This window comes from Corallococcus sp. AB011P (assembly GCF_003611605.1).
GTDB lineage: Bacteria > Myxococcota > Myxococcia > Myxococcales > Myxococcaceae > Corallococcus > Corallococcus coralloides.
In genome coordinates this window covers 1-57671 of the sequence record NZ_RAVX01000008.1, presented here as the reverse complement: position 1 = coordinate 57671, position 57671 = coordinate 1, and the positions used below count along the sequence as shown (strand labels likewise).

Here is a 57671-nt window from a genome sequence, read left to right as displayed (position 1 = left end):
AGCGCGGGGCATGCCCTGACAGCATCCCGCGCCATGGATGAGCGCTTCACCCCGGAGCACGAGGCGTTCCGCCGCACCGTGCGTCAGTTCGTCGAGAAGGAGCTGGCCCCGCACGCGCTGGAGTGGGACCAGGCCGGCGAGTTCCCTCGCGACGTGTTCCGCCGCTGCGGCGAGCTGGGCTTCTTCGGCATCAGCCACGCCCCGGCATATGGCGGCAGCGGGCTGGACTATTGGTACGTGGCCGCCTTCGCGGAGGAGCTGGCGCGAGCGCGCAACGGGGGCGTGGCGATGTCGCTCCTGGTGCAGGGACAGATGGCCACGCCGGTCATCAACGAGCTGGGCACCGACGAGCAGAAGCGCGAGTTCCTGGCCCCCGCGCTCACCGGCGAGCGCATCGCGGCGCTGGCGATGAGCGAACCGGACGCGGGCTCGGACCTGGCCCGGCTGCGCACCACCGCGCGAAGGGACGGCGACGACTACGTCATCCAGGGCGCGAAGACGTGGATCTCCAACGGCGCCCGCGCGGACTTCCTGGTGCTGGCGGTGCGCACGGGCGGGGAGGGCGCGCCGGGCATCTCGCTGGTGACGCTGCCCACGGACGTGAAGGGCTTCTCCGTGTCGAAGAAGCTCCAGAAGGTGGGGCACCGCTCGTCGGACATGGCCATCCTCTACTTCGAGGACTGCCGCATCCCCGCCCGCTACGTGCTGGGCCGGGAGAACGACGGCTTCTTCCACATCATGAACAGCTTCCACGCGGAGCGCCTGGTGACGGCGCTCTACACGGTGGCGGTGATGGACGACCTGCTCCGTGAAGCCATCCGCTACGGCCGCGAGCGTCAGGCGTTTGGAAAGCGGCTCTTGGACTTCCAGGTGTGGCGCCACACCTTCGTGGACCACGCCACCCGCGTGGAGGCGGCGAGGCAGCTCACCTATCAGGCGGTGCAGCTCTTCAATCGCAAACGCAAGCAGAAGCCGGTGAAGGAGATCGCGATGGCCAAGCTCCTCACCACGGACCTGGCCCAGCGCGTGGCCTATGACTGCCAGCAGTTCTACGGCGGCATGGGCTACGTGGAGGAGTCACACGTCGCGCGGGCCTGGCGCGACGTGCGCATGCTCACCATTGGCGGCGGCACGTCCGAGGTGATGAAGGAGATCATCGCCGGGACGATGGCGCTGTAGCCTCAGGCGGCCTGCTTCTCCTGGGTGCCTTCCAGCCAGCGGGCCGCATCCGCGCCGTTGCCCTTCCACTCCGTCGGAGTGCCGTCCACCGTGCGCCGCGCCACTTCCAGCTCCCAGCCCACCTTCACGGGGCCGACCTTGAAGCCGGGCGCCATGGAGACGCCCCGCTGCGTATAGGACGTCTCCTTGTACTCCACGGTCGCGTCCTGACCGGCCGTGTTGAACGCCCCCGGTACGTCGCCTTCCAGGAGCTTGCCGAACGCGCCGTTCTTCACGAGCGTGCCAGGGTTGCCCTCGATGCTGACCTCGTAGGACGTGCCCTTGCCGTTGCCCTGGACCAGGCCAGCGCCCTCCACCGTCAGCGTGACCTTGCTGCGCGAGTTCGCCGCCATGTCCTTGAGCGCGGGGCCGAGCGCGGCCTTTGGATCCTTGAGGACTTCGTCTGTCTTTGACCCGGCGGGCAGCGGGATGCGCGTCTCCACCTCCAGCTTGCCGCTGCCCTTGAGCGACGTGCCCACCTTCACGCCGCCCTTGATGGGCAGCTTCATCCGGTCCGGTCCGACGATGGACTTGTCCACCTCCAGGTTCCGGTTCGGGCCGCCACCCACCTCCACCTGGACGGCGTCCTTGATGACGACCTCGGGCGGCTTGCCCTCCGGGAACTCGATGCGGACCGTGCGGTCCGAGCGCGCCTTGCCCCCCACGTCGAGGTTGTTCACCAGCGGCCCGCCCGGGACGGGGATGTCCGCGGCGAACTGCGCGGCGCCCGTGCCCCGCAGCTCCACGGCGGCCATCTTGCTCCGCAGCCACTCGATGTCCTCCTTGGGAGGCATGTCGGCCGCGCCCGCGATGTTGGCCTGCATGCCTGTCTTCATGCGGTCCATGATGCGATTGGCCCGGGCCACCTCGGCGGGCGTCTCGAACTTGAACTCCACCTTGCCGCCACCGCCGGCGAGCAGCTTCGCGTCGAGCTTGCTGTTCTCGAAGCCCACGCCGCCCAGGATCTCCGAGTCGATGCTCAGCCGGTAGTTGGGCCCCGGCTCGCGCGCGCCCGTGGTCGGGTTGGTGCGCATGCCCTCTTCACAGCTGACTTCAATCTGCGCGCGCGTCTGGAGGCGGCCCATCTTGTAGCCGCCGTCGAAGCCGCCGGACGTGGAGAACTTGTCGCCCGGCTTCATGGACTCGATGTCCACCTGCGAGCCCGTCACGTCGGTGCCGGCTCCGAGCACCTTGAGGGCCCCGTCCACCTTGGACTCCAGCCAGGTGAAGCCGGGCACGTTGTCGCGAGCGCTCTGCAGCAACTGCTCCATCGCGCCCTGCGGCTGCGCGGTGCCACCCACGCCGCCCGCCGCCAGGCCTTCCGGCTGCACCTGTCCCGCGACGCCGCCCTCGAGTCCCAGGGCTCCAGGACCATCACTCCCGGGCCCGCCGGCCACGGGACCCGCCTGCGTGCCACCGCTGACGCCGCCCGCGGCGATGCCTCCCGGACCTCCGGCCGGAGCCGCATGGCCTCCAGCTCCGGCCGGAGCCGCGTCTCCACCCACCCTGGCCGGACCCGCGCGCCCACCGCGAACCTCGAACCCGTCTCCGGGACGCCCGACTGCGGGCCGCTGCGCCGGACGGTTCGCGGGGCCCTGCGACGGGGCCTCCGGAAGCCGGCGGGGGGCGATGGGAGCGGGGGAGGGCTGCATGCGGGACAGGAAGGTCATGACCGGGGCTCCAGGGCGGGTGGGAGCCCGCCGTTCCCCTTCAAGCCACCGCGAGCGGAATTGTTTTGCATTTCCGCCCGGCGTTTTCCGGAAACCCCCTGGAATGACAGGGCCTTGCAGGGGCCCTGGCGGTCCTATTTCCCCAGGATGCCGCCGAGCATTCCGCCCAGCCCACCGCCGCCCTGGGGGCCGCCGCCACCGGAGCCGCCCGCGAGCATGGGCATCACGGCGAGGATCTTCCCCACCAGGCCCGGGTCCAGGCGGGACTTGAGGAAGTTGAGGAGCAGGGGGGCGACCAGGGTGGCCTTGCTCGTGTCCAGGTTGAAGCGCTGGAGGATGGCCACCACGCCGGCGATCTCTCCCGCGTGAGCCGCCGCGCCGCCCAGGGCGCCCATGAGGCCGCCACCGCCACCACCGCCACCACCGAGCATTCCGCCCAGGGCGCCCATGAGGCCGCCGCCGTCGCCCGCCGGGGATTGCGCCTGCTGCTGCCAGCCCTGCATCTCCGGGATGGCCTGGTCCATCTGCCGGGCCGCGTCCGGGCCGACCTTCTCCTGCACCGTGCCCTGCACCAGCTTCAGGAGCGAACCCGCGAGCCCCTGTGCCTGCGTGCCATCCACTCCAAGCTGCTGCGAGAGCTGTCCAATGAGGTCCATGCGCCGCGCTCCTTCACGTGAGTCCCAAGTGGGGGGCGGCGGTTGTAGCGGGCCGGGCCGGGGCGCTGGCCGGAAAACCGGCGCGAGCGTTGGTCGGCGGACGCCCGGAGGGGGCCCTACAGTCGGGTGAAGGACCAGCTCAGCGCGCGGCCGCCCTCGTAGGGCATGACGCCGTGGAAGGGGCGCGGGTCCTCGTCGAACACGAGCGGCAGGAAGTGCCGGTCTCCGTCCCACAGCGACAGGGACAGGATGGAGGACACGGGCACCCAGGACAGGGAGCCCTCGGGGTTCCTCTCCAGGGGTGTGCCCTCGAAGGCGTCGATGCGGAAGATGAACCCCAGCCAGTCCTCGCCGTGCTTGCCGAAGCCGGGCCAGGACAGGGTGCCGCGCAGGACCATGCGTGTGCACTCGATGCCGGCCTCCTCGCGAATCTCGCGGCGCATGCACGCGGCGATGTCCTCGTCGCGCTCCATCTTGCCGCCCAGGCCGTTGTACTTGCCGTAATGGGCATCCTCCGGGCGAGCGTTCCGGTGGATGAGCAGCACCTGCTGGCCGTCCGGCGACATCACGTAGCCCAGCGTGGCGACGATGGGAGTGTAGGGCATGGGCCCGGTTCGTCGCCTGATTCGGGCAGGGCGTCAAGCGGCGCGCGCCGTCTCAATAGTTCCAGGCGGTGCAGTCGGTCGTCGTGCGCGTGACGAACTCCGCCAGCGTGCGCAGGTTCCGCACGAACGTGCTCGTGTCGAGGTAGTCACCCGGCGTGGCACCACTGCGCGGGCCGCCCGGGCTGTACGGGGTGATCCACCGCTCGTTGTTCACGGCCGCGTCGACCGCCTGGGCCGTGTCGGCGCGCAGCTGCTGGCACGAGCGCTTCATCACGGTCGTGTCGGTCGCCAGCCGGTCGTACTCCGCGCGGATGGCTGCGAGCTGCGACGGAACCTCCCAGCCGTAGTTCTGGTACGTCGGCGGCGCGGTCGAGAACCGCACCGGGTAGCCGCCAGCCTTCACCGTGTAGAAGCCGATGTTCGACGGTGCGGTGTCGTCGAGCTCGATGTAGCGGGAGAGAAGGGTGTCATTGGCGTAATCGACGCTCTCCAGATACGCGAGCGCGGTGCCGACGGCCGCGCGGTTCGCCGGGACGCCCGGGTCGAGCTGGTAGAGGCGCAAGAGCGCCCACATGACGTCCTGGCTCTCCTGGCCGGCAATCGCTGGCGCCTCCCAGCTGCGCGCCCAGCGCGGCTGCATCTGGAGGTCATATTGCTGCGCCCAGGCGGGCTGGGGCTGCGGCATCTGCGCACGGCGGAGGAAGTCACCAAACGCGGTGCGCATGGACTGATACGTCGCGGCCTGCGAGGGATAGAGCTCCTTCGCCCAAGACAGCATCTCCACGAAGGACGTCGCCAGGTTGTCGTTCAGCGTCGGGTCGTCCCAGTACTCGTTCGTGTACGAATTCGCGTAGCAATTCGCCAGGCCGCACGAGGTGCCAATCGACGGCGGGTAGCTCGCGAAGAGCGCGGGCCGCGCGGAGACAGGGCCGGCGAACCCCTGGGGAAAGCCGCCGTTCGTGGGGAACTGCGAGGTCTCCACCCGCGCGCGGGCGTACGCGGAGGAGCCGGAGATGTCCGTGTTCGCGAACCCGAGGAGCTGGTCGGTGCGCATCATCGCGATGAGCGCGTTCTGCGTGACCTGGTCGTCGTAGACCGTCATCGTACAGCCGCCACAGCCGCAGCTCGCCGTGGTGTTGAGGTAGCAGGCCCTGAGGAGCGGCGTCGGCTTGAAGTCCGCGTAGAGGCGCCAGCCCCCGGACTTCACCTGCCCGTGGCGCAGCGCCATCGCCGCGTCCAGTGCATAGGTCTTGAGCGCCGGAGTCGCCGGGTCCGCGAGGGCGGCTTCGACAAACGCGATGGTGACGTCCGACGTCCCGGGTGACTGGATCATGATCTGATCCTCGTCGAGCTGGATGTCGCCCCAGCGCTCGCTCAGGTTGGTGGCGTTGTGGTGCCACGCATAGCCGCCGTGGCGCGCGACGTTGTCATGGAAGTACTTCGCCGCGTTCCGCATGCGGCCCAGCGCCTTCTGCCGGAGCGGCGTCGTGGCCGCCTGTTCGGACTCACCGAGTTCGACTCCCGGTGAAACACAAGCCAACGCGGAGAGGACAGGGAGGAGTGCGAGCGCGAGGTGCCTTTTCATGGGTGTGACTCGTAGCACACCCGGCTCGCACTCCTGGAGAGGGCCGAGCCTAGAAGCAGGTACAGGCCGCCTTGTAACACTTGCCCAGGCGGAAGCCCTTCGCCACACAGCTGGCGTTGCACTCCTCGGCGTAGCACTCCACCTGCGACGCTTCCGCGGTCGCGGGCGTGGACAGCGCCAGCGTGGCGCCAAAGGAAACGAACGCACCCGCGCCCATCGCGAACAGCACCCGGCCCGCCTTCTTCAACGACGTCAACATGTGTGTCTCCCGGTGAGGATGTTTCGGCTCGAAGCATACCTCAACCGGAAATCCGCTTCAGTGCCGTAATCCCAGTGAGACATCCCTCCTGTTGAGAATGCGCAAGGAGGAGGGTGACAATGGGGACGTGCGGCTCCTGCTCCTCCTTCCATTCCTGCTCCAGGCCGGTTGTGCCACCGTCGACCTGCTGCGCGGACCGCATCGCTACACGCAGGAGGAGATGGCGCTCATCCGGACGGATGCGGCGGCGCGCTTCAGCTGTCCTGAACAGCAGCTCCGCGTCGTCCCCGAGCGAACCTCGGATTCAGTCTGCGACGGCACGCCTCCCAAGTTCTATGAGGTCGTGCGGGCCGAGGGCTGTGGACAGTGGCTCCACTACGGAGATGCCGAGGGCGGTCTGCTGCCCGTGGAGCGCGAAGTGGGAGATGCCTCCCTGAGCTCTCCCTGGCTCAACGACGGCGTCTACCTGCCCGCGTTCCCTTCACATGCGCATACGCCGGAAGAAGTGCTGCGCGTCCGTGAGCACGTGGTCACCCAACTCGATTGTCCCGTGGAAGCGCTCACCGTCAGCCGCCGCCTGATTGCCAGGGACCACGTGGGGACGGACGGCCGGGGGTTCTCTCCCGGTCCAATCGAAGAGATCCTGGTCACGGGGTGTGGGAAGTACGGTCGCTACGTCGTGCACCGGGGGACGATCGTCTCACTGGAAGTCGAGCGCCTTCCGTCAAAGCGCCTTGACCCATTGTCTGTGTGGGTGGACAAGTTGCTGACTTCGCCCGTCGTCCCCTAGCTGAGCTGCACGCTCAGGGGGCGCGGCCCTTCGGGGTGGTCCCCGGGGTGAGCTTCCACAGGCGGCCGTTCGAATCGTCCGTGAGCAGGTAGAGCGCACCGTCGGGCCCCTGGACCACCTCGCGGATCCGCGCGTTGCGCTCCGTGAGCAGGCGCTCCTCGCCGACCACGCGGTCGTCCTTCAGGACCAGCCGCACCAGCGCCTGGCTGGACAGGCCACCGATGAAGAAGTTCCCCTTCCACTCCGGAAAGAGCGCCCCCGAATAGATGGTGAGCCCCGAAGGCGAGATGACCGGATCCCAATAATAGACAGGCTGCTCCATGCCCGCGGCCTGCGTCGTCTTGTGGATGGGCTCGCCCGAGTATTCCTCGCCATAGCCAATCGTGGGCCAGCCGTAGTCCTTGCCAGCCTCCGGGCGGTTGAGCTCATCACCTCCGCGCGGCCCCATCTCGACAATCCAGAGCCGCTGCTGGGCGTCCATGGCCGCGGAGAGGATGTTGCGGTGCCCGGAGGACCAGATCTCCGGCCGGGCGTCCTTCCTGCCCACGAAGGGATTGTCCTGGGGGATGGAGCCATCCGGGTTGATGCGAACGACCTTTCCGAAGTCGCTCTTGAGGTCCTGCGCCTGGACGCGGCCGGGAAGGATGGAGCGCTCGCCGAGCGTGACGAAGAGCTTCCCGTCCGGCGTGAAGACGAGCCGTCCGCCCGCGTGCAGCGTGGACTCGAGCGTGGGCTGCATGCGGAAGATGACCTGGAGCCCCTCGATGCGCGGCTTCGGGCCGTCCACCAGCTTCGCGCGCGCCACCGCGAGCCCGTTGCCGCCCTGCCTCGGCTCGTAATAGGTCCAGTAGATGAGCCCGCTCTTCGCGTAGTCGGGCCCCACCTCCACGTCGAGCAGCCCGCCCTGTCCCCGGCCGTCCACCTTGGGGAGGCCCGCCACCGGGGGTGACTTCTTGCCCGCGGCGGTGACGATGTAGAGCGAACCCGTGGGCTTCTCCGTGACGAGGAAGCGGCCATCCGGCAGGAACGCGATGGCCCACGGCTTGTTGAAGCCCGAGGCGATCTCCGTCACCACGATGGGCGTGCGCGTCTTCACCGCCGGGGCGCGCGTCTGCTGCGGGAACGCGGGCTTGAACTCCGGGACGTTCGGGGGCGCGGTCTCCACGGGTGCTCCCGAAGGGATGTCTCCCTGTCGCGGCACGGACTGCTGGCTTTCACCCCCGCGCCCCGGGGCGAGGTTGCCTTCCTGTCGCGTGGGCGGCTGGGGCGTCTGGGCCCGGGCTTCGGGGACGGCGCCCAGCAGGAGGGAGGCGAGGAACGGGGTCACGAGTCCATGGCGCATGGGGTGACTCTCCGTCGGGACGGGCGGGACGTCACCCGTCGACGGACATGCGTTGAGCCTCTTCGTTACCTGGGTGAACAGTCGCGGCGCCGCCCACCGTGAAGTCGATCACCCGGTCCCACATCGCCTGGAATTGCGGCTCCTGGAAGTGGGAGCCCGACTTCAGCCAGCTGATGTGCTCCGGGGGCTGGTCGAAGTGGCCCATGACGTCCATGTGGTCCGCCGTCGCGACGTGGAGGACCTGTCCCCAGACCTGGGAGCGGCTCGGGACGACGCCATCGCTCCGGGACTCGAACCTCCTGCCGAGGACATCCTGGAGGGCCTGGGTCTGGTCCACCGTGAGCTCGGGAAGCTGGAGCTCCCGGGGCAGGGGCGCGCTCTTCGCATACAGGAAGGCGAAGAGTCCGTGCAGCAGCGCGTCCGGGGTGAGCAGCAGGTGGAGGGCCAGCCTGGGCGGCGGCGCGCCCGTGACGACGCAGCCGTAGCGCACGTCCTCCCGGTCCGCCGTGTCCGCGTTGAAGGCCCGCATGCTGACCGGCATGAGGTCCTGGATGAGCGCCTGGTTCTCGCCCACCTGGCTGAAGAACCGGATGAGGTCTTCGCGTTCGCTCTCGGAGAGGTCCGCCGTCAGCCGGACGATTTGATTGAAGAGGTTGGGCGGGAGCTTCGCCTCTTCGCTCCTCAGGACGAGCCAGTAGCACGCCTGCAGCGCGGCGGTCCGCAAGGGCATGGCCTTGCGGTGCAGGGTGAGGAAGGTGAAGAGCCACAGGTAGCGCAGCAGCGTCTTCCCCACGCCGCCCTGGTGGGAGAAGCTGGCCAGCGGGGTGCCGTGATGCGGTGTAGCGATGGTCACGACCGAGCGCACGCGCTTCACGAAGTCCGGAGCCCCCCGCGCCATTCGCGGTGAGACGACACTGCGCGCATCCAGCCCGCCCGTGGAGTGCCCGACCAGGTGAAGCTGCGCGTCGTCCTCGTTCGCGGTCCGTGCCATTTCCCGGAACACGTCCTGGGCACGCACCGCCAGCCCGGCGGTGGGGGCGGAGGCGATGGCGTGCACCCGCGCATCGATGCCTCGCTCCTTGAATCGCTGCTCGAGCAAACGGGGGACGTTCTGGAAGTAGGCGATGCGCTCCGTTTCCTTGTCACCCATCTGCGTAAAGCCAAAGAAGCCGGGGACCAGATAGACGCGGTGCCGGTGGGTCATGGGGCAATCCTAACGCGAGGACCGCCCCAGACGCCGGGGAGGGGTCAATGTGAAGTCCCGAACCCCTGTCCCGGAATGTCTGTCCGGACTACTGGGTGATGATGTCCGTGTACTCGCTGCCGCTGATGGAGTTGCGCCACTTGGAGGAGAAGCCCAGCGCGTGCTGCGGATTCACCACGTGCGGCGCGGCCACGCGCGCCACGTCCAGGCGGACAATCTCATTCTTGAACAGGTCCAGCACCATGCCGAACTGCGCCGCGGTCAGGTAGACGCGCTTGAGCATCTTGTCCGCCTTCTCCTGGCGGACGATCTCGTTGTTCTCGCTCTTGAGCGACTGGTAGAAGCCGCTCCAGGTGGAAGCGTCCATCGGGAACTGCCCATCCCGCCGCATCATGCAGCCCTCGTCCGAACGCGTGCCACAGTCGCGGTGAGAGGGCTCGGCGGCCATCGGCATCTCCGGCCGGGAGTCCATCCGGGGCTCCCGCCGGGTCTCCGTCGTTCGGGTCTCGCGGTGCTCGCTGTGACTCTCCGACTCCGTCATTCCACCCGTCATCCGCACGTCCATCCGGGCTCCGCCGCCGCGCACCTTCACGGTGGTCGTCTCCTCACCATCCACGTTCGTCGTGGTCTTCATCTTGATGCGCGCGGAGGGCATGTCCTGATCTTCGATGTCCACCTGCATGTTGAACTCCGCGTCCTGCGCGAAGCTGGCGGACGAAACGAACAGGGACGAAACGAGCGCGGCACGGACGATGCGATTCATTGTGAAGACCTGGTGGGAAACGGGTTCGGTGCGGTCGGTACGCTCAAGCGTTCCCGCCGCCGTGCCATCTCCACGCACCGTCCGCGCATTTATTCACCTGAAACGCACGGCGCGGCTGAGCAGGCCTGGACTCATTGTTTGAGAAAAGCAGAGCCCCGGCGATCCACGCTGAACGCGGGATCGCCGAGGCTCGGTGTTGCCTTGGCTCAGTGCTGCCTTACTGGACGGCGCGGAGCGCGGGCGGCTCGTCCGTCAGCGACATCAGGAGCCGGTCGCCCTCGGTCTCGTCGATGGGCACGAAGCGGCCGAGGTCGTCGCGGTAGGCGTGGACCTGCGCCGCCCCGATGTCGAACCACCAGCCGTGCAGCCGCAGCGTCCCCGCCGCGAGCCTGTCGCGCACGATGGGGTAGGTCTTCAGGTGCTCCAACTGCTCGAGGACGTTCAGCTGGGAGAGGCGATCCGCGTCCGGCAGCCCCTCGCCCACCTGGGTGTTCCTCTCACGCAGCGCCTGGAGCGAGGGCGTTCCGTGCGCGAGCCACTTCTCGAGGTTCGGTGCGCCGTCCACGGTGCCACCGGCCAGGATGGCCTTCATCGCGCCGCAGCTCGAGTGTCCGCAGACCACGACGTCCTCGATGGGCAGGAAGCCCAGGGAGAACTCGATGGCCGCCGCCTCCCCGCGGTCCGCCGAGGGCTGTCCGCCCGGCTTGGCCGGCGGAACGAGGTTGCCCACGTTGCGCACGGTGAAGAGGTCGCCGGGGTCCGTGGAGACGAGAAGGTTCGGCACCACGCGGCTGTCCGAGCAGCTGATGAAGAGGCAGTCAGGGGACTGACCCTTCGCGAGCCGCGCGAAGGTCGCCCGGTACGAGGGCAGGGTGTGGCGCTGGAAATCGAGCAGGCCTCGGATGAGCTTCTTCACTGCACACCTCCGGGAGAAAGAGTCGAAACGTGATGAACGGGGGAGGAAGAGGATGAGGCGGCAGGCCCCGTGGCGGGCGCCACACGCGCGCTGCGCCGGGTCCAGACGTCCTCGAGCGGCTCCATTCTCACGGTGCCACCCGTCTTGCGATGCGTGTCAGCCCAGCTCTCGAGTGCTTCGAAGCCGGAGTGGTCGAGCGTGTTCACGGCCACGTCCACCTCAACCTTGGAGCCCGACGGAATCTTCGCGAGCGCCGTCGAAAGCTTCGGCACCCCGACGAACGTCAGCGCGCCGCTGATGCAGACCTGGTGGACGCCCTTGTCGGCGTGGATCTCCACGCGCACCTGGCCCAGCTGCCACAGGAGCCGGAGGATGGCCGCGCCGAGTCCCAGACCGATGCCCGCGAGCAGGTTGATGCCCACCACACCGGCCACGGTGATGAGATAGACGGGCAGCTCACCCCGGTGCCGCAGCTCCCGGATGTGGGCGAGGTTCACGAGCTTCAGGCCCACGTGCACGAGCAGGCCCGCGAGCACCGTCAGGGGCACGTAGGCCGCGAGGCTCCCCAGCAGGGTGATGAAGGCCAGCATCCACACCGCGTGCAGGATCGCCGACCAGCGCGTCTTCGCGCCGGCGTTGATGTTCGCCGCGCTGCGCACGATGACGCCGGTGATGGGCAGACCGCCGAGCAGACCGGAGAAGGTGTTCGCCACACCCTGCGCGAGCAGCTCGCGATCCAGGTTCGCCCGCGGGCCCGTGTGGAGCTTGTCGGTTGCCACCGCGCTCAAGAGCGACTCGGCGCTCGCCACGAGCGCGAGGGAGAACACGGCCACGGCGAAGGCGCCCCACATGGAGCCTTCCGGAAGGGACGGCAGCTTGATGGCGGACAGCGCATCCGCCGCCAGTTGCACCCGGGCCACGTCCGCGTTCATCACCGCCGCGATCACGGTCCCACCCACGACCGCCACCAGCGGCCCCGGGACCTTCTTCAGCCGGCCGTTCGGCAGGAACCCCCACGCGATGAGGATTCCCAGCGTCAGCAGGCCCAGCAGCGTGGCCGCGCCATGGAGGTTGAGGATCTGCCCGGGCAGCTCCCGGATGTTGCTCCAGGCATTGCTCTGCGGAGAGCCACCCAGAACGATGTGGACCTGCCCCAGCACGATGAGAATGCCGATACCCGCGAGCATGCCGTGGATCACTGCCGGCGAGATGGCCAGCGCCGAACGCGCGACCTTCAGCCCGCCGAGCGCCACCTGCACGAGTCCCGCGGCGGCCACCGCCGCGCACGTCACGGCGAAGCCCAGCTGCTGGATGAAACCAAAGACCATCACCGCGAGGCCCGCCGCGGGGCCGCTCACCAGAAGCGGCACGCCACCCAGGAAGCCCACCACCAGGCCTCCCACGACGCCGGCAATGAGGCCCGCCATGATGGGCGCTCCAGAGGCGAGCGCGATGCCCATACAGAGGGGCAGGGCCACCAGGAACACCACCAGCGAAGCTGGCAAATCCGAAGCGAGAATCGCCTTCACCGAAGGCCTCGCCTCTGCTGCCTTTACATCCGAAGTCATTGCTTGAGCTCCCCTGTCAGCTGTCACGCCACACCAGGGCTTGGCGTGACAGGGGGGAGCTACGCAATCGTTGTGCCAGTCAGTTCCGGGCGCTTCCCGTCGAGGGCGGGCCGCCTCCGGACGGGGCGATGAAAGAATCTTGAAGCCCGCGGCCCGGGTGATGAACGAATTTTAAAGTCCTTCACTCCGAGGGCGGGTTCTCCTCCAGGCGGCGGAGGAAGGTCGGATAGGACAGGCCCAGTGCGCGGGCCGCCTCCATGCGCCTGCCCCCAAGCTGCTCGAGCACGTGCCGGACGTAGAGTCGCTCCACTTCATCGAGCGGCCGGGGTGGGCCTGACACGGAGAAGGCGTTGGGGTCGACCGGGGCCGGCGCGCCGCCTCCCTTGGCGAGCGACTGCAGCTCGAGCGCGGGCCCGCCCTCGAGCACGAGCGCCCGTTCGAGCACGTTGCGCAGCTCCCGGACATTGCCGGGGAAGGGATAGCTGACCAGGCGCTCCTCCGCGGCGGGGGAGAAGGGGACCGGGCGCCGGCCGAGTTCCGAGCAGAGCTCCAGCACGAGCGTCCGCGCGAGCGGCAGCACGTCCTCGCGACGCTCACGCAAGGGGGGCACGTCCACCCGGAACACGCCGAGCCGGAAGAGGAGGTCCTCGCGAAAGCGCCCGGCGGTGACCTCCGCTTCGAGGTCCTTGTTGGTGGCGGCGACAATCCGGGCGGTGCTCGTGAGCTCCGTCATGCCACCGAGTCGCCGGAAGGCCCCCTTGTCGAGAAAGGTGAGCAGCTTGGCCTGGAGCGCGAGCGGCAGCTCACCCACCTCGTCGAGGAAGAGCAGCCCATCGCTCGCGAGCTCCACGAGCCCGCGCCTGGCCGTCTTCGCATCCGTGAAGGCGCCGCGCTCGTGTCCGAAGAGCTCGCTCTCCATCATCGTGTCCGGGAGCGCGGCGCAGTTGATCTGCACGAAGGCCCCCTGCTTCTGGCGCAGGGCGTGGAGATGGCGGGCGAGCACCGCCTTCCCCGTTCCGGTCTCCCCGAGCAGCAGGACGGGACTTCGCGGAGTGGTGGCGATCCGCTCCAGCATCTGGAGGGTTCGCTGCATCGCCGGAGAGCGGGACTCCGCCATCCGATGCCGGCCTTCGAGGACGCTCTCGGCCTGGCGCAGCCGTTCCTGGAGCTGGAGGTCGCTGGCCGCGCGGCGCGCGCGCATCACCAGGTCGTCAATCTCGACCGGCTTGCTCAGGTAGTCGCGAGCACCCGCCCGGATGGCCTCGACAGCGCTCTCGATATCGCCGTGCGCGGTCACCATCAGCACGACGGTCGCCGGAAGCTGGGCACGCAGCTCGGGCAGGAAGACAAGCCCATCTCCGTCCGGCAGCCTTCGGTCCAGCACGACGAGGTCAGGCGCCTCGGCGGCGAGCGCGACGCGGGTCTCATGCAGCGAGCGCGCGACCCGGACGCGAAAGCCCTCCTGGCTCAGCATGGAGGCCGCGAGCGAGGAGAAGGTCCGGTCGTCATCAACGAGCAGCAGGGAGGTGCTCATGAGGCCATTTTCTCAAGTGGAAGACGAACCGTGAAGCGGCTGCCGCCGGGCACGCGGGTATAGGAGACGCTTCCTCCATCATGCGCGCGGATGGCCGTGCGCACCATCGGAAGCCCGAGCCCGATCCCCTTCGACCGGCCCACCGCGAAGGGCTCCCAGAGCCTGGGCTCGAAGGCCAGGGGCACTCCGCCTGCGTTGTCCTCCACGACGAGCACCACCTCCATGCCTTCGCGGAGGAGCTGGACCTCGACGCGAGGCGTGGGCTGCTGGCCTGTATCATGAGCCACGGCGCCGGCTTCGACGGCGTTGCGGATGAGATTGTCGACAGCGGAGACCAGCAGCGTCGGGTCCCCCTTCACGAAGAGCCCCTCCTGCAGTGTTGTCTCGATGATGACATCCGCTGCTTCCGGCAGGAGCTTCACGGCTTGGAGCGCGTCCTGGACGAGCAGGTGCATCTCGCAGCTGCGCCGCTGCGTGGACTGGGGGGAGGCAAAGCTCAGCAATGAGCGGGCGAGGTGGCCGAGCCGGTCCGCCTGGGAACGCAGCGCCTGGACGGGCAAGGTCGTCTCCCCTCCCTTCGCGCGAATCATGCTGAGCGCGGCCTGCATGCTGTTGAGCGCGTTCTTCACCTCGTGGGCGATGAGCGAGGAGGCCGTGCCGAGCGCCGCCATCGTCTCCTGGCGCCGCAGCTGTTCTTCGGCTGCCATCAGCGAACGGTAGGAGCGACGCAGGAGCACCGTGAAGAGGAGGAGCACGCCGCCGAGCAGCGCGGTGTGGAAGCCGAGCTGGCCGAGGTAGCGGCGCTTGAGCAGCTCGCGGTCCCGCGCCTCGTCCTCGAGCACGGCGAGCAGCATCTCGGTTCCGGGAACGAGCGCCGCCGCGCCGAGCAGCCGCGTGCCTCCGAGCGTGATGGCTCCGGGAGCATCCACCAGCGGGCGGAGGCGTGTGGCGAGCTCCGGCTGGCGCAGCAGGGGCGGGGGTGTTGCCGGCAGGAGGAGCCGGCCGCGCTCGCCGAGCAGGGCGACCATGGACTCGTTCGCCCCGCGATGGGGCGGTAGCAGCTCGCTCGCCGTCGCGAGCTCGCCCACGAGGAGGCCCACGACACGCTCGTCGCGCACGATGGGGACCGCGACCGCGACGAGCCCTCCACCTTCCTCGTCCAGCAGTCCGACCGAAGCGGCCCGCTTTTCCATCATCCGCCGGAACCACGGGCGCGAGGTGAGCGGTGTGCGCCCGAGCGGCATGTTCACCGGGTCGCTCCAGATGCGCTGGCCGCTCGATGACAGCAGCGCGACTCCGGCCGAGAAGAGGGACGTGTGTCCGAAGGCATTCTCGAGGAGCGCCACCTCGGGCCCTCCCGCTCCATCCTCGGGCCTGAGCGACGGGTGCTCCGCGAGCCGTTGCAGCTCCGCGCGCAGCAGTCCGAGGTGCGCGCCCAGTGCCTGGGCCTGGAGGCCCGCGCGGTCCGACAGGTGGACGAGGAGCTCGCCCTCCGCCGCCTTCACGTCCGCCTGGTAGGTCACGAAGGGACTCACGAAGGCGGCGCACCAGAGGAGCATCAGACCGACCACCGCGGACCGGCCCGCTTTTCTCTGCGTGCGAAGAAGCTCGCCCGGTGGGGGCACGAGAGAGGTCAGGGAGGGATGGGCCGGGGGCGGCGACATGCGCCCATCATCAACACATTTCGGCCCGCACGGCAGTCGCTCGTGAAGGCCGCGTGGAAAAGCTCCTCGCTGACACACGTCCGCGAGTCTCGCCCTCCCTCCAGGAGGGCGAGACCCGGTTGTTCGGGACTACTGCACGAGCACCTGGATGACCTGCTCCGAGGTGTTGCCGGCGGCGTCCGTGGCCTGAAGGAGCACGGCGTTGTAGCCGGGGCTCGAGAAGGCCACCGTGTGCGCGGCGATGTTCGTCCCGGCGCCGACGTCCGTCGTGTGGATCCAGTTGGCGGTCACCCGCACCGGGGTCAGGTCCGTGACCTCCGTGAGGATGTCCACCACCCATGGCTGGGGGACATCGAGCGCGGGGGAGAGGACCCGGAGGACTGGCGCGGTGCGGTCCACCGTCACCTCCATGCTCCGGGTCGCGGTGCCGCCACTGGTATCAATGACGGTGAGGGTGATGGTGTGCTCGCCCTCGGGCAGCTCCAGCCAGTTCACGACGTGGCCGCCGCTGAGGTCCGGCGTGAGGCGCACAGGGGCGCCACCGTCGATGGTGAGCAGGACCGCGCTGATGGCCGAGCCACTGGAGCCGGGCGTGGCCCAACCACACGCCTTGATCAACGCCGCCGACGTGTAGCGCGGCATGTTGCACATGGTGAGGTCAGGGGGAGCCGAGTCGTGGGTCACCACGTGGATGGCGGTGGTGCAGGAAGCGCTGAGGCCCGCTGCGTCCGTGGCGGTGTACGTCACCGCCGTGGTCCCCAGGGGATGGGTTCCAGCGGGAGGGCCGCTGATCGTCGCGCCACATGCGTCTGAACCGGTGGCCTCCCCGGGAATGACGAAGGCTCCCTCCGGGCCCGTGGCTTCCACGATGCGCTCGGCCGGACAGGTGATGACGGGGGCCGTGGTGTCGACGACGGTGACGGTGGCAGTGCAGGAGTCGCTCGACTGCCCGTCGGAAACCGTCAACGAGACGGAGTGGCTGCCCGGGCCGAACGGACCCGAGGGGGATTGGGTGAGGATGAGGGGCGAGGGCTGCTGGTCCGGATCATGGCTTCCGTCATCCACGCTCGCCTGGACGCTACAGGTGACGGCGCTGGCGCTGACGCTGACGTCCTTGCAGACAGCGACAGGCGGGACGTTGGTGGAGCAGGCCATGCTGACGGGCGCGCTGCCGCTGTTGTTGGTCTCCACGCACTCGGTTTCCCGGCCGACGCCCGTGCCATCGTTGTCCGCCACGGCCCAGATCTCCGCGGTCCCGCCAGGGGCGGAGGCGAGCAAGAGGGTTGCGACCGCGCCATGGCCCGCGGTGAGCACGGAGGAGAGGGTGGCCACGCCCAGCAGCGTGCCTCCCGCGGCGGGATTGCCCTGGTAGAAGGCTACGGGCAGCCCGGCGGAGACGGCGGCATCCCCCTGATTGTAGACCTGCGCGTTGAGACTGAGGGCTCCAGTCGCCCGGTCGCACCCGGCGCTGACCTCCGTCACCGTCACATCCGCGGCGGCAAAGGGATTGGTGGAGCCGCTGCCCTGGCTGTTGGAGCGGAAGGTATTGAGCCCAGGGGTCCGCCAGTTATCGATGGGGTGCGCGGGGACGGTGCCATCGTCGTTGATGTGGGTGACGGAGTACGCGTGCTGGTTCCAGATACGGCGGGTGTTCACCCAACCATCCGCGCGGTCGCGGAACACGCGGATGCCCGTGGCACCAGGGAAATGATAGTTGTTCGAGGCGACGACGATCTCCGCGTTGTCGTCACCGTCCACGTCGACAATGAGCGGGTTCTCGTAGGTCGTCCCGGAGGCATGCGCCACGCTGAAACGCACCGCGCCTGTCGCACCGTCGTAGATGCGCAGGCGGACCTCGTCGGCGTAGACCACCTCCGCCTTCCCATCCCCTTCGAAGTCGAACGTGGACGACCCCGTCACGTTCGAGCTCCCGTCCTGGACGGGGCTGGACCACTTGACGGTGCCATTCGTTTCGAAGACGGAGTACCGCGAGGCGCCGGCCACGCCGATCTCCGGCAGGCCGTCTGCGTCGAAGTCGGCGATGTTGGGCGCGCCACCGTTGCCGCCGCCGGGTATGACCTGGGTCCAGAGCAGGGTGCAGTCGTCATCCATCAGTGAGACTCGACCGGCGGACACCACCACGACCTCTCCGTGGGGATCACTGTCGAAGTTGGCCACGCCGGCCAGTCCATGCCCGATGCTCGTGTTCCTGCACTTGAGCGTGCCGTCATGGCGGTAGATGGCCCGGCCATTGACCACCTCCCGCAAGCCGTCACCGTCAATGTCCGCCGCGAACGAGATGGGGCCGGTGGACTGGCCGCCCATGCCATCAATCCCAGACCACTTCAGCACGCCCGTGTTGCTGAAGACTTGATTGCCGTTGATGATCTCCACGGAGCCATCACCGTCCAGGTCCGAGAACGAGACGCCTCCCCAGGCGTTCATCGTTCCCTCCGTCCGGAACTTGAACGCGCCGGTGTTCTCAAAGCAGAGGATGCCGCCGCCGCTCGACGGCATGGCGCACAGCTCCACCAGGCCGTCACCGTCGATGTCCGCGCCGGCCACGCTCGCGGCTCCCCGCACGCGCAGGGACGGGTCCGTCACGGTCCACAGCTCGCTGCCGTCCGCGCCGCTGATGGCACGCAAGACGGCATCCGTCGTGTAGTTGGCGCCCGCGAAGGAGCTGAAGATGACGTCTGGGATGCCATCGCCGTTCACCTCCACGACGATGGGCGTCATCATGACCTGATTGTGCAGTGGCAGGACGGTGCTTCCACTCCAGGCCCACTCCAGTTCCGGCTCGAAGTTGGGATTGAAGGGCGGTTGGACCACGCACTCGCCATCTACCGCCGCGGCGGCCTGGGCCAGTGGGGGCTGTCCTTCCTCCCGGGTCTCGCCACAGGCAGTCATCAAGAACAGAGAGACGGCTGACAGCCGGATGTCAGCCGTCAAGATGAGTGATTTCCTTCGCTGCTTCACGGGGGCCATGCTTCCTCGTTTCACGCTGCACGGGCTGGCAGCGCCAGGAGTTGGCCGGTGTATATTGAGTTCCCTTGAACTCCAGCAACTGGGTCAAAACCGAACGTGGTGGGTCTTTGGATGGCTACGCCACGGTGCTGACATGAATCCCGTTCAGGGACACCGCTTGTATTATATTGTTGGAGGCCGGCGGTGGACGGGCCGGGCGCGGATGTATTCACCGACTTCATGTGTCATTGGCGCACAAGGCGTAGCAATTCCCGTTTGACGCGCACGGCGGACGCTGCCCCCGGGACTGGCTGCGCACGGCCCCGGGGGCAACGCCTGCGTCAAGGCCGCAGCCGGAGGAAGAGTGCGTCGTCCGTGACGGTCGTGCCGTGCCAGGAGAAGGGTTCGAAGAGGAGGCCGTCCACCTGGGTCGTGGCCCACAGGGTCGTGCCCAACAGGAGCTCCCCCGTGGTGAGCGCGATGGGCTGCCCGGTGAGTGGGAAGTAGCGGGACCAGCGGTGGGTGCCGGCCGTCGAGTAGCCCGCGTAGATGGGGCCTCCCCGCAGCGTGCCGCCCCCGAAGCTCACCGGGCCGCTCGACTGTGCCCACAGCACCACCGTGCCGCCGCGGGTGACCGTGAGCCCCCGGGCGCTCTCGCCGTACGGCGAGCCCACGTGCTTCAGCCATACGTCGGTGCCATCCGCCTTCAGCCGCCCCAGGAACAGGTCGTCCGGCGCGCCGCTGTAATCCGTGGGCACCTGGGTGTACGTCGTGCCCGCGAAGGTGAAGGTGCCCGTGAAGGTGCCGCTGAAGTACACGTCGCCGCCGTATGGAACGACCGCCACGGTGGCGCCGTTGGCTCCAGTCCAGGCGCGCGTCCACACCCGCTCGCCCGCTGCGGTGAGCCGCGCCACGAAGGGCGTGGGCCCGCTGCCGCTCGGGGCGAGCTCCGTGCCGCCCAGTGCCGAGCCGCTGAGATAGAGGTTGCCCGCGCTGTCCGCCGCCACCTCCAACTGGGAGGCCACATCCGCGGCCGCGAAGCTCCGCGACCACGCGTGCGAGCCGTCCGCCGCGAGCTTCAGCAGGTACAGGGCGCTGCCATCCTGCGCCTGCGAACCGTCCGAGCGCAGAGGCCCGCCGCCGAAGTCCACTTCACCGAAGAACCGGCCCGCGATGATGGGCGCACCGTCCGGATCCGTGGTGATGCTGGTGGACTCGAGCAGGCCCGACTGGCCGCTGTACGTGGAGGCGAAGGTCCGCACCCACTCCGTGACTCCGTCCGAGGTCAGCCGCGCCACGAAGAGGCGTGCCGCAGTGGTTTGCGGCAGCGGGCCCGTGCCCAGGTCCGGTGCGCCGTAGTAGCGGCCCACCACGAGGACATGGCCCGTCGGAGCCACCGCGAGTCCCGCCGGGAACATCTGGCCGGCATGGCCCACGCTCCAATCCACCCCGCCGTTCTCGAGGTAACGCGTCACCGCGAAGCCCTGGATGCCCGGCAACGGGCCCCCTCCAAAGTTGGGCGGATTGGCGCTGCCATTGGACACGTATGACCCGAGCGCCACCCAGCCCCCGTCAGGGGTCGCCGCCGTGGAGACCACCCGCTCATCGCCCCCGTGGAACATGTGCCAGCTGGCCCCCAGGGTGCCTCCCACGCGGCTGAGCCCCCGGTACGCGCACGTCGAGGCCGTGTACGAAAGGACGAGCTGCGGCCATTGCAGGATCGGGCCCTCCATGGAGGTGAAGGTCATTCCGTCCGTGCTCTGGGGCAAAAGCCCGAAGCCGTAGCGCCCGTCTCCGGAGAGGGCCGCCCCCACGTCGTACTCCACCCAGGTTCCACCGCTGACGCTGCCCTTGTCCGCCAGCGGGGTGGGGGCCACCGCCGGGCGGCCCGTCCAGTCGAAGTCCTCGCCGCTCCAGTTTGTCGTGGCGTGAACGGCCGGCGCGTTCGCCGTCCCTCCTCCCGTCGCGAAGACGCGCAGCCGCGCCCCCGTCAGCGTGCGCCCGCCCGTGGCCACGTCGAAGGACAGGTACGCCTCGCTCTCTGGGGCGCCGTCCGCCGTGAGCGCCTTGCTGCCGGGGTTGCGCCGCGTGGGCTCCGCCTGGGACACCCAGGTGTCGAAGCGGGGGGAGACGACGTCCGTCTCCGGACCCGGGCAATCTTGGATGGTGAGGACCAGGCGCGGGTTGTTGCTGCCCGGCGCGTCATTCGCCTCGATGCCAGTGCCGTCGCTCGTGGTGGAGACGAGCGTGAAGGCATAGTCGTGGAAGTTCGCCTTCACCCACGAGGACACGTCGTACTCAACCCACGTGCCCGCGGAGACCGCGCCCACGTCCGCCAGCTTCTGCGTCAGGACGGCCGGCGCCTTGTTCCAGGTGAGCGTGGAGACGCTCCAGTCGGGACGCACCCCGTAGACGGCCGGGCCGTCCTTGCTGCCATCCACTACGTACACGCGCAGCTTCGCGGAGGTGATGACCCCCTCCACACTTGAAAGGTTGAAGCGAAGGTAGGGCTGGCGCCGTGGCGAGGCGTCCGCGTAGAGCGTCTGCGCCGAGGCGAAGCCGGTATCCGGCTGGGTGGCGTCCGCCATCGTGTCCGCGTACGCCGTCAGGGTGCGCGTGGTGGTGGTCGCCGCGAGCTCGGCGTGGCCCAGGTCGGACGATTCGGCGGGCGCGGCCGGGTCCGGCCCGTCCTCCCTCTCCGCTGGCTCCATCGGCCCGCACCCCACCACCCCCAGTGCCACCACCGCTCCCAGCCACCTGCGTTTCGTCCCCATCGGTCCCGGCCCCCGTCGAGAAACTTCCAACGGGGTCCGACTGCAGGGCTGGTGCCACACTTGATTGCACAGGGGTGCACAGCAGGTCCGGGGCCCGGGCGCCAGGCGTGGCAACGGACCGCCCTGCCCGGGAGCGCCGCTTCCGTCCGTGAGGCGACGCGCTTCCCTCCCAGGGTACGAGGATGCGCTAGCCCTCCGACGAGCTGGTAGGAGTTGTAAGACTCCGAGCGCACCCAGAAGGTGGCGCTGTAGTTGAACGGCTCGGCCGCGAAGTTGGTGACCGCGTACCAGGGCCGGCGTGCCGGGTTCGGGTTCGCGAGCGCGATGCCGCTGCTGGACACCGCGCCCGCCGGCCTCATGGCCGCTCCCTCAGGCGCGACGCGCCACAGAGCCCCGGCGCGCAGGGTGGGGTGAGGGAGAAGCTCGTCTGCGCGAACGCGGACGCGCCCCAGGCTCAATTCCTCCCACACTGGTCACGCATTGGCACCGCAAGTTTCCCACGACAGGGCAATGCCAGTACACTCTTTCGAAGCCGTGACTCTCCGCCGAGGTCATGACTCCATGAATGAGGAGCGTAAAGCCATGCGAACCCACATGAAGAAGTCCGCGCTGCTGTCCTTGCTGTCCGGTCTGCTGCTGGTGGCCTGTGGCGAGGTTCCCGACTCGAGCCCCACGACTGGAGATGCGCCCGTGGGCACCTCCGAGGCCGCGGTGTGCTCGGACGGGAGCTGTACGTGTATCGCGCCGGATTGCGACGCCCTGAACTTCACGAACTGCGGGAATGGCGGCGGCACGACGGCATGCTCCTGGTTCGACGGAAGCACTTGCAGGACCGCTACCTGCAGCTGTTCGAACAGGCGCTGGATCTGCCCTTGAGAGGGCCGCGGCGCGCTCGGCCGGGATGCAGCCGAGCGCGACCCATCACCAACGAGTGAGCGCGCGGCGGCTTCCGCGAGCCCTGAGCGGGTTCTCTCCTCAGCCGGGACCCTCCAGCTTCACGAGCGCGTCGGCCACCGAGCGCGACAGCTCACGCCACTTCTGCATCGAGCGGTGGAAGTGCTCCTCCGGCGGGTCCTCGATGCCGAAGGTGTGGAGCAGCACGGGGCCCTCGTAGCCGGCCCGGCGCAAGGGGAGCAGGTAGCCGGTCCCCACGTCGAGATCGCCCCGGTCGAGCGGCTGGATGACCTCCGACCAGGTGGGGGCGTTTGGAGCGAACTCGCGCGCGGCGCCGTGGATGCTCACGAGGGCGAGCTGGGGGGCGGCGGCGGTGATGACCTCCTCCAGCCGGTCGCGGTTCCCCGCCCTGAGCTCGTGGCAGAGGTGGAGCGAGGTCTTCAAGCGGGGACGGTCGACCGCCGCCATCAGGGCGAGCGACTCCTCGACGTTCTCGATGGACTCGCCGTCGTGCGGGTACAGAACGACGTCCACGCCGTGCGCGGTGGCCAGGTCCACCACGTCACGAACCGAGGCGACCATGGCCGTCTTCGCGTCCCGCGGCCCGCTCAGGATGAGCCAGAGCGCGGTCCGCGTGGGGGCGAGCGCCGCAAGGATCCCGTTCAGCTCCTCGCGGTCCCAGGCCGTGTCGAAGGGCAGGACGAAGAGGACGGCGGGAAGCCGCACCCGCCCCGCCTCCACCGCGGGCTGGCGGGCAAAGCTGTCAAAGACCTCGCGGCCCGGCCAGAACAGCGTCACCCCGGAGTAGCCGAGCGAGTCGAGCAGCTCCACCTGCGCGGCGACCGGCCGCGACTCCAGCGTGAAGTTGAACGCACCGAGCGGAGCCTCAATGGGAGCCGAGCGCCGTGGCTCGGCGCAGCCCACGAAGGCCAGGAGCAGCACGGGCGCGAGCCACTTCATGGACAAAGGTGCGGACATGATGAGCCCGCATTAAGGCCCACGCCGACGTGGAATTCGACCCCCTGCGCCGAGCCGGTGGGCAGTCAGAGGCCCGCCACCGCGTCCTCCTGGCAGTGGCGCTTGTGCAACAGCTCCCCAGCGTCGGCCATTTCCGGGCCGCGAACCGGGGCGGGTTGGGGCAGGATGACCGCGCCCGCGAAGCCGGCCGTCGCTGAAACAGTTCATTCCCCGTTGTTGTTGTTCACGTGGCCGCCCGAGGAGAAAAAGCCATGACCGCACTGCGCCGCATCACCCTCCCCACGCTGCTCGCCCTGGCCTCGGGGCTGAGCGCCTGCAGCCAGGCCTCCGCCGAGGGGGCCAAGGCCCACGTCATCCAAGGCAAGGCGGTGGACACCCAGGGCCGCCCGCTGTCTGGGGCGAAGATCATCCTGGATGTCTACAACCACAACGACTCGCTCAACACGAACCACGCCACCGCCACCTACGACGACACCGACAAGAAGGCGCTCACGGACGGCTCCGGCAAGTACTCGGTGTCGTGCGGCCCCGGGGGCTGGCGCGTCTTCGGGATGGTGGAGCGCAAGTACAACGGAGACACCTTCACCCTGCCGCTGCACCCGGACAATCCCAAGTTCGTCGCGGGCAATGACGGCGGCGTGCGCAACTTCTCCTGGAAGCTGTCGGGCGCCATCCCCAACGAGCAGGGCGGCGGCTTCTACGGCGGCACGCTGAAGGTGGTCACCACCTACGAGTCCAGCTTCCGCGACGACCAGTACCCGAACCTGGAGGTGCAGCTGGAGCCGGTGGGCCCGCTCATCGACGGCAGCGCGGGCAAGAAGCTCAGCCTCAAGCCCGACAAGGACGGGGCGATGAAGGACGTGCCCATCGGCCGCTACAAGGTGCAGGTGCGCCTGGGCGGCAAGCCCGTCACCCTGCGCATCGACGACAACACCAGCCCCTTCAAGGAGGTGGCGGTCGTCGACTTCAAGAGCAAGGCGGACTCCAGCTGGAGCCACTGCACCAACTGCGCCCAGCTGGAGCTGCGCTAAGCCAAGCGAAGTAATTCCGTTCAGGGGGAGGCTGCGGCGGTGGTGAGCAGCATACGCCGGAGGAAGCCCACGCAGGTGGTGCAGCAGACGGCCGGGGAGCGCCGTTTTCTGGCGGGGATGATGCGTCGCGGCGGCAGACGGGCGACTTCCGCTTCGCACACCAGCCCAAGAGCGTCACCAGTGCTCTGTTTCTCGCTCTGCTGCCCGGACCGGTGGAGCACACAAAGCGGACGGGCCGCCGCATCGTGCTGGTGCTCGACAACGGCAGCTGCTTTACCAGCCGCGCTTCGATGGCCGCCTTGAAGCCGCGAAGCCCAACGTGCGCGTCTTCTGTCTGCCGCGCTACACCTCCGAAACCCTCAACTGGATTGAGGGCTTCTGGGCGGAGTTGAAGTCCACCTGCTTCAGCCGCATGCTGACGCCCGACCGCGACTCCTTCTATGGCGCGGCAGTCCACTTGCTGCGCCGTGTCCGTAGCTGCGACAGATTGCCTACCCGAGCTGCTACCCCTGAACGCAATTAGTTGGGATGACCTAGCACAGAGGCATCTGCTGGGCACGGCAGGTGAACGCACTCGTCGTCACTGTGGAAGTCGCAGGGCTTCACAGCCCTGCCAGCTACGCTCCTCCGCACCGCCTGCACGTCGCCCCCAGTTGGCATCAGGTTCGCGTGTCCGTGATGTTCGCCGCCCAGTATCGTGACCGGTGACTGCGCCCCGCAGGAGCCACCGCCTGGGAGTTCGCGAAAGGGACGGAGACTTCGCAACACTACCAAGCCCTCCACCACGACATGGAGGAGGGCCCAGTCGATCTCGGCTCGTCTACTTTTTCTTCGTCGGCGGTACAACTTGCGAATTAGGCTTGGGGGGCGACTTCCCGTCATTCCTCGCTTCCGCACGCTTCTTCACCGAACCAGGTTGGCCTCCGAGTTGACGAACTCCAGGTCCATTTCCCTTGGATGACGTCGGAACACCAGGGGGGAGCGCCTGTTTGACGTCTGGTTTCTTAGTGGCCATGTCGCCGAACGCTTACTTCTTCGTATCAGGCCTGTAACCGCCCAGAGGCCGCCCACCAGGGCTTCCAACTTCATCCTGACTCTTCTTGATGAGTCCCGGAGTCCCCCCAAGAGGCCGCTCTGGCTGCTGCGGCTGCTTCTGCCCACTCTGAGCAGGTGTGCCTGTGCTTTTACCGCTGCCTGATTCAGAACCAGCCATATCCCCTCCGCATTGCCCGCCAGTGCTTAAGGCTTGGCAAAAATCCACTGCATGAATAAATATACATCAGGGCTTGCAGCACCCGCAATCATCAGTGACACCAATACAGTCAAGGCATGAATTGCACGAGCAAGGGACTGCGCCTTGATCTCCACCAATCCTTCATTCTCTTGGTACGCCTTTACATATCCGCCAAAAAGCTCATAGCGAACGGCCGCGTCGGACGCATCATCAAGCCTGTCTCGATAGTGCGGAAACGGATCCGGGAGAATCTTTAAACCCTCCACCCTGAACGCTCGCCAACAGGAGTACGCCATCACCCCATAGGTCAAGATAAAGCACATTCCAACAAGCAGTCGAAGCCGCGGATATATCCCCAGATAACCCAATATTAAGCCACATCCAGATAGCACAAATGTTGAAAAACCAAAGACGGCGCCCGCCCTGGTGTTCAAGGCATCGAATGTACGGTCTTGGTAGTCCAAACGCTTCACAGCTACATCATAGAGCAGTGCCGACTTCATCTCAGGAAGACTGGGCTCTTTCGAGTCAGCCCCGTCTGCGCTTTTTTCGAGTGCTGAACTATCTGCCGCGTTGACAAGACCACTTACAACAGCCTGCATTCCCTCAGTCGATGAATCGCCGCTTGGCTCCGGTTGCTTTTCGGGGTTCCCACTGTCTGTCTGTAGCGGACTCACGACTAGGCCTCGTCATCGAACAGTGCTGTTCAACACTGCATAGGTATAGCGCAACCAAAACCCTCTTGTGAATGCGATGACAGCAAGATTTCCTCGGAACGACGTGTCCGTCCGGAGAGGTGGTTTTGACCCGCCAGATGGGTCATCCGGCAACCACTGCGCAATGGCTCCCGCTGAGTTTCGTGCGAGGAATTCAATTCTTTCACGAGTTCACAAGATCAAGACCAGTGCGAAATGAGTTGATGAGCGGTGGGACATTTGCGCCTCCTCCATTCATGCGCAAGCGGCCCACAGCAAGAGGTGGCGACTCCACGCTTCGGAGCCGCTACCATGCGCTGACGGTAGCGTCCCCCTTGAAGCTCTCACCTGGACTGTCACGACTACTTCGTTGATAGTCCGAGCTAGTAGAAATTCGGCGTGGGCATCATGACTTCTTCCCCGAGTAGCTGGCCGGCGTGGCGAAAGCCGCAAGCCCGCGCAGCACCGGCTTCCTGGATACCTCCAGTTCCCAGTAGTCCTGTGACGTAGCCGCTTAAGGCACGCCGTCGCTCCGTGCGCCCCATTCCTACGGTTATCGACTCCATGTGCTCGGAGAGCTGTCGGTCGAGCTTGTGCAGTTGAGCGGGCGTCATGCTCCATCAATACGGGGCTGCCTCTCCCGATTCATCTGACCGAGTAGGTTTGACAATCCGGGCCAGGGGCTAGTGCTGGATGGCGTTTTCGTTCCACGCGAAGGCGGTGTGCGCTTCGAGGCATTGCCGCCGCCCACGAAAGCAGAGGTGGAGCGCTGTGAAAGCCAAGCGCTGGTTTCGCCGCGACCTGGGACGCCTCTGTCTTCACGTCTCAGCGCCAGTGATACAGGAAGGTCGCTCCAGGAGCGATGGCGGGGGTGTCCTGGTGCTGCAATTGCGTTCCGGCGAGGACACCCAGGTCCACGGACCACCGCGGCCCCATGAACCGCGCGCCCGCCGTCGCGAAGGCGAACGCGTCGGCGATGGCGCGCACCGGTGAGATGGCGATTTCCCCCGCGAAGCCCCAGTGCTCCCCGACGCGCAGGAAGCCTCCCACCATGGGCAGCACCATCACGCTCCCGCTCCTGCCCCGCTCCCAGATGTAGATGGGCTGGACCGTGAGGGAGAGGTTCGCGTCGGCCGTCCCATAGGTGAGGGTTCCGTAGGCGGCGACGGCGTTGTGGAGCCCCCCCGAGCCCGGGAAGTCGCTGTCGTAGGAGCCGCCCTGCGCACCGAACGCCAGATGCAGCTTTTCGGTGAGCGGCGTGCTCACCTTGATGCCCCCCATGAGGCTGAAGGACGTGTCGGTGTACACCAGCTGGAACGGGGCGGCCGTGGCCAGGTGTACGGACACGCGCTCGCTCAGGCCCACCTCCGCGACGGTGAAGAAGAACGCCTGCTGTCCGACGAAGCCCTCTCCCGCATGCAGCGGCAGCGCCGTTGAACCGAGCAGTCCGCGCGTGCGGGTGGGATTCTCGAACCAGCCTCCGGCGGACTCAGCGCCCTGGGAGGATTCCTCGACGGGCTCCCCGGCGCTGGCGGAGGCGCCAGGGAGGGCCAGCGACAACATGAGCAAGCAGATGAAACGTGGTGCCATGATTTCCCCTCGGTGCGCTGCTGGCTCAGCGCCAGTGAAACAGGAACGAGAACCCGGGAAGCACGGAGGGTTTGTCCGTGTCCTTCCATTGCTGCTCGGCGAGGAGCCCCAGGTCCAGGGACCACTGGCGCCCCATGAACCGCGCGCCCGCCGTCGCGAAGCCAAACGTGCCGCTGATGCCATCGACCGGTGAGAGCGCGACCTCCCCCGCGAGGCCCCAGCGTTCTCCCAGCCGGACGAAGCCGCCCAGCATGGGCAGGACCATCAGGCTGCCGGAGTGGTAGGTCCCCCAGGCGAAGAAGGGCCGGACCGTGAGCGACACATGGGCGTCGGGCGTCCCATAGGTGAGGATGCCGTAGACCGAGATGGCGTTGAGCGTGTCCAACAGATATTGGCCGGTGTCGAAGCTGCCGCCCTCGACGCCGAACGCCAGGTGCAGCCGCTCTGACACCGGCTGCGAAACCTTGATGCCCCCGATGAGGCTGAAGGGGACGTCGTCGAAGGCACGGCCCATCGAATAGATGAAACCGGCCGTGGCCACGTTCACGGACACGCGCTCGCTCAGGCCCACCTCCGCGACGGTGGCGAGGAGCGCCTGTTGTCCGACGAAGCCCTCTCCCGCATGCAGCGGCAGCGCCGTTGAACCGAGCAGCCCACGCGTGCGGGTGGGGTTCTCGAACCAACCCGGGACCGATGCCGGAGGAGGCACGGGCGCCGGCTCCCCGGCGCTGGCGGAAGCGCCAGGGAGGGCCAGCGACAACATGAGCAGGCAGATGAAACGTGGCGGCATGGGGTCCCCGTCGTGGTGGCACACCCCATACGCAACCACCATGCCAGGGTGGCTATGCGCAGGATGCGGGGAGGCGGTGCGCCACCGCGGTCAGCGGATGGCTGACAGGCGAGTCATGCCGCCACGGATTCCCAGCGAGGCATCCTCCAGCCTGGGGGCTTCCCAGACACCCAAGAGCAGCGGGTCGGCTCCGGCGGTCTCGTAGTACGCACCCGGGCCTTCGAACGAGTGGATGTGGACCGCCATCCCCGCCGCGCTGACGCAGCCCGTTCTCCCGGTGCGACTCCCCACACCGGGCGGCGATTCCCGTCAGGACAAGGGCACGTCTAGATTGCGCGGCCATGCGCGGGTGCTTTGTCATTCTTTCAATGCTGGGGCTGTTGTCCGGATGCAGCCACTACGGTCTTCCTCCTCCCAACGCGAACCACGGTCACCTGGCCCTGGCGATGGAGGCCTACCTGCGGCACAAGGCCTCCTATTCGTATCTCCTGGATGCGGAGAACCTCGGGGATGCCGTCCCCCGTCAGGAGGCGACCGGTGCTCCCGCCCTGGAGCTGGAGGCCGGACAGGCGGCGCTCGTCCACGCAGAGGTCGTCCAGACCCTGAAGGGCAAGCCCACGGAAGGCGAGGTCCTCCGGGCCCTGGAGGACCTGCGGGCCGCGTGTGACGCGGGCCATGAGCCGGCATGCACGTACCTGGAGAAGGAGTTCCAGGGGCCCCAACGCAGCGACCACCCGTTGAGGTACCCGGAGGTCAAGAGGCTGCCGGGGGGCGTCGAGTTCGCGGTGGTCATCCTCCAATGCCATATCGCCGCGAACGGACAGATGCGGGGCTGCGATGTCATCGAAGACGGTGCGGGTGAGTTCTCACGGAGCTTCATCGAGCAACTGGGCGCGCATCCCTTCCGGCCCGCGACGCTCGCCGGGCACCGGTTTGCCTCGACGTACATGTTCGCCGTCACGTGCAGCAGAGGGGGGAATTACAAATACAAGCTGCCCCTGGAGCAGAAGATGGGATGGGCCCGGCTGAGGGTGTCCCGCTTCCCGGAGAGCCCGGCGGCCTGGACCAACCTGGCCGCGCAACTCGCCCTGCACGAACCCCAGGCTCCGGAGTATCCGGCGGTCATCGAACGGACGTACGCGGTGGCGCCCCGGGCCCGGTGGATCGCCACGGAAAAGGCGTGGCGGCAGGTCCAGGCGGGGCAGTACGCCGCTGCCCTTTCGGCCATCCGCCCCGCGCTGCATGACTCCACGCAACGGGAACACCCCAATCCCTACGTGCTGGAGACCGCCGCCGCCGCGCACTTCGGGCTTCATCAGTGTCCCGAGGCACTGGCCGCGCAACGGCAGGCCGTGGAGGAGCTGCCTGGCGAGTGGCCCGCCCCCGAACGTGAGCGCTTCGAGCACAAGCTCCAGGAGTACGAAGCCACGTGCGGCGCGGCTCCGGCCGTCAGCGCAGGATGAAGCGTGACAGCCAGTCCGCCGCGTCGCGGGTCGCCTCCTGCCAGTCCGCTTCTCGCATCATGTGGCTGGACTCCGGGAACTCGCGGTGGCGCAGCCGCTCCGGGGCCTGGGCGTAGAGGGGCTTCAGCTGCGCGTGGAGCGCCTTCGCGGGGCCGGGAGGCACCACGTCGTCCTTCCCTCCGGTCTGGCTGAAGAGGGCCGTGGGGAAGAAGCGCTGCGGGTGGCGGTGCGGGCTGGCCGGTCTGGGCAGGCCCCACTCCGGTGATCCGAGGAACGGAACGGCGGCGCGCAGCCGCTGCTCCCGCACGAGCGCCGCGTAGGTGATGTAGCCGCCCAGGGAGACACCGCCGATTCCCAGGCGAGCCGGGTCGGCGCCGTGCTCACCCACCAGCGCATCGAGCAGGGCGGGCACCTCGCTCGCGGTGGACTCGACCACGTCGAGGAACTCCTCCATCCAGCGGGGGTTCCCCTCGGCGAAGCGCGCGTCGAAGTCCGGGAAGCGGCGCTCACCGTGCCCCGCTGCGTCCACCCCCACCGCGAAGAGCCCCTGGTCCGCGAAGAGCCGCAGCTCGCGCTCGTGGACCTCCTTGCCCCCGCCCAGTCCGTGGAAGAAGAGGACCACGCCCCGGCGGAGCGCTTCTTGCCTCGACCCCTGGTGGACGCCCAGCACGGGGGCTTGGGCGAGGACGAAGCGAGACGTGTGGAGGCTCATGGCCCGACTCCTTCGTGACGAGGCGTGCGCCCTGGAACGGACGTGCCTCGAATCACAGCGCAGGGCGGGCACTGACTGCGAAGTGCTAAACCCCAGGCCATGCTCCCCGCGAAGATATACCTCATCGACCGCTCACCGCAGTTGGTGCGGGCCTGGACGGAAGCCTTCGACCCGTTCGACTTCGTCGCCGTGCGGGAGGAGGACTTCTTCGCCATCCCGGCGGACGCCATGGTCAGTCCGGCCAACAGCTTCGGCATCATGGACGGCGGACTGGACCTGGCGATCCGCGACACCCTGGGCCTCCAGGTCCAGGAGGCCGTGCAGCGCGCCATCGTGGCGGAGCACCACGGCGAACTGCCCGTCGGCGCCGCGGTGGTCGTCCCCTCCGGTGACACGCGCTGGCCGTTTCTCGTGGCCGCGCCGACCATGCGCATCCCGGAGAGCGTCGCGCAGACGGTACACGCCTATCTCGCGTTCCGCGCCGTCCTGCTCGCCGTGAAGCGCCACAACCAGGCCGTGGGCGCTCCGGTCATCCGCACCCTGGTCTGCCCGGGGCTCGGCACAGGCATTGGCGGGATGGATGTCCGGCGCTGCGCCGTCCAGATGCGGATGGCGTTGATGCACGTCCTCGACCCCGCGCGCATCCCGTCCTTCCGGGACATCCACCTCGTGCACCGCGCGATGCGCTCCGTATAGACATCCGCTCAACGCCAATGCGTGAATCCATGGCTTGAGTCGCTTGAGACACCGTGAGGCCAGACGGACCGCGATTCCTGGGGCTATTGACCGTCTGAGATGGCTTGCTAGAACACGCGCCGTGGGTGTGGGGTGAATGCGTGGCCTCCGGGTCCTCGCCGCCTCCGCCAGAGGGGGAATCATGCATCGTGGCATCGTATGGAGACGCAGGGTCCGCACCCGCGTGAGCATGCTGTTCGATCCATGCAACGGGCTGGCTTGTTTCATTGACGAAAACGTCGCCTGTCTGGATTGAAGGCTTCGCGGGATTACCCCTTCACTCCTACTCATCCATCTATGTCACCTCAAATGCCATTCAAGGCTCCGCCTCCCGCGTGGGGACGGTTCCTGGTCGTCGTGTCCGCGTTGCTCACCCTGGCCGGCTGTCAGAAGGCGGCCGCTCCCTCCGAGCCCCAGCCCGAGGACGTGGGCGCCGCGCGCCTCGTCGTCGCCGTGCACCAGGGGGCGAGCGCCTCCGATGTGCAGCGGGTGGACCTCACGGTGGATGGCCCGGGCCAGCCGGAGCTCACCGTGCAGCTCGCGCCGGACGGTTCGGTGTGGACAGGCCTCTTGAGCCAGCTTCCCGCCGGCACCGGGCGCCGCTTCCGGGCCTTCGCGTATGACACGAACGCGCGGCTCCTCTTCCGAGGCGAGGCGGCGGACGTCACCATCACCGCCAACCAGACGGTCCAGGTGAACATCCTGTTGCAGCAGGTGGACCCGCCTCCCGAGTTCGAGAACGCCGGCCCCGTCATCACCTCGCTGGTGGTGTCGCGCTCGTCCGTGGAGAGGGGCGGCTTCGTGGACATGCGGGCCACCGCCGCCGACCCGAACACCGGGGACGTGCTCACGTACGCGTGGACCGCGACGGCAGGCTCCTTCAGCACCCCCTCGGCGCTGTCCTCGCGTTGGACGGCCCCCATGGAGGAGGGCTCGCAGACGGTGACGCTGACGGTGGCGGATCCACTGGGCGCGTCCACCGCGGTGAGCTTCCCCATCCTCGTGGAGGGCGCGGACACGGGCGGGGCGGAGGTGTCCGGGCAGTTCAACTCCTGGCCGCAGGTTATGTCGCTGACCGGCTTCCCGACGCAGGTGGTCCCCCACCAGTCCATTGGCGTGAGCGCCCAGGGCGTGGACAGCGATGACGCCGCGGCGAACCTTCACTACGCCTGGACCGCGAGCTGCACGGGCACCTGGACGGACGAGGGCACCGCGAACGCGCGCTTCACCCCCACGGCGCTGCCCGCGCAGAGCACCTGTGCCAACTGCCAGCTCACCGTGCGAGTGACGGACGGCCGCGGCGGCCAGGGCCTGGGACATCTGGGCATCTGCGTGGGCGCGCCGGTGTCACCCAACGCGCCGCCGCGCATCACTGACGCGTCCCAGTCCGCCACCACCGTGGGCCCGGGCAGCACGGTGCATTTCACCGTCCGCGCCATGGACCCGGAAGGCACCGCCCTGGGCTTCGCCTGGGAGGCGCCGGTGGGCACCCTGGGCACACCGGTCTCCACCGCCGATGGCAGCGACGTCACCTGGACGGCCCCCGCGTGCATCGACGCGCAGGCGACGCCGGTGGTGCGCGCCCGGGTGACGGACGCGGAAGGCCTGGAGGCGCTGCGGACCTTCTCCCTGACCTGGACGGGCCCCGCGTGCGCCACGGCGCTGCATGGCGCGGTGAACAACCGCTACTTCACCACCGGGAACGCGTCCGTGACGCGGGGACAGAACCTGTCCGGTGTGTTGGTGGAGGCGATGGTGGAGCAGGGCGACGGCACGTTTCTGCTCTACCCCGGTACGAGCGCGGCGGATGGCACGTTCACGATCCCGGGCGTCCCCCAGGGGCCCTACACCCTGCGGGTGGGCGGCGCGTACGTGGTGACGTCCTCGCGCGCTCCGGACCTGGGCGTCGACATCCAGGGGCGTCCGGACCCGGTGGCCGCGAACACGAGCACGTTCCTCTCCGTGGACCTCCAGGGCCTGGCGCCGTGGCAGGGGACTGACTTCATGGAGATCTACTCCCCGGGCACGGCGCTCTACGCCGGTGACACGAGCAGTCTCGTGCAGTCGGGGACGCCGCTCAGCGCGGGGGCCCAGCGGTGGACCCAGACGCTGAAATATTCGGGCATGGATAATGCGGTCCTGGTGGACGCCAGCGCGGGAGACCAGGTGACCTTCCATCAGCTCACCGCGAAGGTCGATTCGTCGTACGGGGCACCAATCACCTACAACGCGGCCACCCGTGCCTTCAAGGCGCCGCTGGTGGTCACCCAGGGGAACACGGCGAGCTTCACGGGCACGATGACCGCGGTGCCGCAGGACATTTCGCTCACGCTGAACCTGCACTCCCCGGACTTCGAAGCGCTGCGCACCGAGGTGCACCCCAGTGCCACCGTGTCCCGGCACAACCTGTACTTCATCGCGGTGCCTGACCGCACGCGAGGAGGCTACGCGCTGGCGCCGGACCTGCTGACCTGCGTGCTGCCGGCGGGAAGCCCACATCGCGTCTATTCGTTCGTCTATGGCGATCCCTATCCGGAGCTCAAGCAAGCGGGGATGGTCTTCACGGCTTTCAACGTGGCGCTGATGGCGCCGGGCGCGACCCAGGCGCTGACCTTGCGTCTCACGGTGGGGTACAACGACGTCATGCCCGCGTTCCTGGTGGGCGCGATCGTGCCCCGGCTGAGTCCGCCGCGCCTGGCGACGCTGGCGGGGCAGGCCGCGTCCGGGAACCTGACGGGCGTGGGGCTGACGCCGCGCCTTGCCTGGACGGAGCCCTCCGTGGGCACCGCGACCCACTACCGTCTCCGCGTCTACGAGGTCTTCGTGAACGCCCAGGGGCGCACGTCGCAGAGCGCGGGCGGGCCGGTGGCACAGCTGGACACGGCGGGCACGTCGCTGCGGCTGCCCCCCGGCGTCCTGGCGGCGGGCAAGTCCTACTACGCCATCATCGAGGCCCGCTCCTCCGGTAACGCCGACTTCCAGGGCCACCCCTTCCGGTCCAGCTACCCGGAGGCGCACGCGATGAGCGTGACGGGGGTCTTCACCCCGTGAGCGTCGCGTCTGGGTGAATCACGCGCGTGGCTCCGCGTGGCAGCGTTTGACCTTGCTGCCGCTGCCACGCGGCCCGGCGCTCCCAGGCGCGTCTCTACCGGCGCAGCCCGGTGAACAGGTCACCACTCTGCTGGATGCTGAGCCGCATGCTCGTGGCGGCCATGTCCAGGGTTCCTCCGAAGGCGGCGGGATACTTCGAGAACTCCCTGGGGAGTCCCGTCGACACGCCCCGGTATTCGAAGCGCATGGGCTCGTCCGACTGGAAGGCGGACTCCAGCACGTGGGGCTTCCCCTGGTAGGTGAAGCGCGCGCGAAGCTGGGGTGCTCCGGTGTCCCCGGGACCTACCGCGTGTCGATGGCGGGATGATGGACGCGGGGGATGAACACCTGCTCACCCCCCACGGACAGGCGCTTGCCGGTGCCCAGCTCCACGGAGCCCGGGAGTCGAAGCACGCCAGGCGAGCCCACACGGTCCAGGGGGATGCTCGCCAGGGAGGCCCAACACGGCGTTCTCACAGGTCATCTCCGGGGAGAGCACCTCTTCGTAGGCCTCGCAGCGCACCAAGGGCGGCAGGTCCATCCGCAGGTCGGCCAGCCTGAAGGTCAGGGTCTCCACCTTGAAGAAGAGGCGGTCGGCTCCACGGGCGGGTCCCCCGCGTCGGGGACGGAGGCGTCCGGCGACGGGGTTCCTCCAATCGTCCCCTTGCAGCCGGCCAGCACCAGCAGCAGCAACAGCACCGGTCTCTTCATGTCCGCGACCATCCGGCGCCCCGCGAAGGGGCCGCGAGTCTCGCCGCGTGTTTCAGCAGGTAAAGACTCGCATGCGCAGGGGATGACGCCCATCGTCATGGAAGGAATTGGCCGCCACTGGATTCCGTCATCGCCGGGGGCTGCGACGCGGGGTTTTCTGGCAGAGTGTGTGCCCTCACTGGGGGCCCGCCATGCAGAGCAGCGTCATCACCGAGGTGTTTCTTCCGATTGCCCTGGGCGTGATCATGCTCGGCCTGGGGCTGAGCCTCACCCTCGCGGACTTCCGCCGAGTGGCGGTGTATCCGCGCGCGGCGCTGGTGGGCCTGGGCTGTCAGACGCTGCTCATGCCTGGGGTCTGTTACGCCATCGCGACCGGCTTCGGGCTGCCTCCCCAGCTCGCGGTGGGGTTGATGCTGCTCTCCGCGACGCCGGGCGGTGCGACCGCGAACCTCTTCAGCCACCTGGCCAAGGGCGATGTCGCGCTGAACGTGAGCCTGACGGCGGTCAACAGCGTGCTGTCGCTGCTCACGCTGCCTCTCATCGTGAACTTCTCCCTGGCGCACTTCATGGGGGAGGAGCGCGCCATTCCGTTGCAGTTCGCCAAGATCGTCCAGGTGTTCGGCATCGTCCTGGTGCCCATCTCGCTGGGAATGTTTGTGCGCGCGAAGCGGCCGGCGCTCGCGAATGGCCTGGACCGGCCCGTGCGCATCATCTCGGCGCTGTTCCTGGTGCTCGTGGTGCTCGCGGCGACGCTCAAGGAGCGGGATCAGCTGGGCACGTACTTCCAGAGCGTGGGGCTCGCGGCGCTCGCCTTCAACCTGGCCAGCATGGCGGTGGGGTTCGTGGTGCCCATGCTGCTGCGTGTCGAGCGCAAGCAGGCGGTGGCGATCGCGATGGAGGTGGGCATCCACAACGGCACGCTCGCCATCGCCATCGCCTCCAGCCCCCGGTTGCTCAATGACGGCGTGATGGCCATTCCCGCGGCCATCTACAGCGTCATCATGTTCTTCACCGCCGGAGTCTTCGGCGCCCTGGTCGCAAGGAGGCAGGCCGCGAGCGCGACCGCGGAGGAGCTCCATCCGCGCAGGGCTCCGTGAAACTCTTCGGCCATGCCCGACGCAATGCCTCGCCGGACCTCCGGGGGCATGCGAGGTCGGGAGGAAGCCAGGTTCATGCAAGGCGCGTCCACCGACCTTCAGACGCGTCTGTCTTTACGTCAACCGCGCGCCCGCCGCGAAGGCGAACGCGTCGGCGATGGCGCCGCACGCCGGACGTGGGCGCCATCCGGGCCTGGACCCGCGGCGTCTGGCCCCCGGTGCCCAGGAGCAGGTCGTGTGAACCTAGGTGTCCTTCAGGTTCCAGTCGATCTTCACGAGCCCGGTCGTCTTGCACTTCACCGTGTGGTCCTCGAGCGACGTGCTCGCGATGGTGAGCGTGACGGTCTCGCCGCTCGCCATGGTGAAGGTGAAGTCGGAGCGGTTGCCCATGCCGGTCGGGCCGCAGCCCGTGACGACGATCTTGTTGGTGTAGACGACGCCATCGTAGCTCTCGATGGAGATCTTCTGCACGTACGAGCCGCCGTCGCCCTTGATGCACTGCGAGAGGTCCGTGCTGCCGTTGATGGACACCAGGGCGGAGCCGGGGAGCATCGGGCCACCCGTGGCCGTGCCAATCGAGGAGCCGCAGGTGGTGGAGCTGAAGGCATTGATGCTGGACATGGTCGTTCTCTCCTGAGCGTGAGGTGGGATTGGGCCGGAGCGGCTTCGTGCCGCTCGCGACGCATCCCCTCAGTACACAGGGCGTGCCAGCACGCGGACGCCTCGGGACACGTGCGCGGCGCCTGGAATGGCCCTCCTTCGACGCGTCGAAAACGCCCGTTCGACGTCGATTCGACGCGTCGAGGTCAGAGGCGGGGGCGCCAGCGCCGGGCTGCCGGCGGAGAGCCGAGCCGCGAACCCCATCTCTGAAGCACGAACACGACGGGCCTGCTCCCCCAGGGGGAACAGGCCCGTTCGCGACAACCACCGGGTTACACCTGCCGCGGGTCGCTCAGTACGTGCAGCGCAGGACCTGGCGGTAGGTGCCGCACTGGCTGAAGTCCGTCGTGCCCGCGGGCTGCGAGTGGTAGCAATTGGAGACGACGGGGTCGCAGGGCAGGCTGGGCCAGACGTCGTAGGCGTCGCCGTCGGTGAGCGCGAACTCCGTCACGCGCGCCACCAGCCGGGCGGTCTTCTGCATCGTCGCGCCGTTGTCGCCGCCAGCGCTGAAGGCGAGCGGGACCGTGTGCGGGTCGATGGCCTGGTGCAGCTTCGTGTACGTCCAGTCGAGCTTGTAGTTGGGCCGGCCGTAGACGGACGGGATGCCGTCGGGCGCCGTGACGGAGAGCCAGTCGGTGTAGCCGGAGACCGAGGCGTGGCCCCGGTAGAGGAGGTTTTCGTTGCCCTGGACGACGTAGCGGGGGGTGACCGCCTCGTCGATCCAGATGCCCGAGTCGCCGCGGAAGTCATAGAAGCGCGGGGCCACCACGATGCGCGCGGTGTACTCGCGCGGCGTGCCCGTGTTCGTGGTGACCTTGACGAAGAGCGGCAGGCCCGAGAGCACCGTGTTGAGCTCGTGGCCCTCGTGGAGGACGATCTCGAACCGGCGCTCGCTGATGACGTTCGCGTCCCCGAAGGCGTCGTCCGGAACGAAGCTGAGGACGTCCGCGAGGTAGCGGTTCGCGGTGGCGCGGATGACGAGCGCGCGGACGCCGTCACGCTGCTCGAAGGTGCCGAGCGTCTCGAAGCTCAGCTCGTTGTTGCCCACCGTGGCGTAGAGGCGGGTCGCCGTCTCCGCGGCGGTGCTGACGCCCAGCTCCTCCGTGGACTCGGATTCGATGGGGGTGTTGTCACAGGCCGCGAGTGCGGTGAAGCAGGTCAATGCAAGGGCACGTAGACGCATGAGGGGGTCTCCAGGTGAGGAGTTGTCTGTATCACACGCCCCTGACACCGCTTCTGGCTGGGATTGTGCCAGCCTTGTCACAAGATGCTCGCCACGGCTCTTCCGCCAGGTGGGGGAATCGGGTCCACTTGGCGCCCCTCCACGAACGGGTGCCTGCTCCATGACGAAGAAGACGGCTGCTTCCGATGTGAACCCGGCGGGCCTCTCCCGCCGCACGCTCCTCGGGGCCGCGGCGGTCGTAACGGGGGCGCTGGCCGCCCGCGATGCGCGCGCCGCCGCGCCGGCCGCCGCCGCGCCCGGGGCCTTCGCGCTCGAGGAGGCGACGGTCGCGGAGCTGCGCGCGGGCCTGGAGTCCGGCAAGCACACCGCGCGCGGGCTGACGGAGGCCTACCTCGCGCGCATCCGTGCGCTCGACCGCACCGGGGACCTTCCGCTGTGTTCGGTCATCGAGCTCAACCCCGACGCGCTCACGCAGGCCGACGCGCTGGACGCCGAGCGCAAGGCGAAGGGCGCGCGCGGGCCGCTGCACGGCATCCCCGTGCTCATCAAGGACAACATCGCCACGGCCGACAAGATGCAGACCACCGCGGGCTCGCTCGCGCTGGTGGGCGCCGTCCCGCCGCGAGACGCGTTCATCGTGGAGCGGCTGCGCGCCGCCGGCGCCGTGCTCCTGGGCAAGACGAACCTCAGCGAGTGGGCCAACTTCCGCTCCACGCACTCGACCAGCGGCTGGAGCGGGCGCGGCGGCCTGTGCCGCAATCCCTATGCGCTCGACCGGACGCCTTCCGGTTCAAGCTCGGGCTCGGGTTCGGCCACCGCGGCCAGCTTCTGCGCCGTATCGGTGGGCACCGAGACGGACGGCTCCATCGTCTCGCCCGCGTCCGCGTGTTCGCTGGTGGGCTTGAAGCCCACGGTGGGGCTCGTCAGCCGCGCGGGCATCATCCCCATCTCGTCGACCCAGGACACCGCGGGCCCCATGACGCGCACCGTGGCGGACGCCGCGGCGCTGCTGAGCGTGCTCGCGGGCGAGGACCCACGCGACGCCGCCACCGCCGCGGGCAAGGGCCGCGCCCACCCGGACTACACGAAGTTCCTCGACCCCCAGGGGCTCAAGGGTGCGCGCATCGGTGTGCCGCGCGAGCGGTTCTTCGGCTACCACCCGGCCACGGACGCGGTCGTGGAGCGCGCGCTCGAAGTGATGAAGGCGCAAGGGGCCGTGCTGGTGGACCCCGTGGTGCTGCCCAACGTGGCGAAGCTCGACGAGCCCGAGCTGGAAGTGATGCTGTATGAGTTCAAGGCGGGCCTGGAGGCGTACCTCGCACAGCTCGGCGAGGGCGCCCCCGTGCGGACGCTGGCGGACCTCATCGCCTTCAACGAGAAGCACCGCGAGCGCGAGATGCCCTACTTCGGCCAGGAGCTGCTGCTCCAGGCGCAGAAGAAGGGCCCGCTCACGGACGCCGCCTACAAGAAGGCGCTCGCGGCGTGCCGCCGGTACTCGCGCGCCGAGGGCCTGGACGCGGTGATGAACAAGCACAAGTTGGATGCGCTCGTGGCGCCGACGCAGGCACCGGCGGGCCCCATCGACCTGGTGCTGGGCGACCACTGGCTGGGCAGCAGCTCCACGCCCGCCGCCGTGTCCGGCTATCCGACCCTCACGGTGCCCGCGGGCGACGTGCACGGGCTGCCGGTGGGGGTGTCCTTCATTGGCCGCGCCTGGAGCGAGCCCGTGTTGCTCAAGCTCGCCTATGCCTACGAGCAGGCTTCGCATGCGCGGCGCAAGCCCGCGTTCGCCCGGAGCGTGGACCTGCGCGGCGCGTAGAGGAGGGGAGGGCGGAGGATTGGATGAAGCCCGGATTTAACTCGGCTTAATTCAACGGCGGGCGGCTGCAGCGTGAATCCGGGTTGAAAGTTCCAACCCAGGGCCCACGCCATGATCCGCCTCTCACCCCGCAGCACGCCGACCCCCGTCCTTCCCCGCCAGGAGCCCACGGCCCCACCGGCGGCGCCGCCCGCCGCCCCGCAGCCGTTGCGCACGCCCGCGCGGCAGCAGAGCCTCTTCGAGCCCCCGAATCGTCGCGAGGCCGCGCTGCGCCAATGGTCCTCGCGGAACGGGGGCATGCCGGCCACAGGGCTTCAAGCCGCGCCCGCGCAGGCGGGTGGCTCCGGCAACACGATGAAGCCGCTGTTCTTTGATGGAACGGCGGGCGGCGTGCAGCAAGCCTCCGAGGCTCGTGCACTCACGGGAGCCGGGGCGTACGCCGTGCTGGAGACGCGCGTGAAGAATGCCCAGGCGGCCCAGGCCCGCCTGGATGACGTGGAGCGGAAGCTGGCGGAGGAGCTGGCCATCATCGGCCCCCTCCTGACGCCCGAGGAGCGGGAGTCCTTCATCCAGTCCTTCCGCACCGAGCACGCGGAGGCCTACGCGGCCCGGGATGCCGCCGTGGGGGCGCTGGCCGACCACCTGGAAGCCGAAGGCGCCAACATCGAGGCCTATCTCAAGGACGTCCAGGGCATCTCGCCGTACATGCTCGGGCTTCATGCCGTGCCCGTGCAGCAGGCCCTGCTGCTGGTGGCCGACTCGCCGCGTGCGGCGACGGCGGTGGCCTACCTGAACGCGTCCGAGAACCAGTTGCTGCAACAGCTCGGCGACCCCGCGGGTCAGTATCTGGAGCAGGACGTCTACGGCCCGGCCATCCACGCCACCCTGACGAGTGCCCTGGCCTCCGGCCAGTCCTCCGGCAAGGCCATCGCGGAGGTGACGACGCTCATCCAGCAGATGCCCGAGGGCGTCCAGGAGCGCATCCTCGGAGCCGACCCCCAGGTGATGCTGGGCCACCTGTCGAGTGTGGCCTCCGGAAACGTGGGGGCCCTCAAGAACCTGGCGGCGGAGGCGGGCAAGCTGGGCACGCCGGGAGCCACCGCCCTGGTCTCCGCGGCGTTGTCCATGGCGATGCTCCAGAGTCCGGAGCTCCTCCAGGATTCGGCCGCCCTCAAGCTCCTCATCCAACCGCTGGGGAACGCCGGCATGTCGGCGTCGGCCGTCAGCATGGCGCTCAAGGGGGTGGGAAGCGTTGTCTCGCGGGTTGGCTTCCAGCCGGACCTCGGTGGAGCCCCGATGCTGTTGGGCAAGCTCGGCACCATCCTGGGCGCGGCGACCGCGGGGCTCCGGGTACTGAACCTCCTCGGTCAGGCGGACCGGAACATGGGCACCTACGTCCAGGCCGGGGCTCAGGCTTTCGGCGGCATCGTCTCCACGGCCTCCGTGCTCGGACTCGTCAGCGGCCCCGTGGGAATCGGCGTGGCCGCCACCACCTTCCTCGTCACGGAGCTCGGCAAGGCCTGGGAGAAGGGCATCCATCGTGAGGAGGCGGCCAAGGCCTGCCTCGAGCGCGCGACCCAGCTGGGAATCCCCGACGCGCAGATGCGAGTGAACCTGGGGTTCAACTACGGCACCCAGGTGCGAGAGCTGTCCAACCTGGGAATTGACTATCAGCGGATGAACGAAATCATCCCGCGCTTCACGGACACGACCCGCCTGGCGCTCCTTGCCCAGGGATTGGAATTGAGCCCGGAGGAGGTCGGCTGCGTCCTGGACCTGGTGGTGCCTCCCGGAATGAACTCCAGCGTCGAGGTGACGGGCTTCAATCTCCTCATGGGCCTCTACCAGCAGGCGCGAGAGGCCAACCCTGGCGGCACTCCGGAGCAGCTCATCGGGTGGATGCGGAACAACGCCCCGCCGCCCCTGCACGCAGGCGCCGGTTATCTCTTCATGGGCTCCATGCTCAACCTGCTCGACTCCACCCAATAGGCGCGCTGGATTGGCACGGCCATGTCCGCACGCGCATGAAGGTAGGGTACACAGCACGACATGCGAGCCGCCCACGAAGGGGACCGACACATGGGGGAAAGAGGGACCGCCCGCTATCGGGTTCGTCGAATCGCGCGACGGCCTGGCCCTGCATTCACGCTCTCGGAGGGGCGTCTCTTGTCTTGGGAGCCTTCGTGAATGCCTCTGGGGTCCTCAAGTGGATCCTCGCGGACTGAACGAGCTGGCTTCGGCCTGAAATCCTTGAGATCCGAGGAGGTCTGCCGGCGGGAGGGGTGACGCATCCCCGACCCGGATTGATTTCATCGGGCGAGCCCAGGCATGAACCGTCCTGGCGCCAGACCACGAGATGCCTTTCCTGGCTCACGTGTCGACGCCAGGGGACAGGTCATGCTGAGCGGGCGGCAGTTGTGTTCATGGGGGCTGCTGGTGCTCGCGGTGGTGGGCGGATGCAGCGAGGTCCCCGCACCCTCCGGACCTTCAGCCCCGGTGCTGGCGCGTTCCTCCCAGAAACTGGAAGGCCCCTTCAACGCCAGGCTCCAGCGAATCAAGGACCTGCGACCCGGGGATGCGAGTTCCGACATCCATTCCCTGGTCGGAGTGAATGACACCCTCTTCTTCTCCGCGACGAGCGACCTCCTGGGCCCCGGGCTCTGGACGAGCAACGGCAGCGCGGAGGGGCCCGTCAGTGTGCTGCAGATGGAGGTTGTTCCCTCCACGCCCTTCGAGCCGGTCCGCCAGGCCGCCATGGACGGGGTCCTCTACTTCGTCGCCCGACGGGGAGCAGGGTTGCCGTGGCCTTCGTGGGGTGGGTATGAGCTGTGGAGGAGCGACGGTACCAGCGCCGGGACCGTTTCCATCGCGGGCGATCCCAGCACCAACGTGCAAGCGGCGCCCATCAGCCTCACGCCCGCGAACGGGAAGCTCTTCTTCCTCCTCTCCACTTCGCAACTCACGAATCTCTGGGTGACCGATGGCACCCGCGCGGGGAGCCGCCTGGTGTCGAAGGTCTCCCTTGGCTGGATCCACCGTTCGGGTACCTCCGCCATGACGGCCCTGGGGGATTCGGTCTTCTTCGCATGCTCCCCCGACCCCGGTAACAGTGACTACGAGCTGTGCAGGACCGATGGCACCTCAGGCATCGTCCTGGTCAAGAACATCTATCCCAACAGCAGCTCCGAGCCCTTACAGCTCACGGCCGTGGGCAACGTGCTCTTCCTGGAAGCCGACGATGGCGTCGGTGGCCGGGAGTTGTGGAAGAGCGACGGTACCAGCGCCGGGACCGTGCGCGTGCGTGACATCTGGCCGGGCGCCACCAGCTCGGGCCTCGCGTCCCTGACGGCCGTGGGCAATACGCTCTTCTTCGTCGCCAACGATGGCGTCAGCGGCCCGGAGCTGTGGATGAGCAACGGCACCGCGGCGGGGACCGTGCTCGTGCGCGACATCATGCCGGGGGCCGCGGGCTCCAACCCCCGGGCGCTGGTGGACGTGGGCGGGACGCTCTTCTTCGTGGCCGACGATGGGGTGGGGGGCGCCGAAGTCTGGAAGAGCGATGGCACCCCGGCGGGAACCGTGCGCGTGAAGGATCTCCGGCCCGGCCCCCTGAGCTCCAATCCCGCGTCGCTGGTGGGGGTGGGGGGCGTGCTCTTCTTCCTCGCGGATGACGGGGGGGTGGTGGGCCAGGAGCTGTGGAAGAGCGATGGCACGGAAGAGGGCACCGTGCTCGTCCGGGACGTCTGGCCCGGGCCCGTGCTCTCCGGCGCTTCGTTGCTCACGCGCGTGGGCAACCAGTTGTTCTTTGTCGCGGAGGAGGGGGTGACGGGCCGGGAGCTGTGGAGAAGCGATGGCACCCAGGCTGGCACCCGGCTCGTCGGCAATCTCGTCAAGAAGGGGGGCGTGAGTTCCGCTCCTCAGGGGCTGACCCCCACGGACGGGACGCTCTTCTTCCGCGCGGAGGACAGCGCGGGCTCGGAGTTGTGGAAGAGCGATGGCACGGAAGGGGGGACCGTGCGCGTGAAGGACCTCGCACCCGGTTTCCGCTCTTCCACACCCACGGACTTCCGGCGCGTGAACGGCACGCTCTACTTCACGGCCGAGGACGAGCTCGCGGGTCGGGAGCTCTGGAAGAGCGATGGCACGGAAGGGGGGACCGTGCGCGTGAAGGACATTTTTCCAGGACCCAGCACTTCCGGCATCACCTCCCTGGTCGACCTCGATGGAACGCTCTTCTTCGTCGCGTCAGAGAGCAGGGAGGGCCCGCAGATATGGAAGAGCGATGGCACCGAGGCCGGCACCGTGCGCGTCACGAATTTCGCCGGGCGCTCGGGCTCGACCTCGTACTCCTACACTCTCTTCGCCCTGGGGAAGACGCTCTTCTTCCAGTTCTATTACGACACGGCCCTCGGCTCGGAGTTGTGGAAGAGCGATGGCACCGAGGCTGGCACCGTGCTCGTCAAGGACATCCGGCCGGGGGGGTATCCCAACGAAAGCTCCCACCCCTCGTCCTTCACCGACCTGGGGGGGACGCTGTTCTTCGCCGCCACGGACACGCTCCATGGGCGGGAGCTGTGGAAGAGCGACGGCACGGCGGAGGGCACCGTGCTCGTGAAGGACCTGGTCCCGGGCACTGCTTCCTCCATGCCCGCTGAGTTCTTCGTGGTGGGGGACACCCTCTACTTCCAGGCCACGAGCCCCGCGACGGGGATGGAGCTGTGGAAGAGCGACGGCACGGCGGAGGGCACCATGCTCGTCAAGGACGTCTGGCCCGGCGTCAAGGACTCCAAGGCACGCCCGCTCGCGGGCATTGGGGGGAAGCTCTTCTTCTCCGCCGTGTCGAGTTCCACCAGCGGGCCGGAGGTCTGGGTGAGTGATGGCACCACGGAGGGGACCACGCGCCTCATGGGAGGGCTGCGTGACGCCACCCTCGAGCATTACGCGGTCTGGAACGGAGGCTTCGCCTTCATCGCGGCCACGACCGCGCAAGGCCCGTATCCTTCGCTCTTCTGGACGGATGGCACGCCGGGCAGCGTCAGACGCCTGCTGCAGTTGCCCCTGGGCTGGCCGTCCGTCTACCCGCGGAACCTGGCCGCCATGGGCGACACGCTGTTCCTCTCCGCGGATGACGACAAGGTGGGCCTGGAGCTGTGGAGCGTGTTGGCGGTGCCCGCGGACATCAAGCCTCCGGTCGTGACCTGCCCCGCCGCCATCACCACGGAGGCAACAGCCATCTACGGGACCCGGGTGACGTTCGCCGCAACCGCGACGGACGATGTCAGCGCTTCGCCCGTGTTGGAGTACAGCCACATCAGCGGACAGTATTTTCCCCTGGGGACCACCCGCGTCACGGCCACCGCGAAGGATGAGGAGGGGAACAGCGCGTCCTGCTCCTTCGACGTCACGGTGCGCGACACCACGCCGCCTGAGATCTACTGCTCCAGCGATCAGACGCGGGTGGCTTCGAGCCCTGAAGGAAGCGTCGTCGTGTACCCGCCCATCATCGTGTGGGACGTGGGGTCGTCGACAACGACGACGTACACCCCCCCTTCCGGCTCCCTGCTCGGATTGGGAGTCACGCCTGTCACCATCAAGGCCGTGGACACCTCTGGAAACACGAGCACCTGCACCTTCAACGTGACGGTGCTGCCTCCGCCTCCACCGTCCATCACCTGCCCCCGCGCGCTGTCCGTCGAGGCCACGAGTGCCGAAGGGGCGGTCGTGAATTATGGGGCGGCCGTGGCCACGGGCATGGCGCCGGTGACGGTGAGCTACAGCCAGGTGTCGGGCACTCGCTTCGCCCTGGGGACTCACTCCGTCACTGCGACCGCAGTGGATGGTCTGGGGCAGATGGCGGCGTGCTCCTTCGCTGTCCAGGTGCGCGACACCACCGCGCCTGCGCTCTCCTGTCCTCAGGACGTGGAGGCGGAGGCCACGAGCGCGCAGGGCGCCCTCGTTGCGTACCCACCCGCTTCCGCTTCTGATGCGGTTTCGTCTTCGACGGTGACCTACAGCACGCCTTCCGGAGCCACGTTCGGCCTGGGGCGCACCGCCGTCACCATCACGGCTCAGGATGTGGCTGGCAACACGAGCACCTGCACCTTCAACGTGACGGTGCTGCCTCCGCCTCCACCGTCCATCACCTGCCCCCTCGCGCTGTTGGCTGAAGCCACGAGTGCCGAGGGGGCTGTCGTGAATTATGAGGCGGCCGTGGCTACGGGCCTGGCGCCGGTGACGGTGAGCTACAGCCAGGTGTCGGGCACCCGCTTCGCATTGGGGACCCACTCCGTCACCGCGACGGCGGTGGATGGTCTGGGGCAGATGGCGGCGTGCTCCTTCGCTGTCCAGGTGCGCGACACCACCGCGCCTGCGCTCTCCTGCCCTCAGGACGTGGAGGCGGAGGCCACGAGCGCGCAGGGCGCCCTCGTCGCGTACGCACCCGCTTCCGCTTCTGACGCGGTTTCGTCTTCAACGGTGACCTACAGCACGCCTTCCGGAGCCACGTTCGGCCTGGGGCGCACCGCCGTCACCATCACGGCTCAGGATATGGCCGGCAACACGAGCACCTGCACCTTCAACGTGACGGTGCTGTCTCCTCCAGCCCCCATTCCAGATCCGGTGGAGGAGGAGCCACTCCCTCCAACTCCCGTGGGGCCGGCCCCGAGCGGTCAGGGTTGCGGCGCTGGCACGAACACCTCGTCAGGTCTGGGGTGGGGACTGGTGGTGCTGTTGTTTTGGAGTACGCACCGACGCGTCCGCCGGAGCCAGACGCCCCTTTCGTGACAAGCGATTCCCGCCCCCACGCAGCGCTTTACGCGTGTGTGGGGGCGGGCGACAGGCTCCTCAAGGGTCACCCGCTGCACCTCCAGCCGCAGGGCGCCATGGCGCCGCACGTAGAGGAGGCTGGGCAGCGCGCGCGGAATCGAGAACGAAGGGGAGGGGAACGGAACAGCCTTCTTCGACCCGGCGGTGCTCGGCCGCCATGGCGACCTCGACTTCCCCCTGGTCATCCAGGCCGCCCGCGAGGGCCGGCCCCCTGGGGTTCACTGCGAATCATTGCCACTAGCAGGCTGTTGAGAAGCCCCTCCGAGGATCGACACCCCGCACCGTGACGTGGTGTCCTCCGCGCAGCAGAACCGGGACTGGCTGCTGGAGCACGACGTCGCCCGGAGATTCTTCCTGGCGGTCATGAGCCAGGCGCAAAGCGCGGGTCTCACCAGCAATGAGCACTTCAGCGTGGATGGCAGCCTGATTGAAGCCTGGGCGTCCCTGAAGTCGTTCCGCCCGAAGGACGAGAAGCAGGAGCCGCCCGACGACAAGGGCAACCCGACGGTGAACGTTCATGGGCAGAAGCGCGGCGACACGACGCACGCCTCGACGACGGACCCGGAGGCGCGGCTCGCGCGCAAGGGCGACCTCACCTTGCTCAGACGACGGACACTCGGCGCCGCTCGGCCATCGACAGGCGAACGACGAGGCCCGCCGGCTACGCACTCAGCCAGCGGGCACGGAAGCGAATCGAAGAGGTCTGGGGCTGGATGAAGACGGTGGGAGGCTTCCGCAAGACGCGTTTCAAAGGCAGGGAGCGGACGGAGTTGGCGGCGTATCTGGTGCGCGCCGCGTACAACCTGATGCGGATGGCGCGGCTGGCCGCCGCATAGGCGCTCTGCGACCGCCGCCTCCCCCCGAAGACAAGGTTGAGATTGAACGCAACGAGAAGCCCAGCCTCGTGCCAGCAAACCGGGCTTCTTCAACAGCCTGCTAGGGGGCAGGCCCGACCTCGCACCAGCTTCCCGCGGTGTGCCCCAGTGCTTCGCGAGCCGGAACCGTTGAGGCTCCGGCTCGCTGCTGCCGTTGCGTACGGCGGGCTACCCGCCCCGCCCCTCGAGCGCGAGCCCGCTGCTGTGCGCGGCGCTAAACGCGTGCGCGGGGTGGGCGACAGGCTCCTCGATGGGCGCGGGGGACATGAGGCCTGCACCCAGGAGCGCACCCTCGAGCGAGCCGTGCATCCGCTTTTCGAGCAGGTGCTTCGCGAGCGGCTCGAGCGCGGCCTCCAGATGGGGCGGCACCTTCACCAGGGCCAGGTGAGAGCTGCGCACGGCGAGGAACTCCGCCAGGTACTGGAGCGTCGCCACACCGGCGGCGTCCACGAGCGACACCCGCGACAGGTCGATGACCACGAGCTTCGCCCAGGGCGGGCCTTCGACGAGGTCGTAGAGCTTGAGGTGGTTGATGAACAGGATGGGCCCGTCCACGCGCGCGACCAGGAGGTCCAGCGCCTCGGGGGCGTTGAGCGCTTCCGGGGCTTGCATGTGCAGGCCTCGCTGCAGCTGCGACGCATCCGTCACCCGCTGCACCTCCAGCCGCAGGGCGCCGTGGCGCCGCACGTAGAGGAGGCTCGCCAGCGCGAGCCCGGCCCCGATACCGACAAACACGTTGAACATGGCGATACCCAGCGCGGTGACGAGCACCACTCCCAACGTCGACTTGGATTGATTCCACATGGCAACAAGGCCCTCCAGATTGAGCAGGCGCACCCCCACGACCAGCAGGATGGCGGTAAGTGCGGCAATGGGGATGCGCGCCACCAGCGGCGCGAGCAGCGCCATGGCCACGAAGAGCCACAGTGCATGCAGGACAGAAGCGGCGCGGGTGCGTGCACCCGCTTGAATGGAGGCGCTGGCGCGCACGATGGCGCCCATCACCGGGAAGCCGCCGAACACGCCGGCCGCGATGTTGGCCAGGCCCTGCGCGACCAGGTCCTGGTCCAAATCACTGTGGGTGGTCGCACCCGTGAGCGTATCGAGCGAGCTCGTCGCGAGCAGCGAGCCGAGCGACGCGAGCAGCGCGAGGCCGAAGGCCGCCGGCAGGAGGCTGGCGAAGTGCACGCCTTCGAAGGAGGGCAGCGTCGGCATGGGCAGCGAGCGCGGCAGGGCGCCCACCGCGTCGTAGCCCGCGCCGAGCGAGACCATGAGCACGGTGCCGACCGTCAGGCCCACGAGCACCGCGGGGATGCGCTTGTGCACCCGGGGCAGTCCCACCATGGCCAGCGCCGTGAGGGCTCCGGCGGCAACCCCGAGCCAGCCAATGCGCTCGCCCCAGGTGCGCTCCAGCATGAGCGCCACGGCGTTCGTGTGCGTGTCCTCCACCGCGAACAGCCGCGGCAGTTGGGTGTTGAGCAGCAGGAGCCCGATACCCACCGTGAAGCCCATCACCACCGGCCGGGGGATGAGCCGCGCGAACCGCCCGGCGCGCACGAGCCCCAACGCCACCTGCATGGCGCCCGCGAGCACCGTGGCGATGGCGAGGCCCGCGGCGCCATGTGCCGCCACGATGCCCGCGGCCAGGGGCAGCAGCGCCGCCTCGGGGCCCGTGACCTGGTAGCGGCTGCCGCTGAGCAGCCCGCCCACGATGCCGGCCACCACGCCGGAGACGAGGCCCACGCTCGCGGGCAGCCCCGCGGCGGTCGCGAGCGCGACATTGAGAGGAAGTGCCACACAGGCCACGCTCAAGCCGGCGGCCGCGTCGGCTGGCAGGCTGCTGGGCTTCACCATCTCGCGCCAGCTGTGGATGAGCTCGCCCGCACGCCGGGTCGAGAAGGGTCGCTTGGAGAGAGCGGTCGTCGAACGCATGGACGAAGGCGTCTTTCAGATGCCGTGCCAGACGCCTTGTCAGAGGGGAGCGCGCCACCGCTGTCGGTCCATCCCAGCAGCCCCCCTGTCGGCTCGGACCAACACTGTTGGGACCGACAGACGGCCGGGCGAAGTGTGCGAAGTGACGGGCCGTGCGCGCGGACGCGCGTTAGATTGCGCGCCATGTTGGTGCTTCGACTGCGCGCTCGGCTCCTGTTGTCCTATGCGGTGGTGACCGCGCTGCTGGTGGCGGCGTTCTCCCAGATGGCCGTGGGCCTCATGCGCACCCACGAGGTGGTGGCGAGCGTGGGCCAGCAGGAGCTCGCCTCCTTCGAGCGCGAGCAGCGTGTGTACGTCGCGGCCTGGGCGCTCGAACTGGCGGTGCGGCGCGGAGTGGTGGCCTGCGAGCAGCACGACAGCAGCGCGCCCTCCGTGCACCGCGCTGTCGCCAGCGCACGCCAGGAGCTCCAGACCGCGCTCGGCGCCGGCGCGGCGCAGCTCGATGCGGGCATCCGCGCGAGCGCCCAGGACTATGTGCAGTACGCCCTGCAACTGGAGCAGGCCGGCACCTGTGAGTCGATGCTGTCGTTTCCGCTGCGGGAGCGGCGGCTGCAACTGGATGAGGTCCTCACCACGGTGTGGTCCGAGCGCACGCGGGACATGCGCCTGGCCATCCAGGCGAAGGAGGACCACGCGCGTGGCATCGGCTCGGCGGCGCTGCGCTCCGGCGGACTCTTCGGCCTCCTGGGCATCCTCGCCGCGGGAGTGCTCGCCTTCGCGCAGGCGCGCGCGGTGTCGAACTCGGTGGCGCTGCTCTCCACGCATGCGCGCCGCATCGGCCAGGGTGACTTCAGCCCGCTGCCCCCCTTGCGCGGGCCCGAGGAGCTGCGCGCGCTCTCGCTGGATCTGGACCGCATGCGTGGGCACCTGGCGGAGTTGGATCAGCTCAAGAGCGCGTTCGTGGCCTCGGTGTCCCACGACCTGCGCACGCCGCTGGCCCGGGTGCGCGAGGCCCTCTCGCTCCTGGGTGATGGCAGCACGGGCCCGCTGACACCGCAGCAGGCCCGCGTGGTGAAGCTCGCACAGGCAGCGTGCGAGCGTGAGATTCGCATGGTGACCTCCGTGTTGGATTTGTCACGCGTGCAGTCCGGCCAGCCGCTGCAGCGCAATGCCGGGGCCTCGGTGGACCAGATTGTCCGGAACGTCCTCCAGGACCTGGCCTTTGAAGCGGATGAGCGCAAGGTCCAGCTGGTGTACGACGCAGCCGCGAAGCCCGTGCGTGGGCCCATGGATGATCCTCTCGTCGAGCGCGCCCTGTCCAACCTGGTGAGCAACGCCATCGCTGTCTCCAGCGCGGGCAAGACGGTGCGCATCACGTGTGAGCTGGTGAGCCGCAAGCGCCCTGGCGCCGCCAGCGCCGTGCCCGCGGTCCAGCTGTCCGTCGCGGACCAGGGCCCAGGCGTGCCCGAGCACGCGCGCGAGTGGATCTTCCGGCCCTTCGCGAGCCTCGAGGTGGGCGGGCGCCGCAGTACGGGGCTGGGCCTTGCCATCGCGCGCGAGATGATTGTCGCGCACGGAGGGGAGCTGTCGCTCGCGGACACGCCCGGGCCTGGCGCCACCTTCACCTTCTGGATTCCCCTTGAAGACCCCGCATCCCCTGGAGTCCGCCTTGACGCCTGAGCCCACCGCCCAGCAGCCCCATGTGCTCCTGGTGGACGATGACCTCCAGCTCGCGGAGCTCATGTCCATGCGGATGACTTCACGCGGCTACCGCGTGACCGTGGAGGGCGAGGGAAAGAGCGCCTTGCGCAGGCTGTCGCAGGAGCGCGTGGACGCGATGGTGCTCGACCTGCGCCTGGAGGACATGGATGGCATGGACGTGCTCCGGGCCGCGCGGCAGCGTGCTCCCGAGCTGTCCGTCATCATGCTCACCGCGCACGGTTCCATCGAAACCGCGGTGCAGGCCATGCAGGAGGGGGCCTACGGCTTTCTCACCAAGCCGTTTCACGACCACGAGCTCATGCAGAAGCTCACGCACGCGCTCGAGCGCTCGCTGCTGCGCCAGGAGGTGGCCGAGCTGCGGCGGCGCATGGGGGAGGAGGGCGAGCCCCTGCTCCTGGGCATCAGCGAGGCCATTTCGCGCGTGCGCGAGGTGATTGCCCGCATTGCCCCCACCGACGCCACCGTCCTGCTCACCGGCGAGAGTGGCACCGGCAAGGAGCTGGCGGCGCGGATGCTCCACGTGCTCTCGCGCCGCAACACGGGGCGCTTCGTCGCCGTCAACTGCGGCGCCCTTCCGCCAGAGCTGCTGGAGAGCGAGCTGTTTGGACACGTGAAGGGCGCGTTCTCCGGGGCCGTACGCGAGCGCGAAGGCCTGTTTGGCGCGGCCAACGGCGGCACGCTGTTCCTGGATGAAATCGGCGAGGCGTCCCCGTCCGTGCAGGTGAAGCTCTTGCGTGTGCTGCAGGAGCAGCGGCTCACGCGCGTGGGCGCGGACGTGGAGGAGTCCGTGGACGTGCGGGTGGTCGCCGCCACCAACCGGGACCTCGCGGAGGAGGTGGCCGCGAAGCGCTTTCGCCAGGACCTCTACTTCCGGCTGCACGTGGTGCCCATCGAGCTGCCGCCCTTGCGCGAGCGGCTCGAGGACATCCCCTTGCTCGCGCAGCTCTTCCTGGAGCGCACGGCGAACCGCTATGGCCTGCGCCCGCCGCGCCTCGCGCCCGCGACGGTGGAGCTCATGCAGCGCTACAACTGGCCTGGCAACGTCCGGGAGCTCATCCACGAGATGGAGGCCGCGGTGCTCCTGGCCGGCGCGGACGAGCTCCAACCGCGACATGTGCCGCGCCTGGGGCAGGCGCTGGAGCGGCCCCCCTCCGGGAGCGCGCAGCTGCCAGGCGTTCCAGTCGGGGCCGAGGCTTTGCCCTCGCTGCGCGAGGCACGCGATGCCTTCGAGCGCGCCTACCTGGCGGAGGCCATGCGCCGCAGCAGCGGCAGTGTCAGTGCCGCTGCTCGAATGGCCGGGCGCAACCGGAGCGACTTCTACGACCTGCTCAAGCGGCACGGACTGTCCGCTGCTGACTTCAAGGGAGCAGACTAGGGCGGGCCCCTGCTGGGAGCGCGGGCGTCCAGGACCACCTGCCCGTCCTTCATCACGAACCGGACCTGTCTCAGCGCCCGGATGTCCTTCAGCGGATTCCCCTCCACCGCGAGCAGGTCCGCGAGCTTGTTCGGCCCAAGCGAGCCCAGCTGGTCCTGCATGCGCAGCAGCTCCGCGGCGTTCACGGTCGCGGCACGCAGGATGTCCACGGGTTTGAGGCCCGCCTCGGCATACGAGATGAACACCCTCACGCTGGCCTCGCCGCGCGTCAGCCCTGGCATCACCAGGTACATGTCCGAGCCGGCGGCGATCCGGACCCCCGCGGCCACCGCACGGCGGAGGCGTTCCTGGGCCCTGGCCACGGCCTTCTTGCAGCGCTCCTTCACCTGACGCTTGCGCTCCGCGTTGCCAGTCTGGGCATCGAAGGCGTCACACATGTCCATCGGGCCATCCGTCGGGACCAGGAAGATGCGATTGCGGACCATGGGCGCCAGCACGTCATCCGGGAGCGAGTACCCATGCTCGATGGAGTCGACGCCCGCCTGGACCGCGATGCGGATGCTCTCGTCGGTGGTGGTGTGCGTCGCCACCGGCCGCTTCTTGCGGTGGGCCTCCTCGACGATGACCTTCAGCTCCTCCAAGGAGAGGAGGTTGTGCCCGTTGTCGACGATGACCTTGATGCAGTCCGCGCCGTCCATGAGGGCCTGCCGCACGGCGCGCCGGGCCTCCTCCGCACCGGAGATGGTGACGTACTCCTGCTCGATGAGGGACTGCGCCGGAGGTTGGAGCGTGGGGAACTGCCCGCCCTGGGGCGCGAGCGCGCGAGTGCAGGCGGAGATGCGCGGGCCCTGCACCCAGCCCCGCTGGATGGCGTTGCGCAGCGCCACGTCGCCGTTGACCCCCGAGTTGCCCACGTCGCGCACCGTGGTGACACCCGCCTCGAGCAGCTCGCGGCCCAGCTTCGCGCCCAGGAGCGCGCGCTCGGCGGTGCTGCTCTGGGCGACGGGGATGAGGAGGCTGTCGCCTCCGTTCTCCGGGTCGATGTCCAGCAGCAGGTGCGAGTGCGCGTCGATCAACCCGGGCAACAGGGTGACGTCGCCCAGGTCGATGACCCGTGTTCCCGAGGGGATGGAGAGGCCGGTGCCCACGGCCTGGATGCGCGAGCCTTCGATGAGCACGACCGCATCCGGAAGGATGCGCTCACTCTTCCCGTCGAAGAGCCGGGCGGCGCGGAGGGCGGTGCGCGTGGGGGAGGGCGTCTGGCCCCAGGACGGCAGGGAAACGCAGCACAGGAGGAGCGCGCCAACGACAGTCGTCAACAGGCGTCGGGAACGGGAGGACAAGGCGTGGCTCCTGGGTGCGCTGACGTATGCCTGTGACGATAGGCGCACATTGCGCTGGTGTCGGCATTGCAAATCCGGGGAAATGCAGGCGAGCCTTACGCAGTTCCCGGGAGAAACCATGGGCAAGATAAAGACGACCTCCTCCATCAAGCAGGCCAGGCAGTCGGTGCAGCACAATCCGATTGCCTCCAAGGCCCAGGTGCAGGCGCAGGCGAAGGCCAAGCCGAAGAAGGAGCCGGCCCTCAAGCCGCCCCCGGAGCACAAGGTCTTCACGGACGGCTTTGGCGGCGCGGTGTACGGCTCCAAGAACCCGGCCAAGACGCTGAAGCTGGACGACGGCAAGGCCCTGACGAACGAGCACCAGCGGCTGGCGGGCATCGAGGCGAATGCGCGCACCGAGGGGGTGAAGGGGAGGACGGCGGGCGGCGCGGGCCTGAGCAAGAACACCAACTTCTTCGCCACGTCCTTCGGCGCGGTCCACACGCAGGGGGCCTACACGAAGTCGGCGGGCTCCAACGTGCCGCCGCCGGATGCGATGAAGCGCATGTACCACCCCAACGTGCACGACCTGACCAATGACGGCAAGCGCGTGTCCGTCAGCGGCATGAAGGACTCGACGACGAAGACGCCCGGCTACGAGTTCAGCGGCTCCAAGGTCGCGGGCTCGGACGACTTCGGCCGCACCCCCCAGCGCAACGCGCTGCAGGCCGGAGCGCCCGCGGAGGCCCGGTACTCGAAGCCCACTCCGCCCAGCGCGGACTTCAACACGACCTTCGCGCACAGCGAGCAGTCCGACGCCGCGAGGCTGATGGCGCCGGGCGCGGCGAAGGACATCGCCGCGTCCTTCAAGGGCACGCTGCCGCCGGGCTCGAAGATCCACGCGGTGACGTACAGCGGCCACACCACGCGCTACACCTGCGCCAACTGCGAGTACACGACAGGCCACCTGGCGAAGAACCCGAACCTGTTCCGCAAGGACCTGAGCGCGGAGTTGCAGGCGCAGGGCTTCCAGGTGCCGAAGGACGGCGTGCGCCTGCTGCCCATCATCTCCGCCCACGAGAAGACGAACGGCGTGCGGCAGAATCCCCAGACCCCGCGCCGTCCGCTGGAGTCGGGGGATGTCGACCTCAAGGACCTTGCCGGCAAGGGCAAGTTCATCGAGACGCCGCTCGCCAACGTGAAGTGAGCCGCACGCTCCCTCCTTCCAGGACTCCCTTTCGATGATGACCTCTTCCGGAAATGAATCGCTCCGCCACCTCGCGGACTGCCAGACGCCGGAGTTCGGCGCGGTGTCCGTGCATGGCGCCACCTGCACCGACGACGGCTGCCTCTGCGACACCGTGAACCTGAAGGTGACCGCGGGCGGCGAGCAGAAGGCCCTGACCCTCACCGCTGACGGCACCTTGTTGGATGACGAGCTGCGCCCCGCCGAGGACCGCTGGGGCGGCGTCGTGCGCGCGGCGTCGCAGGCGCCCGGCTTCCAGGAGGGCTTCGACACGCTGGTGACCCAGCGCCGCGCGCAGGTGCTCGAAGCGATGGGCCGGCTGGAGGGCGCCTTCGAGGTGCAGCTGCCGGAGTCGCTCCTGGGCGAGGGCGCGGACCTGGAGCGCGACATCCTGGGCCGCGTGGAGCTGGACGGGCAGCGCTACGCCTGGCGGATCGAGCTGTGCGCGGACCCCGGGTGTGAGTGCGAGAACCTCTTCCTGGTGGTGTGGCTGCCCGGAGAGCCCAAGCGCGCCGTGTTCGCCATCACCGCGGACGGCCGCTGGATGGTGGAGCAGGCGGGGAACGCGGCCCTGACCATGGATGCGGTGGAAGGGGCGCTGGTGGCCACGGAGGCGTTCCAGGCGCTGCTCGGCCAGATGCGCGTGGAGCGCATCCTCCAGAAGTACCACCGGTCCTTGCGAGGGCCCTCGGTCGTCTGACGCGGCGCCTTGCCCGCGGTGAGGAGCTTCGAACACGAGAAGCTCCCCGTGCAGGGGAGCTGAAAAAGCGAAAGGCCCGGAACCTTTCGGTTCCGGGCCTCTCTAGTGGCGAGGAGTACGGGACTTGAACCCGTGGGCAGGGCGATAGGAAACCCCAGGCAGGATGCGCTGTTACCCGCTATCGCCTTGCATCCCCTTGGGTTCATCATTCCGCCCCGTCCCGTGCTGTCCCCCAGTGTTCCCGGCTGAACCGCGCTGGAGGGGCACACGGCGGCTCCTTCACTGGATGGGACGGCTGCCTCTTCCGCTCAGGCTTCATCGTCCGGCAGGAGCGTCCGAAGCAACTCGTCATCGGGACCGAGCGGACGCCAACCGGCTGGGGGCGGATTGGCGAGGAGCGCGCCTCTAGCACTCTTTACACGTTCCACGAGGGGTTCCGGGGTGTATGCCGACCATTGGCCGAGTGCTACCTGAGTCCAGTGGAGTATGAGCGGGCCGCCTCACCGGTCGCTCTGGCCGCATAACCACGCTGTCCACGGAGCTGGGGCAGACTCATAACCACGCTGTCCACGGAGCCGGGGGCAAGCTCACTTACGGTCAACGCGCGCAGTGGGACCATTTCCCACAGGCCCACCACCTGCGACAGGCAGGAGCAGCGCGGCGCACCACCGAGCATCTCGCTTCGGCGCAACCGTGAGCCGCGTCAGGGCGATTCCAGCGACTGCGGCGGGGCCGTTCAGACCTCGTCGAACTTCCCACCAGAAATGCCGGTTGCCTCTAGAGCATCCTTGATCTCTTCGTCGACGATGATCGGCGGGCCCCAGCCCCACGTTCGGAACACGCGTGCATCGTCGACCTTCGACTTATCGATCTTCAATCCGATAACAGAGAAATATTGACCAATACGATCAGTGAACTCCTCCGCTGTGCGGATCTGAACCTCATCACTCGCCGCGTCATCGATACAGCGAATCGTCCGAGCCACATTGAGCACAAAATAAGGATTGGACTCGCCTTCGACATCGACCGGAAAGAGCTGAACATCGTCAGGGGCCATCTCACGGAACACGGACGCAACTCGCGCACCAACAATGGGAGTCCCCCCTGCTCCTGCAAACTCGATGTCAAGCGGCTCCCCAGGCTTATTGACTGGGATCCGTAGCCTCTCATGAACTTCTACACGTTTCCCATGCTTGAATTGCCAAATGTCGTCGATTTCCTTCCCTGCTGAATCGGTCGGATCCCCGAGATACCAACGACCTTTGACATACACATCGATCTTCAAAGCAAAAAAGCGTCGTTCCATAGCCTATTCCCCGGCCCCCTTCAGTAAGAGCGTTCGCAGCTTAGTACTACTTGATCAGATGCGTGACGGCCCTCGAGGAGGAGCGCGAGCGCCGAGTCTGCGGAGGCACATTGGACAATGGCCGAGGCGGCGCAGCAGTAGATGCTGAAGCCGTCGGCGCACCTGGGGCAG

41 protein-coding genes and 2 pseudogenes are annotated in these 57671 nt (G+C 68.4%); 15 read left to right on the top strand and 28 right to left on the bottom strand.

The genetic code is table 11. The annotated features are described in order from the left end of the window. The first annotated feature begins 33 nt into the window (after nucleotides 1–33). The gene (locus D7X30_RS21485; protein WP_120564830.1) at nucleotides 34–1179 is read left to right on the top strand and encodes an acyl-CoA dehydrogenase family protein; all 1146 of its coding nucleotides are present in this window, start codon (nucleotides 34–36) and stop codon (nucleotides 1177–1179) included. A 2-nt stretch (nucleotides 1180–1181) separates the two neighbouring features. On the opposite strand, the gene D7X30_RS21480 is transcribed toward D7X30_RS21485, so the two are convergent. From D7X30_RS21480 to D7X30_RS21460, 5 genes are all read right to left on the bottom strand, one after another. Further along, on the bottom strand, nucleotides 1182–2888 hold the full coding sequence (locus D7X30_RS21480; RefSeq protein ID WP_147443268.1) for a hypothetical protein: 1707 nt from the start codon (nucleotides 2886–2888) through the stop codon (nucleotides 1182–1184). Nucleotides 2889–3022: 134 nt separating this feature from the next. Next, the gene (locus tag D7X30_RS21475) at nucleotides 3023–3544 is read right to left on the bottom strand and encodes a DUF2780 domain-containing protein (RefSeq protein WP_120564828.1); all 522 of its coding nucleotides are present in this window, start codon (nucleotides 3542–3544) and stop codon (nucleotides 3023–3025) included. Nucleotides 3545–3660: 116 nt separating this feature from the next. Further along, nucleotides 3661–4149, bottom strand: a complete 489-nt coding sequence (locus tag D7X30_RS21470; protein WP_120564827.1) for an 8-oxo-dGTP diphosphatase — start codon at nucleotides 4147–4149, stop codon at nucleotides 3661–3663. A 52-nt stretch (nucleotides 4150–4201) separates the two neighbouring features. Beyond that, nucleotides 4202–5734 (bottom strand): pectate lyase, encoded by a 1533-nt coding sequence (locus D7X30_RS21465; protein WP_120564826.1) that lies wholly within the window; start codon nucleotides 5732–5734, stop codon nucleotides 4202–4204. Nucleotides 5735–5783: 49 nt separating this feature from the next. Further along, nucleotides 5784–5993, bottom strand: coding sequence for a hypothetical protein (locus D7X30_RS21460; protein WP_120564825.1), 210 nt, complete (start codon nucleotides 5991–5993; stop codon nucleotides 5784–5786). Between the two features lie 127 nt (nucleotides 5994–6120). Between D7X30_RS21460 and D7X30_RS21455 the strand changes: the two genes are divergently transcribed. After that, entirely contained in the window at nucleotides 6121–6783 is a 663-nt protein-coding gene (locus tag D7X30_RS21455) for a hypothetical protein (RefSeq protein ID WP_147443267.1), read from the top strand. A gap of 13 nt (nucleotides 6784–6796) precedes the next feature. Here D7X30_RS21455 and D7X30_RS21450 read toward each other — a convergent pair whose 3' ends face one another. The 10 genes from D7X30_RS21450 to D7X30_RS21400 all read right to left on the bottom strand — a co-directional run bounded on the left by D7X30_RS21450 (nucleotide 6797) and on the right by D7X30_RS21400 (nucleotide 23387). Continuing rightward, on the bottom strand, nucleotides 6797–8125 hold the full coding sequence (locus D7X30_RS21450; protein ID WP_199724476.1) for a PQQ-dependent sugar dehydrogenase: 1329 nt from the start codon (nucleotides 8123–8125) through the stop codon (nucleotides 6797–6799). Nucleotides 8126–8156: 31 nt separating this feature from the next. Then, nucleotides 8157–9329 (bottom strand): triacylglycerol lipase, encoded by a 1173-nt coding sequence (locus tag D7X30_RS21445; protein WP_120564822.1) that lies wholly within the window; start codon nucleotides 9327–9329, stop codon nucleotides 8157–8159. An 88-nt stretch (nucleotides 9330–9417) separates the two neighbouring features. Continuing rightward, nucleotides 9418–10092: a DUF4476 domain-containing protein gene (locus D7X30_RS21440; RefSeq protein ID WP_120564821.1), complete on the bottom strand. Its 675-nt coding sequence runs from the start codon at nucleotides 10090–10092 to the stop codon at nucleotides 9418–9420. Between the two features lie 217 nt (nucleotides 10093–10309). Beyond that, on the bottom strand, nucleotides 10310–11008 hold the full coding sequence (locus D7X30_RS21435) for a carbonic anhydrase (RefSeq protein WP_120564820.1): 699 nt from the start codon (nucleotides 11006–11008) through the stop codon (nucleotides 10310–10312). Beyond that, complete coding sequence (locus D7X30_RS21430; protein ID WP_120564819.1) at nucleotides 11005–12576, bottom strand: SulP family inorganic anion transporter; 1572 nt, start codon at nucleotides 12574–12576, stop codon at nucleotides 11005–11007. The genes D7X30_RS21435 and D7X30_RS21430 overlap by 4 nt, the downstream gene beginning before the upstream one ends. Before the next feature lie 181 nt (nucleotides 12577–12757). Continuing rightward, the gene (locus tag D7X30_RS21425; protein ID WP_120564818.1) at nucleotides 12758–14110 is read right to left on the bottom strand and encodes a sigma-54 dependent transcriptional regulator; all 1353 of its coding nucleotides are present in this window, start codon (nucleotides 14108–14110) and stop codon (nucleotides 12758–12760) included. Next, a complete protein-coding gene (locus D7X30_RS21420; protein ID WP_370051511.1) occupies nucleotides 14107–15645 on the bottom strand; it encodes an ATP-binding protein in 1539 nt (512 codons plus the stop codon). The genes D7X30_RS21425 and D7X30_RS21420 overlap by 4 nt, the downstream gene beginning before the upstream one ends. A gap of 258 nt (nucleotides 15646–15903) precedes the next feature. Next, nucleotides 15904–18762 carry an FG-GAP-like repeat-containing protein gene (locus tag D7X30_RS21415; RefSeq protein WP_120564816.1) on the bottom strand — a complete coding sequence of 953 codons (2859 nt, stop codon included), beginning with the start codon at nucleotides 18760–18762 and terminating at the stop codon, nucleotides 15904–15906. A 320-nt stretch (nucleotides 18763–19082) separates the two neighbouring features. Continuing rightward, nucleotides 19083–21452 carry a DNRLRE domain-containing protein gene (locus D7X30_RS21410; protein WP_158619319.1) on the bottom strand — a complete coding sequence of 790 codons (2370 nt, stop codon included), beginning with the start codon at nucleotides 21450–21452 and terminating at the stop codon, nucleotides 19083–19085. A gap of 1038 nt (nucleotides 21453–22490) precedes the next feature. Further along, on the bottom strand, nucleotides 22491–23387 hold the full coding sequence (locus D7X30_RS21400) for a sugar phosphate isomerase/epimerase (protein ID WP_120564813.1): 897 nt from the start codon (nucleotides 23385–23387) through the stop codon (nucleotides 22491–22493). Between the two features lie 251 nt (nucleotides 23388–23638). On the opposite strand from D7X30_RS21400, the gene D7X30_RS21395 reads away from it, so the two are divergent. Further along, nucleotides 23639–24418, top strand: a complete 780-nt coding sequence (locus D7X30_RS21395; RefSeq protein ID WP_120564812.1) for a carboxypeptidase-like regulatory domain-containing protein — start codon at nucleotides 23639–23641, stop codon at nucleotides 24416–24418. Between the two features lie 1239 nt (nucleotides 24419–25657). On the opposite strand, the gene D7X30_RS41695 is transcribed toward D7X30_RS21395, so the two are convergent. The 4 genes from D7X30_RS41695 to D7X30_RS42005 all read right to left on the bottom strand — a co-directional run bounded on the left by D7X30_RS41695 (nucleotide 25658) and on the right by D7X30_RS42005 (nucleotide 28973). Next, the gene (locus D7X30_RS41695) at nucleotides 25658–26329 is read right to left on the bottom strand and encodes a hypothetical protein (RefSeq protein WP_147443266.1); all 672 of its coding nucleotides are present in this window, start codon (nucleotides 26327–26329) and stop codon (nucleotides 25658–25660) included. Nucleotides 26330–27172: 843 nt separating this feature from the next. Beyond that, nucleotides 27173–27937, bottom strand: coding sequence for a hypothetical protein (locus tag D7X30_RS21385; protein ID WP_120564810.1), 765 nt, complete (start codon nucleotides 27935–27937; stop codon nucleotides 27173–27175). Between the two features lie 25 nt (nucleotides 27938–27962). Continuing rightward, on the bottom strand, nucleotides 27963–28727 hold the full coding sequence (locus D7X30_RS21380; RefSeq protein ID WP_233591696.1) for a hypothetical protein: 765 nt from the start codon (nucleotides 28725–28727) through the stop codon (nucleotides 27963–27965). A gap of 90 nt (nucleotides 28728–28817) precedes the next feature. Further along, nucleotides 28818–28973, bottom strand: a complete 156-nt coding sequence (locus D7X30_RS42005) for a hypothetical protein (RefSeq protein ID WP_158619317.1) — start codon at nucleotides 28971–28973, stop codon at nucleotides 28818–28820. A 95-nt stretch (nucleotides 28974–29068) separates the two neighbouring features. Here D7X30_RS42005 and D7X30_RS21375 point away from each other — a divergent pair, with 95 nt between their 5' ends. Further along, on the top strand, nucleotides 29069–30190 hold the full coding sequence (locus D7X30_RS21375) for a hypothetical protein (RefSeq protein WP_147443265.1): 1122 nt from the start codon (nucleotides 29069–29071) through the stop codon (nucleotides 30188–30190). Here the strand turns inward: D7X30_RS21375 and D7X30_RS21370 are convergent. Next, on the bottom strand, nucleotides 30177–30902 hold the full coding sequence (locus D7X30_RS21370; RefSeq protein WP_120564807.1) for a S9 family peptidase: 726 nt from the start codon (nucleotides 30900–30902) through the stop codon (nucleotides 30177–30179). The genes D7X30_RS21375 and D7X30_RS21370 overlap by 14 nt on opposite strands. A 99-nt stretch (nucleotides 30903–31001) precedes the next feature. Here D7X30_RS21370 and D7X30_RS21365 point away from each other — a divergent pair, with 99 nt between their 5' ends. Together D7X30_RS21365 and D7X30_RS21360 are read left to right on the top strand one after the other, a co-directional pair. After that, complete coding sequence (locus D7X30_RS21365) at nucleotides 31002–31598, top strand: macro domain-containing protein (RefSeq protein WP_120564806.1); 597 nt, start codon at nucleotides 31002–31004, stop codon at nucleotides 31596–31598. A gap of 348 nt (nucleotides 31599–31946) precedes the next feature. Next, complete coding sequence (locus D7X30_RS21360) at nucleotides 31947–34688, top strand: hypothetical protein (RefSeq protein ID WP_147443264.1); 2742 nt, start codon at nucleotides 31947–31949, stop codon at nucleotides 34686–34688. Between the two features lie 94 nt (nucleotides 34689–34782). Here the strand turns inward: D7X30_RS21360 and D7X30_RS21355 are convergent, their stop codons facing one another. Further along, entirely contained in the window at nucleotides 34783–34968 is a 186-nt protein-coding gene (locus D7X30_RS21355) for a hypothetical protein (protein WP_120564804.1), read from the bottom strand. A gap of 323 nt (nucleotides 34969–35291) precedes the next feature. Next, nucleotides 35292–35438 (bottom strand): hypothetical protein, encoded by a 147-nt coding sequence (locus D7X30_RS42000; protein WP_158619316.1) that lies wholly within the window; start codon nucleotides 35436–35438, stop codon nucleotides 35292–35294. A gap of 191 nt (nucleotides 35439–35629) precedes the next feature. On the opposite strand from D7X30_RS42000, the gene D7X30_RS21350 reads away from it, so the two are divergent. Continuing rightward, nucleotides 35630–36535, top strand: a complete 906-nt coding sequence (locus D7X30_RS21350) for a bile acid:sodium symporter family protein (protein ID WP_120564803.1) — start codon at nucleotides 35630–35632, stop codon at nucleotides 36533–36535. A gap of 243 nt (nucleotides 36536–36778) precedes the next feature. Here the strand turns inward: D7X30_RS21350 and D7X30_RS21345 are convergent, their stop codons facing one another. Together D7X30_RS21345 and D7X30_RS21340 are read right to left on the bottom strand one after the other, a co-directional pair. After that, nucleotides 36779–37156: a hypothetical protein gene (locus D7X30_RS21345; protein ID WP_120564802.1), complete on the bottom strand. Its 378-nt coding sequence runs from the start codon at nucleotides 37154–37156 to the stop codon at nucleotides 36779–36781. Nucleotides 37157–37487: 331 nt separating this feature from the next. Then, nucleotides 37488–38378 carry a hypothetical protein gene (locus D7X30_RS21340; protein WP_147443263.1) on the bottom strand — a complete coding sequence of 297 codons (891 nt, stop codon included), beginning with the start codon at nucleotides 38376–38378 and terminating at the stop codon, nucleotides 37488–37490. Nucleotides 38379–38538: 160 nt separating this feature from the next. On the opposite strand from D7X30_RS21340, the gene D7X30_RS21335 reads away from it, so the two are divergent. From D7X30_RS21335 to D7X30_RS21320, 4 genes and pseudogenes are all read left to right on the top strand, one after another. After that, nucleotides 38539–40197 carry an amidase gene (locus D7X30_RS21335; RefSeq protein WP_120564800.1) on the top strand — a complete coding sequence of 553 codons (1659 nt, stop codon included), beginning with the start codon at nucleotides 38539–38541 and terminating at the stop codon, nucleotides 40195–40197. Nucleotides 40198–40308: 111 nt separating this feature from the next. Continuing rightward, nucleotides 40309–42186 (top strand): hypothetical protein, encoded by a 1878-nt coding sequence (locus D7X30_RS21330; protein ID WP_120564799.1) that lies wholly within the window; start codon nucleotides 40309–40311, stop codon nucleotides 42184–42186. 408 nt (nucleotides 42187–42594) lie between these two features. Beyond that, nucleotides 42595–46980, top strand: a complete 4386-nt coding sequence (locus tag D7X30_RS21325) for an ELWxxDGT repeat protein (RefSeq protein ID WP_158619315.1) — start codon at nucleotides 42595–42597, stop codon at nucleotides 46978–46980. Nucleotides 46981–47316: 336 nt separating this feature from the next. After that, a pseudogene (locus tag D7X30_RS21320) lies at nucleotides 47317–47858 on the top strand (transposase); the annotation flags it as partial. Between the two features lie 207 nt (nucleotides 47859–48065). On the opposite strand, the gene D7X30_RS21315 reads toward D7X30_RS21320, so the two are convergent. Next, entirely contained in the window at nucleotides 48066–49829 is a 1764-nt protein-coding gene (locus D7X30_RS21315) for a SulP family inorganic anion transporter (RefSeq protein WP_120564797.1), read from the bottom strand. 183 nt (nucleotides 49830–50012) lie between these two features. On the opposite strand from D7X30_RS21315, the gene D7X30_RS21310 reads away from it, so the two are divergent. Both D7X30_RS21310 and D7X30_RS21305 read left to right on the top strand, forming a co-directional pair. Beyond that, the gene (locus D7X30_RS21310; RefSeq protein ID WP_120564796.1) at nucleotides 50013–51509 is read left to right on the top strand and encodes a HAMP domain-containing sensor histidine kinase; all 1497 of its coding nucleotides are present in this window, start codon (nucleotides 50013–50015) and stop codon (nucleotides 51507–51509) included. Further along, entirely contained in the window at nucleotides 51499–52926 is a 1428-nt protein-coding gene (locus tag D7X30_RS21305) for a sigma-54 dependent transcriptional regulator (RefSeq protein WP_120564995.1), read from the top strand. The genes D7X30_RS21310 and D7X30_RS21305 overlap by 11 nt, the downstream gene beginning before the upstream one ends. On the opposite strand, the gene D7X30_RS21300 is transcribed toward D7X30_RS21305, so the two are convergent. Then, on the bottom strand, nucleotides 52923–54269 hold the full coding sequence (locus tag D7X30_RS21300) for an amidohydrolase family protein (protein ID WP_120564795.1): 1347 nt from the start codon (nucleotides 54267–54269) through the stop codon (nucleotides 52923–52925). The genes D7X30_RS21305 and D7X30_RS21300 overlap by 4 nt on opposite strands. A 118-nt stretch (nucleotides 54270–54387) precedes the next feature. Here D7X30_RS21300 and D7X30_RS21295 point away from each other — a divergent pair, with 118 nt between their 5' ends. After that, on the top strand, nucleotides 54388–55455 hold the full coding sequence (locus D7X30_RS21295) for a hypothetical protein (protein ID WP_120564794.1): 1068 nt from the start codon (nucleotides 54388–54390) through the stop codon (nucleotides 55453–55455). Nucleotides 55456–55489: 34 nt separating this feature from the next. Then, nucleotides 55490–56194 carry a hypothetical protein gene (locus D7X30_RS21290; RefSeq protein WP_120564793.1) on the top strand — a complete coding sequence of 235 codons (705 nt, stop codon included), beginning with the start codon at nucleotides 55490–55492 and terminating at the stop codon, nucleotides 56192–56194. A gap of 308 nt (nucleotides 56195–56502) precedes the next feature. Here the strand turns inward: D7X30_RS21290 and D7X30_RS42985 are convergent. Both D7X30_RS42985 and D7X30_RS21280 read right to left on the bottom strand, forming a co-directional pair. Further along, nucleotides 56503–56661: pseudogene (locus D7X30_RS42985) on the bottom strand (NUDIX hydrolase); the annotation flags it as partial. A 269-nt stretch (nucleotides 56662–56930) separates the two neighbouring features. Continuing rightward, nucleotides 56931–57500 carry an imm11 family protein gene (locus D7X30_RS21280; RefSeq protein WP_120564791.1) on the bottom strand — a complete coding sequence of 190 codons (570 nt, stop codon included), beginning with the start codon at nucleotides 57498–57500 and terminating at the stop codon, nucleotides 56931–56933. Nucleotides 57501–57671 lie beyond the last annotated feature (171 nt).

Excerpts from the sequence above, each read along its gene's own strand:
- D7X30_RS21465 (WP_120564826.1), bottom strand. The coding sequence starts at position 5,734 with ATGAAAAGGCACCTCGCGCTCGCACTCCTCCCTGTCCTCTCCGCGTTG.
- D7X30_RS21430 (WP_120564819.1), bottom strand. The coding sequence starts at position 12,576 with ATGACTTCGGATGTAAAGGCAGCAGAGGCGAGGCCTTCGGTGAAGGCG.
- D7X30_RS21450 (WP_199724476.1), bottom strand. The coding sequence starts at position 8,125 with ATGCGCCATGGACTCGTGACCCCGTTCCTCGCCTCCCTCCTGCTGGGC.
- D7X30_RS21340 (WP_147443263.1), bottom strand. The coding sequence starts at position 38,378 with ATGCGTCTACGTGCCCTTGCATTGACCTGCTTCACCGCACTCGCGGCC.
- D7X30_RS21460 (WP_120564825.1), bottom strand. The coding sequence starts at position 5,993 with ATGTTGACGTCGTTGAAGAAGGCGGGCCGGGTGCTGTTCGCGATGGGC.
- D7X30_RS21410 (WP_158619319.1), bottom strand. The coding sequence starts at position 21,452 with ATGGAGCCAGCGGAGAGGGAGGACGGGCCGGACCCGGCCGCGCCCGCC.
- D7X30_RS42000 (WP_158619316.1), bottom strand. The coding sequence starts at position 35,438 with ATGAAGAGACCGGTGCTGTTGCTGCTGCTGGTGCTGGCCGGCTGCAAG.
- D7X30_RS21385 (WP_120564810.1), bottom strand. The coding sequence starts at position 27,937 with ATGGCACCACGTTTCATCTGCTTGCTCATGTTGTCGCTGGCCCTCCCT.
- D7X30_RS21290 (WP_120564793.1), top strand. The coding sequence starts at position 55,490 with ATGATGACCTCTTCCGGAAATGAATCGCTCCGCCACCTCGCGGACTGC.
- D7X30_RS21415 (WP_120564816.1), bottom strand. The coding sequence starts at position 18,762 with ATGGCCCCCGTGAAGCAGCGAAGGAAATCACTCATCTTGACGGCTGAC.
- D7X30_RS21295 (WP_120564794.1), top strand. The coding sequence starts at position 54,388 with ATGGGCAAGATAAAGACGACCTCCTCCATCAAGCAGGCCAGGCAGTCG.
- D7X30_RS21395 (WP_120564812.1), top strand. The coding sequence starts at position 23,639 with ATGACCGCACTGCGCCGCATCACCCTCCCCACGCTGCTCGCCCTGGCC.
- D7X30_RS21350 (WP_120564803.1), top strand. The coding sequence starts at position 35,630 with ATGCAGAGCAGCGTCATCACCGAGGTGTTTCTTCCGATTGCCCTGGGC.
- D7X30_RS21325 (WP_158619315.1), top strand. The coding sequence starts at position 42,595 with ATGCTGAGCGGGCGGCAGTTGTGTTCATGGGGGCTGCTGGTGCTCGCG.
- D7X30_RS21370 (WP_120564807.1), bottom strand. The coding sequence starts at position 30,902 with ATGAGCCTCCACACGTCTCGCTTCGTCCTCGCCCAAGCCCCCGTGCTG.
- D7X30_RS21375 (WP_147443265.1), top strand. The coding sequence starts at position 29,069 with ATGCGCGGGTGCTTTGTCATTCTTTCAATGCTGGGGCTGTTGTCCGGA.
- D7X30_RS21345 (WP_120564802.1), bottom strand. The coding sequence starts at position 37,156 with ATGTCCAGCATCAATGCCTTCAGCTCCACCACCTGCGGCTCCTCGATT.
- D7X30_RS21365 (WP_120564806.1), top strand. The coding sequence starts at position 31,002 with ATGCTCCCCGCGAAGATATACCTCATCGACCGCTCACCGCAGTTGGTG.
- D7X30_RS21380 (WP_233591696.1), bottom strand. The coding sequence starts at position 28,727 with ATGCCGCCACGTTTCATCTGCCTGCTCATGTTGTCGCTGGCCCTCCCT.
- D7X30_RS21445 (WP_120564822.1), bottom strand. The coding sequence starts at position 9,329 with ATGACCCACCGGCACCGCGTCTATCTGGTCCCCGGCTTCTTTGGCTTT.
- D7X30_RS21470 (WP_120564827.1), bottom strand. The coding sequence starts at position 4,149 with ATGCCCTACACTCCCATCGTCGCCACGCTGGGCTACGTGATGTCGCCG.
- D7X30_RS21280 (WP_120564791.1), bottom strand. The coding sequence starts at position 57,500 with ATGGAACGACGCTTTTTTGCTTTGAAGATCGATGTGTATGTCAAAGGT.
- D7X30_RS21360 (WP_147443264.1), top strand. The coding sequence starts at position 31,947 with ATGCCATTCAAGGCTCCGCCTCCCGCGTGGGGACGGTTCCTGGTCGTC.
- D7X30_RS21315 (WP_120564797.1), bottom strand. The coding sequence starts at position 49,829 with ATGCGTTCGACGACCGCTCTCTCCAAGCGACCCTTCTCGACCCGGCGT.
- D7X30_RS21440 (WP_120564821.1), bottom strand. The coding sequence starts at position 10,092 with ATGAATCGCATCGTCCGTGCCGCGCTCGTTTCGTCCCTGTTCGTTTCG.
- D7X30_RS21425 (WP_120564818.1), bottom strand. The coding sequence starts at position 14,110 with ATGAGCACCTCCCTGCTGCTCGTTGATGACGACCGGACCTTCTCCTCG.
- D7X30_RS21335 (WP_120564800.1), top strand. The coding sequence starts at position 38,539 with ATGACGAAGAAGACGGCTGCTTCCGATGTGAACCCGGCGGGCCTCTCC.
- D7X30_RS42005 (WP_158619317.1), bottom strand. The coding sequence starts at position 28,973 with ATGGCGGTCCACATCCACTCGTTCGAAGGCCCGGGTGCGTACTACGAG.
- D7X30_RS21310 (WP_120564796.1), top strand. The coding sequence starts at position 50,013 with ATGTTGGTGCTTCGACTGCGCGCTCGGCTCCTGTTGTCCTATGCGGTG.
- D7X30_RS21485 (WP_120564830.1), top strand. The coding sequence starts at position 34 with ATGGATGAGCGCTTCACCCCGGAGCACGAGGCGTTCCGCCGCACCGTG.
- D7X30_RS21480 (WP_147443268.1), bottom strand. The coding sequence starts at position 2,888 with ATGACCTTCCTGTCCCGCATGCAGCCCTCCCCCGCTCCCATCGCCCCC.
- D7X30_RS21475 (WP_120564828.1), bottom strand. The coding sequence starts at position 3,544 with ATGGACCTCATTGGACAGCTCTCGCAGCAGCTTGGAGTGGATGGCACG.
- D7X30_RS21330 (WP_120564799.1), top strand. The coding sequence starts at position 40,309 with ATGATCCGCCTCTCACCCCGCAGCACGCCGACCCCCGTCCTTCCCCGC.
- D7X30_RS21400 (WP_120564813.1), bottom strand. The coding sequence starts at position 23,387 with ATGTCCGCACCTTTGTCCATGAAGTGGCTCGCGCCCGTGCTGCTCCTG.